The following is a 57,671-nucleotide window of genomic DNA, read 5'->3' as shown; positions in this document are numbered from 1 at the left end:
ATATAAATTTAAAGGAAAAAATTAATGCTCTTAATGAAAAAATAGAGCATTATTCAAATATAGAGTCTACTTTACAAAATACTTTAGTGTTGGCTCAAAGTGCTGCTGAACAAGCAAAAGAAAATTCTAAAAAAGAAGCAGAGATGATACTAAATAATGCAAAAGAAAGATCTGAACAAATGATAAAAGAAGCAGAAATGAAAGCAAATCAATTAATTGCAGAGGCTCAACAAAAAGTTTTAGAAATAAATAAAGAATATGAGATGTTAAAACAAGAATTTAACATGTTTAAATCTAGATTTATAGGATTATTGCAAGCCCAGCTTGAAACGGTTAATAAGTTTGAATAGTATTTGTATTGACATTAATTATATAATATAGTATATTAATGAGTAAAATTGAAGAGGATAAATACGATGACAGGGACGAGTAGATAGTATGGGGTTTTACAGAGAGTGGGGGAAGGTGAGAGCCCATAAACTTCCAGCTATCGAAAATCACCCTCGAGTAGCAGGCTGAATTTTAGTAGGCTGTGCCGGCTGGAGCCGTTATTTAATTGAGTGATAAATTTGGGTGGTACCGCGAGCAGACTTCGCCCCATGGTGGAGTCTGCTTTTTTGCTAGTATAAATAATATCTAACCGAAGGAGGGCGTTATATGGACTATAGCAAGACATTGAATCTTCCTCAAACTGAGTTTGCAATGAGGGCTAATTTGCCTCAAAAAGAGCCTGCTATATTAAAAGAATGGGAAGATATCAATATTTATAAAAAAGCTCTTGAAAAAAATAAAAATAATACTCCGTTTATATTACATGATGGTCCACCTTATGCTAATGGAGATATACATCTTGGCCACACATTAAATAAAATATTAAAAGATATGATAAATAAATATAAAACAATGAGAGGATTTTATGCACCATATGTTCCAGGATGGGATACTCATGGTTTACCAATAGAATTACAAGCCTTGAAAAAACTTGGAATAAAAGTTCATGATGTTCCGGTTATTGAATTTAGAAATATGTGTAGGGATTATGCTCTTGAACAAGTTGAAAGGCAAAAGCAACAGTTTAAGCGTTTAGGGGTAATAGGAGATTGGGATAATCCATATTTAACTTTAAATCCAGAATTTGAAGCAAAACAAATAGAAGTATTTGGTGATATGGCTGAAAAAGGATACATATATAAAGGATTAAAACCAGTATATTGGTGTCCATCCTGTGAGACTGCATTAGCAGAAGCTGAAATAGAATATGCCGATGAAACTTCAAATTCTATTTATGTAAAGTTTAGGTTAGTAGATGATAAGGGATTATTTAAAGGTTTAGGAATAAGTCTTGATAATATATATTATGTAATTTGGACTACTACTACATGGACATTACCAGCTAACCTTGCTATATGTTTAGGACCAGAATTTGATTATGTTCTTGCTAGGTTTAATGATGAGGTTTATATTGTTGCTAAGGAGCTTTTAGATAATCTTAAGAGAGCTGCTAAACTTGAAGGTGAAAAGATAATTGCTATATTTAAAGGATATGAACTTGAAGGCCAAGTTTGTAAACATCCATTCTTTGAAAGAGAATCAATAGTTATCGTTGGAGAACATGTAACTTTAGAATCAGGTACAGGTTGTGTTCATACAGCACCAGGTCATGGTGAAGAGGATTTTTATATAGGACAAAAGTATGGACTTGATGTTTTAAATCCTGTTGATGGTAAGGGAAGATTTACTGAACTTGCAGGAAAATATGCTGGGCTTACATATAAAGAAGGAAATAAAGCAATTTTACAGGATTTAAAAGAGAATAACATGTTGCTTGCAGAAGAAAAAATTACCCATTCATATCCTCATTGCTGGAGATGTAAAAATCCTATAATATTCAGAGCTACAGAACAGTGGTTTGCTTCTATTGATGGATTTAGAAATGAGGCTATTGAAGCTATAAAAGAAGTTAAATGGGTTCCTGAATGGGGAGAAGAAAGAATTAAAAACATGGTTGCAGATCGTGGTGATTGGTGTATTTCAAGACAAAGAAGTTGGGGTGTTCCAATACCAATATTTTATTGTGAAGATTGTGGTAAAGAGCTTATTGACAAGAAAGTTATTTATCATGTAGCAGAGATATTTAGACAAAAAGGGTCAAATGCTTGGTTTGAATTAGAAGCTAAAGATTTATTACCTAATGGGACAAAATGTAGCTGTGGTTCAGAAAGGTTTAGAAAAGAAACCGATATAATGGATGTTTGGTTCGATTCAGGTTCAAGTCATGCTGGAGTTCTTGAGGCTAGAGAAGATTTAAGATGGCCTGCTGATTTGTATATTGAAGGTAATGATCAATATAGAGGATGGTTCCAATCTTCATTATTAACATCAGTGGCTACAAGAGGTAAAGCACCATATAAAATAGTTATAACTCATGGAATGGTTGTTGATGGTGAAGGAAGAAAAATGTCAAAATCATTAGGCAATGGAATAGATCCTTTGGATGTAATAAAAGAATATGGAGCGGATGTTTTAAGACTTTGGGTATCTTCTGCTGATTATAAAAGTGATGTTAGAATCTCAAAGGATATATTAAAACAACTTTCTGAAGTTTATAGAAAGATAAGAAATACTGCAAGATTTCTTTTAGGAAATTTATATGATTTTAGTCCTGATGATGATATGGTTCCATATGAGGATATGAATGAGCTTGATAAATGGGCTTTATTAAAATTACAACATTTAATAAAAGAGGTAACTGATGCATATGAAAATTATGAATTCCATGTTCTTTATCATGCTATTCATAATTTCTGTGTTGTAGATATGAGTAACTTCTATTTAGATATTATTAAGGATAGGTTATATACAGAAAGACCTAATTCAAAGGAAAGAAGAGCAGCTCAAACTGTTTTATATACTATACTAGATGCTCTTGTTAAAATGATTGCACCAGTATTATCATTTACAGCAGATGAAATATGGAAGTATATGCCAAAATCTAAGAATAATAAATATGAAAGTGTTCATCTTGCAGACTGGCCAGAAGTAGTGGAAAAATATGTAGATAAAGAGCTAGAAAATAGATGGGATAATATACAAAAAATTAGAGGAGAAGTTTTAAAGGCTCTAGAAATTGCAAGAGCTAATAAAATAATTGGTCATTCTCTTAATGCAAAAGTTGAAATTTATGCAGATGGAGAAACATATGAATTCTTAAATGAAATAAGAGGATACCTTGAAACAGTATTTATTGTATCAAAAGTGGAATTAAATAAGGGAATAGATAAAGCGCCAACATCAGCATATAGTGGCGAAGAAGTAAAGGATATAAAAGTTTTAGTATCTCAAGCAGAAGGTGAAAAGTGTGAGAGATGTTGGGTATACAGTGCTACAGTAGGATTAGATAAGGATCATCCTACTTTATGTTCAAGATGTGTAAATGTAGTTAAAAGTTTATAAATTGAACACCCTTAAAGGGAATTCCCTTTAAGGGTGTTTTTAAAGTAAAACTTTATAAGGGGAATGCTTATGAAAGAGATAAAAGTTAATTCTAAAAAATCTTATAGCGTTTTTATTACCAATGATGTAAATTTACTTAGAGGTTTAATTGATACTTACAAGCTTCATTCTCTATTTATTTTGACTGACGAGAATGTTTATAACCTATATGGGAAATTTTTAGATAAACTTTTTCCTAATATATTAGGTTTAAAAGTTATAAAGCCAGGTGAAAAAAACAAAAATATTAATACAATAATGGATATATATGATTCGTTAATTGAAAAGAATGCAGATAAAAAGACGACTTTGGTTGCTTTTGGTGGAGGAGTTGTTGGAGATATTGCAGGTTTTATTGCTTCAACATATATGAGAGGAATTAAGCTAATTCACGTTCCTACTACTCTTATGGCCCAATGTGATAGTAGTATAGGTGGAAAAAATGGTTTTGATTACAAAGGTTATAAAAATATTATTGGGTCGTTTTATCAACCAGAGTTTGTATTTTCTAATATTAATTTTTTAAAGACTTTGGATGATAGGCAGTATTTAAACGGATTAGCTGAAATTATAAAATATGCAATAGTTTGTGATATTAATCTTTTAAATTACATAAATCAAAATAAAAAAGCATTAAGCGAAAGAGAAAGCGACAAACTATTTCATATTGTATATCAATGTAGTAAAATAAAAGCTAAAATAATTGAAGAAGATGAGTTTGATTTAAATAAACGACAGATTTTAAATTTTGGACATACTGTTGGGCATGCTATTGAAAGTTATTTTAATTTTGAAATTTTACATGGTGAGGCAGTTGCAATAGGAATGATTACAGAAGCTTATATGGCTATGAAGCTAAAATATATAGATGAAAAGCATTTTAACAAAATTGTTGAATTGATAAGTTATTTTAATTTGCCTACAAAAATTAAAGTAGATGATATAGAATTGCTTTTTTCAATAATGCACAAGGATAAGAAAAAAACTGGGGAAAAATTAAAATTTGTTTTGCCATATGACTTAGGTCATGCTATAATAACAACGGATTTAAAAGAAAATTTTATATTTGATGCATTAAAATACTGCTTAGGAGGGTAGACTTATGATAGGAATAATTGGAGCTATGGAAGAAGAAGTATTAGAATTAAAAAATATGATGGAAGTTGAAAGAATAGAAAAAAAAGCTAATATGGAATTTTTTAAAGGAAGATTGCTTGGAAAAGACGTTGTAGTTGTTAGAAGTGGTATTGGTAAAGTAAATGCAGGTTTATGTACCCAAATATTAATAGATGATTTTAATGTAGATATTGTTATAAATACAGGTGTTGCAGGTAGAGTAAATGAAATGTTAAATCCTGGAGATGTTGTTATTTCAAAAGATTTAGTTCAACATGATGTTGATGGTACATGTATTGGTTATAAGCCAGGTCAAATTCCGAGAATGGATGATTATATTTTTAAGGCGGATGAAAGACTTATTGACTTAGCTTTAAAGGCTACTAAAGATATAAATGAATTTAAAGTTTATGTAGGCAGAATTGCTACAGGAGATCAAGTTATTGCTGACTCTAAAAAATTGGTTTGGCTTAGAGAAACTTTTGATGCTCTAGCGGTTGAAATGGAAGGTGCATCGATTGCTCATGCATGTTATGTAAATAATGTCCCATTTGTTGTAATAAGGTCTATTTCAGATTTTGCGGATGAAAATCATGTAGCGGATTATGAAAAATATATTGATATAGCTATAAAAAATTCAATTTCAATTTTAACTAATATGATAAGAAACTTGTAGGTGATTATTATGGTTAAAAAAATTTCTGAGGGTCCAAAACCTAGTTTAGAAAAGCCTATTATAATTGCTGGACCGTGTAGTGTTGAAAACTATGAGATTATGGACAAAACTGTTAAGTTTTTAAAAGAATTAGGTGTAGAATTTATAAGAGGTGGAGCTTTCAAACCAAGAACTTCTCCTTATAGTTTTCAAGGACTTGGGCTTGAGGGGATTGAGATACTAAAGGATATGAAATATAAGTATTCTGTAAAAATTGTATCAGAAGTGTTAGATGTTAGAGATTTAGAGGATATGCTTGAAGTTGTTGATGTAATTCAAGTTGGTTCAAGAAATATGTATAATTATCCGCTACTTAAAGAACTAGGAAGAATAAATAAAACAGTTTTATTAAAAAGAGGTATATCTGCTACTATAGAAGAGTGGTTTAATGCTGCAGAATATATAGCTTTAGAAGGAAATAGCGATATAATATTATGTGAACGTGGTATAAGAACTTTTGAAACTTACACTAGAAACACCTTAGATTTAAATTGCGTTCCTGTGGTTAAACAAAATACTAGTTTAAGAATTATTGTAGATCCAAGCCATGGAACTGGCAGAAGAGAACTAGTTAAGCCTTTAAGTTTAGCTGCTATTGCTGCTGGGGCTGATGGGCTTTTAATTGAAGTTCATCCAAAACCAGAAAAAGCTTTATCAGATGGATTTCAATCGGTAGATTTTGATGAATTTAAAGAAATTTATACGAAGGTTTTAGATGTTTTTTCTTGCATAAATTTGAGGTGATACGATGAATATAATTGTTAAAAAATCTTATTCTTTAAAGGGAAGAGTAACCCTTCAAGGGGATAAATCAATTTCACATAGAGCAGCTTTGATTTTGCCACTGTGTCATGGAGATGCAGTGGTTAAAAATTTTTTATTTGCAGAGGATACGTTAAATTCTTTAAAAGCTATGGTTATGCTAGGGGCTGATATAAAAATAAAAGATAACCATGTTTTGTTTAAATCAAGGGGATTAGAAAGCTTTAAAGTTCCTAATAAAGCAATTTATCTTGGGAATTCAGGGACTTCTATTAGACTTTTATCAGGAATTTTAGCATCTTTAAAAGGATATTCGTTATTGTATGGCGATGAATCTTTATGTAAAAGGCCCATGAAAAGAATTATAGAACCTTTAAGTAGGATGGGAGCATACATAAGTTCAATATTAAGAAATGATAAGGCACCTTTATTAATAAAAGGAGATAGTTTAATAGGAATCGAATATGATATGAATATTCCTTCAGCCCAAGTAAAATCTTCTATTTTACTTGCTTCTCTTAGTGCAAATGGTAAAACAGTGATTAGAGAAAAAGTAAAAACAAGAGATCATACAGAAAGAATGTTAAAATATTTAGGGGCAGATATAAAAATTGATGGTGAAAAAATTATTTTATTTGGGGGCCAAAAGCTTCAAGCAAAAAACATATTTATTCCAGCGGATTTTTCGTCTGCAGCTTTTATAATTGCGGCAGCAGCTTTAACAGATGATTCACAGGTAATTATTGAAAATGTTTTATTAAATCCAACAAGAACAGGATTTTTAAAAGTTTTTGAAAAAATGGGGGGAAACTTTGAGGTATTTAATGTAAGGGAAGAAAATGATGAAATTGTTGGTGATATAAAAGTATGGAGCAGTAATTTAAAGGGAGTTACAGTAGAAGGGGATATAATTCCTACACTTATAGATGAAATACCGTTAATTGCGGTTTTAGCAGCTTTTGCTGAAGGAGTAACAGTTATAAGTGATGCAAAAGAGTTAAGATATAAAGAAAGCGATAGAATAGAGAGTATATATTATAATTTAAAAATTATGGGTGTTGAAGCTGAAACTAAAGAAGATGGCTTAATAATTCAAGGAAAATCTTTTAAAAGAAAAGAAAGCTATGAGTTTTATTCTTTTAAAGATCATAGAATAGCAATGGCATTTTCATTAGTAGGATTTGTTTTAGATAACGTTTTAGTTTATGATTGTGAAAATATAAGAACTTCATTTCCAGATTTTATTGATGTTTTTAAAAAGATTAATGGCAATATAGAAAGGCGCTAGAAATTTAGCGCCTTTTTTACTTTATTTATTAAATTTTAATGCTTTAACTATACTTGTAACTATAATAATTGCTACTATTAATTCTAAAATTCCATTTTTTATTCCGACGAGTAGTAAAAATTTACCTAATGTTTCGATAGCAATTTTTTTTATGTTTGCAAAGGTTTGAGCTGCGAAGATATATATCATAGATAGCACTAAAGTAGTATTTGTTAAAGTTCCTAAAGCAGCAGTTAAGGAAGCATTCTTAGTTTTTTTGTAAGTATAAGCAGAAATAATGCCGATCATAATCCTTGGGAAAATTGATACCATTGGGTTAATAAAGACTGGAGCTAAAGGTCCTGAAAGATTACTAATTAAGCTTGAAAGCCCAAATATTAACCCTACTACTATTCCACCGTAAAATCCTTCATAAATTGATGCTATAATTACTGGGATGTGCATAAAAGTTACTCTTATAGCTCCAAGTTGAACATACCCAAAAGGGGTAAAACTCATAAAAATAGCTATTGCACTTAAAATAGCTATTCGAGTTATTGATTTGATGCTTATGTTTGTTGAAACGTTTGATAACATAAAAACACCTCCATGTTCCGGCCATAAAGGTCCAGACATATTTACCTTAATATTTTATAATTTATAGAAAAAATATGCAATGGTTATTTAAAAAAATACATAATTTATATCTATGTTTGGAAAAATAACTTTGGAGGGTTTATTATGGAGGAAGATAAAAATCTAGAATTGTTAAAAACTTTATCCTTGCAATTAGAAAAAGCTAAAATAGGTGATTATGTTGATATGATGCAAAATCCTGTTAGGATGATATTTTTAAATTTTTTTTCAGGAATAGCACGGGGGTTTGGAATAGGAATAGGTTTTACTATTTTAAGTGCTGTTGTTATATATATCATGCAAAGATTAGTTGTATTGAATTTACCTTTAATAAGTGGAGTTGTTTCAGAAATAATAAGGCTTGTTAAGTATAGAATTCCTTAAGGAGTGAGTTTTATGGAAAAAAATAAGCTGAAAAAATATAAAGACAAGTTAGTTCTTGAAAGGAAAAAAATTTTAGAAACCATTGATCTTATGTATAAAAATGGACTTTCAGCTTCTCAACAGGAGGAATTAGGAGAGCTTTCTGTAAATGATAATCATCCTGCGGATATGGGAACAGAAATGTTTGATAAGGAAAGAGGTTTTGCACTTTTAAGCAATGAAAAAAATATTTTAGTTCAAATAGACAATGCTCTTGAAAGAATTGAAAAAGGAAATTATGGTATATGTGAATTTTGCGGTAAAGAAATAGAAGAAGAAAGGTTGGATTTTATACCTTATGCAACAAGATGTGCAGAATGTGAAAAAAATGTTGTAAATTATAATACTTTTAGATATGATAGGCCTGTTGAGGAAGAGGTTTTAAACTATCCATTTGGAAAAAGTTTTAATGATATATCTGAATCCGTTGAGTATGATGGAGAAGATGCATGGCAGGATGTAGATGAATTTAATAAGATCCCCAAGATGAAACGAAACTATGATGATGAGTATATTAGTGGAACAGTTGAACAAATTGATAATATTAGTAATCAACAATATAAAAATCAATTACCCTAGGACTTGCATTAATGCAAGTCTTATTTTATTATTTAAATAGTTAACTTAGAAATGGGGGATTTTATGCAACTGTTTTATATTGCTTTAATAATATTTATTGATCATTTAACTAAATATTTAGCTAAAATAAAGTTTTCATCGGGAAAAGAATTAACATTAATTCAAAATTATTTAGAATTTACATATGTTGAAAACAGAGGAGCTGCTTTTGGAATACTAAAAGAAAAAAAGTTTTTTCTAGTAGGATTTACTATACTTGCAGTTTCTTATATGTTGTATTACCTAGTTGCTAATAAAAATTTAAATAAGTGGTATAGGGTAAGTTTAATACTTATTATTTCAGGAGCTATTGGAAATTTAATAGACAGAATTTTTAGAGGTTATGTTATTGATTTTATTCATTTTTATATAAAAAATATTTTCGATTGGCCTGTATTTAATGTTGCTGATATATCTGTGGTTTTAGGATCTATTTTACTTGGAATTTCAATGATTTTTATTAAAGAATAATGGAGTGATGCTATGGCAGAGGTAAGAACATTTGTAGTAGAGGATATCAATGTAGGAAAAAGAATTGATGTATATTTAAGTGAAATTATAGAAGATATGTCTCGTTCAAGAATTCAAAAACTTATTGAAGAAGAAAAAATAAAAGTTAATGGTAATGTGACAAAAAGCAACTATAAAATTAAAGCTAATGATGAAATAACTGTTGAAATACCAGATCCAGTTAAATTAGAAATTGTTGCAGAAGATATTGAAATTGAAATACTTTATGAGGATGATGATATAGTTGTTGTAAATAAACCTCAAGGCATGGTTGTTCATCCAGCTGCAGGAAATTATACAGGAACTTTGGTTAATGCATTATTAAAGAAATGTAAAACTCTTTCGAGCATCAATGGAGTAATAAGGCCAGGAATTGTTCATAGAATAGATAAGGATACTTCAGGGGTTCTTGTTGTTGCTAAAAATGACTATGCTCATCAGCATTTAGCAGAGCAGATAAAAGAGCATACAGTAAAAAGGATATATATAGCTTTAACTGAAGGTGTAATAAAGCAGGATATGGGAACAATAGATAAGCCTATAGGCAGGCATCCTGTTCACAGAAAGAAAATGGCTATAGTAGAAAATGGTAAAAGAGCTGTTACGCACTTTAAAGTCCTTGAGAGGTTTAAAGAAAACACTTTAGTTGAGGCAAGGTTAGAAACAGGAAGGACTCATCAAATAAGAGTTCATATGGCTTCAATTGGTCATCCTTTAGTTGGGGATCCTGTTTATGGTTATAAAAAACAAAAATTTAAGTTAAATGGGCAAGCCCTTCATGCTAAAGTTTTGGGTTTTATACACCCTAGAACAGGTAAATATATGGAATTTTCTTCACCACTGCCTGATTATTTTGAGGAGCTTATTGAAAAATTAAGAAAAATGTCTTGATGTTAATAAAAATATATGCTATTGTATAAAGAAGCTATTTTTAACAGTGTTAGGGGTGATAAAGTGAGGGAGAAGGCAATCCTTCTAGATGAAAATAGTATTGCAAGGGCGCTAAAAAGAATTTCCCATGAAATTATAGAAAAAAATAAAGGGGTAGATGATATAGTTTTATTAGGTATTAAAACAAGGGGGGTTCCATTAGCAGAAAGAATTGCTAATTATCTTGAAATGTTTGAAGGACAAAAGGTACTGGTAGGACAAATAGATATATCTTTATATAGAGATGATTTAACAGAAAAATACGACGAACCTAAAGTTGGAATTAATAAGTTGGATTTTGATATAAAAGGTAAAAAAGTAATATTAGTGGATGATGTGATTTTTACAGGACGAACAGTAAGAGCAGCATTAGATGCTGTTATGGATATTGGAAGGCCTAGGTTAATACAGCTTGCTGTTTTAATTGATAGGGGGCATAGGGAATTACCAATAAGGCCTGACTATGTTGGTAAAAATGTTCCAACTTCATTAAATGAAATAATAGAAGTTAAGTTAACTGAAACTGATGGTATAGATAAGGTTATAATTTTGGAAAAGTAATTGGCACTTAATTTAATAAAATATAATTTTTGTGCCGGTTTAACCGGCACAATTTTTTTGCATAATAATAGATGAGGTGAGAATATGGAAAAATTAAGCTTTAAAGAATTAAATTTATCTAAAGAAATTTTAAAAGCAATTGAAGATTTAGGCTTTGAAGAAGCAACTCCTATTCAGTCAAAGGCAATTCCTACTGCTTTACAAGGTAAAGATATAATAGGGCAAGCTCAAACAGGAACTGGTAAAACTGTTGCTTTTGGAATTCCTGCTATACAAATTATAGATACTAATGTAAATAAAATACAATCTATAATTTTATGTCCTACAAGAGAACTTGCTATTCAAGTGTCAGAAGAGTTAAAAAAATTATCAAAATATATAAAACAATTAAATATACTTCCTATATATGGAGGACAATCGATAGAACGGCAAATTAAAGCTCTAAAAAATGGAGCACATATAATTATCGGAACTCCTGGCAGAATTATTGATCATATTAATAGGGGAACTTTAAAACTTGATGATGTAAGAATGTTTATTTTAGATGAAGCAGATGAGATGCTCAATATGGGATTTATTGAGGATATAGAATACATTCTACAGAAGACTCCAAAGGATAAACAAACTTTGTTGTTTTCGGCTACAATGCCTGGACCTATATTGGATTTGGCAAAGAAGTATTTAAAAAATCCTGAGTATATAAAGGTGGTTCATAAAGAGTTAACAGTTCCAACTATTGAACAGTATTATTTTGAGGTAAAGGAAAAAGATAAAATTGAAGTTCTTTCTAGACTTTTAGATATTTATAATCCTAACTTAGCTTTGGTGTTTTGCAATACTAAAAAGAGAGTTGATGAAGTTGTAACAAGTCTTCAGGCAAGAGGGTATAACGCGGGTGCTCTTCATGGGGATATGAAACAGCCTCAAAGAGATAAGGTTATGTTAAAATTTAGAACAGGTCAAATAGATATATTAGTTGCTACTGATGTTGCTGCTAGAGGGATTGATGTTGAAAATGTAGATGTTGTATTTAATTTTGATGTTCCACAAGATGAAGAATATTATGTTCATAGAATAGGGAGAACAGGAAGAGCAGGAAGATATGGAAGGGCATTTACTTTTGTTTCTGGTAAGGAAATATATAAGTTAAGAGATATACAAAAGTATACTAAAACAAAGATAAAACTTGAGAAAATACCTACTCTTCATGATGTTGAAGAAAGTAAAGCAAGTTTAATAATAGATAAAGTAAAAAGAATAATAAATGAAGATAATCTTGAAAGATATATTGATATTATAGAAAGAATAATAAATGAAGAGTATACATCCTTGGATGTTGCAGCAGCTTTGTTAAAGATAATTATAAATCAAGATAAAAGGTTTGAAGATATAGATGATAATAAAGTAGACTTTGAATCTGGTATGGTAAGATTATTTATTAATGTTGGAAGAAATCATAAAATTAGTCCAAAAGATATCGTTGGCGCAATAGCAGATAAAGTTAAGTTGCCAGGAGACTTAATAGGAAGAATAGATATATATGATAAATTTTCATTTGTAGAAGTTCCAGTTGAATATGCAAAAGAGGTTTTAGAAATAATGAAGGATAATACAATAAAGGGTAAAAGGATTAATATAGAAATTGCAAAAAGTAAATAAGAGGTTGTATTATTACAACCTCTTAATCTATTTTTTGGATGGTTTTTATTTTTTCTTCGTTAGGTGTTACAAATATTGTTTTGTTGGTGTAATATATAACCATTCCTGGCTTAGAACCGGAAGGTTTTTTAACATTTTTCCTTTCAGTATAATCAACAGGAACGTTAGTAGATTCTCGTGCTTTACTATAATATGCTGCAAGATGTGCAGCTTCAATTAAGGCAGTATCACTAACTTTACCATTTTTACTTTTAATTATAACATGAGAACCGGGAATATTTTTTGTATGAAGCCATATATCGTCTTCTTTAGCAAATTTTAATGTTAAGTAATCGTTTTGAATATTGTTTTTACCTACATAAATGTCATATCCATCGCTAGAAATATAATGGTGTGGCTTAGATTTTATTTCCTTTTTGCTTTCTTTTTTTTGTTTAAGGTATCCCATTGAAATGAGTTCTTTTTTTATTTCTTCTAAGGTTTCAAAATCTGTGGCTTTTTCTGCGCTAAACAAGATTCCTTCCAGATATTCTTTTTCTAATTTAGCTTCTTCTAATTGTTTAGTTAGAGTTTCTACTGTATTTTTTTCTTTAGAGTATTTTTTGTAATATTTTTGAGCGTTTTCTATAATATTTAAATTAACATCTAATGGTATTTCAATTGGAGTATAATCTGGATCGTAAAAATTTGGAAGAATTATTTTTTCAAGATTGGGTTTTATGTTATATTGATTTGCCATTAATATATCAGCATATATTTTATAAAGTTCATAATTTTTGCATTCGTTTATTTTGTTTATGTATTGTTCTATTTTTTTGTTGTTTTTTTCGATAAATCCCTTTACTATTTTTATAAGATCATTATATTTTTGTTTTATTAAGTCTTGAAAGTCTTTCTCGCTATAATATATATCAAGAAGTTGGAAAGGAGAAGAAAATTTTTCTTTTTTATAATTTTTATAATCATCTATGTCAAAAACATAATAATCTATTAATTTGTTATTATTATCGCGATATAAGAAAAAATCAAAATCATTGCTTTTTATTTTACTTAAGTAATAAAAGAATTTGTTTCTTATAGTTAATATATCATTTTCATTAAGTTCATTTATATTTAAGTTTTCATATTTACCGCAAATTTGATTTATAAAAATTTTACTTAATCCAAGAAAATTTTCTAAAAAGAAACTTGATACTTTTTTATTTGTATTTTTAGAGAGTAATTCGTTAAACGTTTCATTTGTTATGTTTAAAGGATTTATCCTATTGTTTGTAGGAGGAAGAATATAGTTTGCCCCTGGTAGAACTATTCTATATCTGTTAATGTCACTGTTTAAATGTTTTATAGCATCTACTATTATATATTTATCATTTAGAAGTATTATATTACTATGTTTTCCCATTATTTCTATGATAAGATGATAGTAATTTAAATAACCTAATTCATCTTTGCTTTCTAATTTTATTTCTACAATTCTATCAAAGTTTAATTGATTTATTTCAATAATTTTTGAATTTAGAATATGTTTTCTAAGCACCATAACAAAGTTTGGAGCAACATCAGGATTATTACGATTTATATTGGTAATTTGAATTCTTGGAGATGATGGATTACATGATAGTAATAATTTGTAGTTGCTTTTATTTTTTCTTAAATGTATTATTATATCATCTTTAGAGGGTTGATATATTTTATCTAATTTTGAACCTACTATATCAGATAAATTTTGAACTATTGCTTTTATAAATACTCCGTCCATTGGCATATTTATTCCCCCTTTTTATGATCTTTAATTGATTATAACATTATAATAGTAAATGTAAAAGGAGGTATATTATATGTATTTTGCTAAAATGCATGGTTTAGGAAATGATTTTATAATAATAGAAAATTTAGAAGAAAACTTTTTAGATTACTCAAAAATTGCAACAAAGGTATGTAACAGACATTTCGGAATAGGTGCGGATGGGCTTTTAGTTGTAGAAAAGTCTGATAAAGCTGATATAAAAATGCTTATTTTTAATAGTGATGGAAGTCAAGCAGAAATGTGTGGGAATGGTATAAGATGTTTTGCTAAGTATGTATATGAAAAAAAGATAGTTTCTAAAAACATAATAGATGTAGAAACTTTAGCAGGGGTACTGAAAGCAGAGTTGAGAGTTATTAATTCTAAAGTTGATACAGTTAGGATAAATATGGGTAAACCAGTAATAGATAAAATATCTTCCATATATAATTCAAATCTAAATAATTTGAATTATGATATAAAAATTGATAATAAAGTTTTTAAAGCTTCTACTATTTTAATGGGTGTTCCTCATACTGTCATCTACGTTAATGAAATTGATGAAAATGAAATATTATTTTATGGTCCTAAAATTGAAAAATTAGATATATTTCCTAATAGGACAAATGTAAATTTTGTTAAAATTGTAGATGAGAAAAGAATCCAAGTAAGAACTTGGGAAAGAGGAGCAGGATTGACATTGGCATGTGGAACAGGTTCATGTGCTGCTGTTGTTGCGTGTTACTTAAATGGATTAACATATAATTTAGTTAATGTTGAACTTGCTTTTGGGAAGCTTAAAGTTGAATACATTGATGATGTGTATATGGAAGGGCCTGCAGAATTTATATGTGAAGGTAATTTTGTTTTGTAACATTACTTTTCCCCCAATAATATTATATATTAACAAGCTTTGGGGGGATTACTTTGAAACTATCTAATAGAATTTTAGAGATACCAAAATATATATTTTCAAGGCTAGAGGAACAAAAAAACAAATTATGTAAAAATAATGTAGAAGTAATAGACCTAAGTATAGGCGATCCTGATATTAGAACTCCTGATTTTATAAAAGAAGAACTTATAAGAAATTTAAATAGTGAAAATTATTATAAATATCCTCCCTACAGCGGTGTTAAGGAATTTAAAATAGAAGTTGCAAATTTTTATAAAAGACATTTTGGAGTAGAGCTGGACTATGAAAATGAAGTAGGAGTTCTTATAGGAGCTAAGGAGGGATTAGCACATATTTTTTTAGCACTTACGGATCCTGGGGATTATTGCTTAATTCCAGAACCTTCTTATCCGGTATATAACTTTGCAGCTATTATTTCTGGTTGTGTTCCATATAAGATTTATCTTTCAGATAAAGAAGATTATTTACCAAACCTTGGGAAAATATCTCCTGAAGTATGTAGAAAAGCTAAATTATTTATAGTAAATTATCCTAATAATCCAACTGGAGCATGTGCAAGTTTAGATTTTTATAATGAATTAATAGAATATGGGATAAAGAACGATATAATTATCATTAACGATGCTGCATATTCTAATATTGTTTGTGATGATAAATATAAAATAAGTTTATTACAAGCTAAATATGCTAAAAAAATAGCAGTTGAAATAGGAAGTCTTTCTAAAAATTTTAATATGACAGGTTGGAGAATAGGGTATATTGTAGGAAATAAAGAAATTATAAGAAGGCTTTTGACTATTAAATCAAATATTGACTCTGGACAATTTATTCCTATTCAATTAGCAGGTGCATGCGCTTTAAAAGAAGGAGATAATTTTATTAAAAGTATGAATGATATTTATAATCTAAGAAGAAAATTTGTTAGCTCTCTATTGAATCAAAAACAAATAGAAGTATATAATAGTAAAGGAACATTTTATGTATGGTTTAAAGTACCTAATAATTTTTCTTCACAGCAATTTTGTGAGTTTGTTTTAAATAAGGCATATGTTATGTTAACTCCAGGGGAAGCTTTTGGTAAAGCAGGAGAGAAATTTTGTAGGCTTTCATTAACTGCAGATTTTGACAGACTGAAGTTAGCAATAGATAAAATTTGTGAAGTTTTATGATATGGCATGCTTATGCATGCCTATCAATTTTAATTTGACCTTGAAAAAAAGATATATTATTATGTATAATTAGAAAGAATGTAATGTATTATTATATTAAAGCGGTAGGTGAATATGATGATTAAGAGTATGACAGGATATGGAAGAGGGGAAGTTGAGGAAAATAACCGAAAATTCGTTATAGAATTAAAATCAGTAAATAATAGGTACTTAGATGTTAACATACGTCTTCCAAAGCAGCTTTTAGCTTTAGAAGATAATATTAGAAAGTACATATCTTCAAAAATTTCAAGAGGTAAAGTAGATGTATTTATAAATCAAGAAAAGTTTGCAGATAATGATATAAAGATTTCTTTAGATGAGAAAGTAGCTCAATACTACTATAATGTATTTATGCAATTGAAGGAAAAGTTCAATTTATCTGAAGAAATAGGCCTATCTCTTTTTACAAAGTTTTCAGATATAATAATTGTTGAAAAAAATGAAGAGGATTATGAAAGTATATGGGAAACAATGAAAAAGGCATTAGATCAAGCGTTAAGTGTTTTTATTGACATGAGAATAAGAGAAGGTTTAAAATTAAAACAAGATATATTAGAAAAGTGCAACATAATAAGTCAAAAAGTAGATGAAATAGAGCGTAGAAGTCCTATGGTGGTTGAAGAATATAAGGAAAAAATAAGGGAACGAATAAGTGAGTTTTTAAAGGATGTTGAAGTAGATGAAACTAGGTTGTTAAATGAAGTAGCTTTTTTTGCTGATAAAGTTAATATAAATGAAGAAATAATCCGTTTAAAAAGTCATATCGAGCAGCTTAAAAATACCCTTGAGAGTGAAGAAGCTGTAGGTAGAAAACTTGATTTTTTATTGCAAGAGATGAATAGGGAAACAAATACTATAGGGTCTAAAGCAAATGATTTGGTAATATCTAATTTGGTTATAGATATAAAAAGTGAACTTGAAAAAATAAGAGAACAAATTCAAAATATTGAATAATTTGGGAGGTTAAAATATGGGAATAAAACTTATAAATATTGGTTTTGGTAATATAGTTTCAGCAAATAGATTAGTTGCAATAGTTAGTCCAGAATCTGCACCAATAAAAAGAATAATACAAGAGGCAAGAGATAGAGGAATGCTAATTGATGCAACATATGGAAGAAGGACTAGAGCAGTAATTATTACTGATAGCGATCATATAATTTTATCTGCAGTTCAGCCAGAAACTGTGGCTCATAGATTGATGTCAAAGGATGTTGAAGAAAATATAGAAGATACCGAAGAAAATAATGAAGAATAAATAAAAGAAAGGAGTATAGGATGAAAAAGCGGGGGTTGCTAATAGTAATTTCAGGTCCATCAGGTGCAGGTAAAGGAACAATATGCAAAGCCTTATTGCAAAAGAATAAAGATTTAAAATTATCTGTTTCATGCACGACAAGAGCGCCTAGAGAAGGTGAAAAAGAGGGAGTTAATTATTATTTTGTTTCCAAAGAAAAGTTTGAAGACATGATACGAAAAAATGAGTTTTTAGAATATGCTACTGTTTATGGAAATTATTATGGAACACCAAAGTCTTATGTTGAAGAAGAATTAAACAAAGGAAATGATGTAATACTGGAGATAGATATACAAGGGGCATTAATGGTAAAAGAAAAGTATCCTGATGGTGTGTTTATATTTATTTTACCACCATCTATGGAGGAATTGAAAAATAGAATTATTAAGCGCGGTTCTGAAACAGAGGATTCTTTGAAGACAAGATTTAATTCTGCTTTTGAAGAAATTAAGTATATGTCAAATTATGATTATGCAGTTGTGAATGATTATGTAGAAGAAGCTGTTAAAAAGATAGAATGTATAATTATTGCTGAGAAATGCAGATGTAGTAGAGTTATGGATACAGTATGTTTTAATCAGGAGGGATGATGAATGAATTTAGCTAAAGAAAGTTCAATGATAAATCCACCTATAATGTCTTTGCTTGATAAGATAGATAATAGATATTCTTTAGTTGTAGTTACAGCTAAAAGAGCTAGGCAATTAGTTGATGGAGCACAACCTTTAGTTAAAGTGGACTCAAATCAGCCTGTTACTATTGCTATTCATGAAATAAATAATGGAAAGATTAAATATCATGCAGTTAAGTCTGGAATTAAGTAATATTGAGGTGTTGATATGTCAAAAACTGTTGTTTTAGGTGTTACGGGAGGTATAGCTGCTTATAAAGCCCTTGACCTAATTAGCAAGCTTAAAAAGAAAAATATTGATGTTCATGTCATTATGACTGAGTCGGCTACCAAATTTGTTACACCTTTAAGTTTTCAATCTCTAAGTCAAAACCCTGTTGTTGTTGATATGTTTGCAGAGCCTAAAACATGGGAGATTCAACATATTTCTTTAGCAGACAAAGCAGATGTTTTTGCAATTGTTCCTGCAACTGCTAATGTCATTGGTAAAATAGCTAATGGAATTGCAGATGATATGCTTACAACTACTGTTATGGCTACAAAAGCTCCTGTTTTGATTGCTCCTGCTATGAATGTTAATATGTATGAAAATCCGATACTCCAAAGGAATATATCTATTTTAAAACAATATGGATATCATATTATTGAGCCTATAGAAGGAAGGCTTGCTTGTGGTTATGTAGGAAAAGGAAAACTAGCTGAGGTCGATGTTATTGTTGATTATATAGACATGCTTCTTTGTAAAAATAAGGATTATGCTGGAAAAAAAGTTCTTGTAACTGCAGGCCCAACAGTTGAGGATATTGATCCTGTAAGGTTTATTTCAAATCATTCTTCAGGGAAAATGGGGTATTCTATAGCTAGAGCAGCAAGAAACAGGGGAGCAGAAGTAATTTTGATAACGGGTCCTACTGATATTATGCCCCCTGTTGGTGTTAAAGTTATAAGGGTAAAGACAGCGCAAGAAATGTATGATGAAGTTATGAAATATTTTCCAAATGTTGATATTGCCATTAAAGCTGCTGCAGTTGCAGATTATAGAGTAGAGAATGTTAGCAATACTAAGATAAAAAAATCTGAAGATAGTTTTGAAATAAAATTAATAAAGAATAAAGATATACTGCTTGAGATGGGAAAAATAAAAACTAATCAAATACTTGTAGGTTTTGCAGCAGAAACTAATGATCTTATACAAAATGCAAAATTAAAATTAGCAAATAAAAATTTGGATATGATAATAGCTAATGATATAACTCAAGAAAATTCTGGATTTAATTATGATACTAATACTGTTAAGATAATCAAAAAAGATGGACAATTAGTTCAACTTCCCAATATGTTAAAGCAGGAATTAGCAGATATTATTTTAAACTATATTTTAGAAATAAAACTTAAGCGCTAAGGCGCTTTTTTATTCTTTTAGGAGGGTTAAATTTGAAAATTGCCTCTGTTGTAATAAATACAAGTGTTAAAGAGCTAGATAAAAAATTTGATTACATGATTTCTGAGGATATGGAAGATATTATAAAAGTAGGGATGAGGGTAATAGTTCCTTTTGGATTAGGAAATAAGCTAATAGATGGCATTGTAGTAGATATTAAAGAATATTCTGAAGGCGAAAATTTAAAATATATTTATGATATTTTAGATGAGGATATTATAATTGATAACAGCACTTTAGATTTAGCTAAGCAAATTAGTAATATTTATCTATGTTCTTATTATGATGCTATTAAGTTGTTTCTTCCTTTTTCTAACTTAAAAAGAACAGTATTAATAAAGAGATTAAATTTTGATGAGATTTATACTGATGAATATGATTTTTTAAATTATTTAAAAAATGATTATATACAATTAGAAAAGATTGAAAGGCTTATTAATAAAAAAATAAAAAAAACTCAGCTTATTAAATTATATAAAAAAGGTATTATTGACGTAAAAGAAGTTTTAAATAAAGTTGTAAAACCTAAAAAGGAAGTAGTGATTAAAGTTACAGATGAATTTATTGTTAGGGAGTTTATAGAAAAAAATAAACAAAACAAAAGATTAGAAAAACAAATTTCTGTATTAGAGGTTTTATTAAAAAGACAAGAATTTGTTTTATTAAAAGAGTTAGTTGATACTTTAAATGTAAGTTCTTCTACTTTAAAAGCACTTTTAAATAAAGGCTTAATCTTAAAAGAATATGTAGAAGTTTATAGAAACCCTATAAAGGATAATTATGTTTATGAAAAAGTTGTGCTTAACCAAGAGCAAGAAAATGCAATAGATAATATTTTAAGTGCTTATAGAAACGGTAAAAGAGTAACTTTGCTTTTTGGAGTTACAGGTTCTGGTAAAACAGAAATATATATTAATTTAATTGAAAAATTTTTATTAGAGGGTTATGGAGCTATTGTTTTGATTCCAGAAATTTCTCTAACTCCTCAAACTGTAGAAAGGTTTAAAGGAAGATTTGGCGATAAAATAGCCGTACTTCATAGTAGGTTATCTGATGGAGAGAGATATGATGAGTGGAGAAGAATATATAAAGGTGAAGCCCAAATTGTAATAGGAGCTCGTTCTGCTGTATTTGCTCCTGTTAAAAATTTAAAGTTAATAATTGTTGATGAAGAGCATGAACATACTTACAAATCAGAAATTACTCCTAAATATGATGCACGAGATATAGCAAAGCTTAGATTGGAAAACGTTAATGGTTTATTGATACTTGGTTCAGCAACTCCTTCTATAGAAAGCTATTTTAAAGCTAAAAATGGTGAATATAATTTAGTTGAAATACATAAACGGGCTAATAAAGGAGTTTTACCACAAGTAAACATTGTTGATATGAGAAGTGAACTTAAAAAAGGAAACAGGAGTGTATTTAGCCAAGTTTTACTAGAGGAAATAGCCTTAAATTTAGAGCAAAGAAATCAGATTATTTTATTTATAAACAGAAGAGGACATTCTACTTTTGTATCATGTAGAGCTTGTGGTTATGTTGCAAAGTGTTTAGATTGTGATATTACTTTGACGTACCATTATTATAATAATTCTTTAAGTTGTCATTACTGTGGTAAAAATTATATAATACCAAGTAAGTGTCCAAAATGTAAAAGCCAATATATTAAGTATTTTGGTGCAGGAACAGAAAAAGTTGAAACTGAAATAAAAAAGTATTTCCCCAAAGCACGTGTATTAAGAATGGATATGGATACTACAAGGTATAAAGGAGCTCATGAGGATATATATAGAGCTTTTAAAAATGGAGATGCAGATATTCTTATTGGAACGCAAATGATAGCAAAAGGAATGGATTTTAAAAATGTAACTCTTGTTGGAATAATAGCAATAGATACTATCCTTAATTTACCTGATTATAAAGCTGCAGAAAGAGCTTTTCAATTGATTTCTCAAGTTTCAGGTAGAGCAGGAAGAGGGGAAAAATCAGGAAAAGTTATTATTCAAACTTATGAACCTGAAAATCCAGTTATTCAATTTGCAAGTTTTCATGATTACAAAAGTTTTTATGAATATGAAATAAAAATGAGACAATTGATGAATAATCCTCCTTTTACAGATATACTATATTTGCTACTAACTTCTCAAAATGAACAAGAGCTTATTAAAAAGTCTCATGAACTAGCCCAATATTTTAATGATATGACAACAAGTAAGGACATAGAATTTTTAGGGCCTTCGCCGTGTTATATTTCAAAAATTAAGAATGTTTTTAGGTGGAATTTTGTTATTAAGGGTAATGTAAAAAAATATTATGCTAATATATATCAAATAGTGTATAATTTGTTAAATAGTAGTAACATCTCTTTTACGATGGATATTAACCCAGTAAGTATGTTATGATTAGGAGGGATTTTTATGGCAATTAGAAAAATAAGAACATTAGGTGATGAAGTGTTAAGAAAGATAAGTAAACCTGTTGAAAAAATAGATCAAAGAATTTTAACCTTAATTGAAGATATGGTGGATACTATGTATGAGGCAAATGGGGTAGGACTTGCAGCTCCTCAAGTAGGAATATTGAAAAGAGTTATAGTGGTAGACATTGGTGAAGGATTATATAAACTAATTAATCCTGAGATAATTTATGAAGAGGGAGAACAAATTGACGAAGAAGCATGTCTTAGTATACCAAATAGAAGTGGATTTGTTAAAAGACCAAAAAAGATTAAGGTTAAAGCTTTAAACGAAAAAGGAAAAGAAGTTATTATTGAAGCTGAAGATTTTTTTGCAAGGGCTTTATGCCATGAGATAGACCATTTAAATGGTGTTTTATATATTGATAGATTAGAAACACAAGAGGTGATGAAATGAAAGTAATATTTATGGGAACACCAGATTTTGCTGTTCCTACTTTACAAAAGCTTATTAATAAACATGATGTGGTTGCCGTATTTACTCAGCCGGACAAACCAAGAGGAAGAGGACAAAAAGTTCAATTTACTCCTGTAAAGGAAGTTGCAATAAAGCATGATATTCCTGTTTATCAACCTGAAAGATTAAAAAATAATGAGGAAGTTATAAACATAATAAAAGGTTTTAATCCTGATGTTATTGTTGTTGTTGCTTATGGTCAAATATTACCTAAAGATATACTTACTTTACCTAAATATGGATGTATAAATGTTCATGCTTCACTTTTACCACAACTTAGAGGTGCAGCACCTATCAATTGGGCTATTATAAATGGATTTAAAAAGACAGGTATTACAACTATGCTTATGGATGAAGGTTTAGATACAGGAGATATGTTGTTGAAAAGAGAAATAGATATAAGAGAAGATGAAACTGCTGGAGAACTGCATGATAGGCTTATGGAGCTTGGAGCAGATCTTCTTTTAGAGACTTTAGAAAAAATTGAAAAGGGAGAAATATTTCCACAAAAACAAGATGATAGGTTAGCAAGTTATGCACCTATGCTTAATAAAGAAATGGGACATATTAATTGGAATCAAGAAAATGAGAAGATATATAATTTAATAAGAGGGCTTTTACCTTGGCCAGGAGCTTATACTTTTTATGATAATAACATGATAAAAATATGGAAAATTAAAATTGGAAATAATAATATATGTGAACAACCTGGAAGGATATTAAATGTGTCAAAAGATGGAATAGAAGTAGCCTGCCAAAAAGGAACTTTAATAATAACAGAACTTCAAGAAGTTGGTGGTAAAAGAATGAGTGTTGAAGCTTATTTGAATGGGCATAAATTAGAAAAAGGTAAATTATTAAAATAAGGAGGATAATTATGTACTTTGGTTATTATGATCCTACCTTTGTATTTTTAATACCTGCTCTTTTATTAACTTTTTATGCCCAAACTAAAATTCAAGCTACTTTTTCAAGGTATCTTAAGGTAAGATCTTTAAGAGGATTGACAGGAGCTGAGGCAGCAAGAATTATTCTTGATAGAAATGGACTTTATGATGTTCCTATTATTGTTATACCAGGAAGGCTTACAGACCATTATGATCCTTCTCAAAGGGTATTAAGATTGTCTGAGGATGTTTATTATGGTAATTCAATAGCTTCAATTGGAGTTGCAGCCCATGAAGCAGGGCATGCTATACAGCATCAAGTAGGATATACTCCTTTAATTGTTAGAAATTCATTAGTCCCTGTTGCTAATATAGGTTCAAATTTATCATGGATATTGATTTTATTAGGATTATTTATAGGGGCTATGGGGCTTGCAAGGCTTGGAGTTTTACTTTTTACTGCGGTTGTATTATTTCAAATAGTAACTTTGCCAGTTGAATTTAATGCAAGTTCGAGGGCACTTGTTGAACTCGATGCAAATGGTATTTTATTTGATGATGAAATTAGAGGCGCTAGGAAGGTATTAAATGCTGCTGCCCTTACTTATGTAGCTGCAACTTTAATGGCTATATCTCAGCTTTTGAGACTTTTATTTATTACAAGGGATAGAGATTAGGAGGAGCGTATGAAGGATAAGGCAAGATTCATTGTTGTTAAAGTGCTTACTGAAATTGAGGAAAACAAAGCTTTTTCCAATATTAAATTAAATCAGTATTTTAAAAAATATGATTTAACTTCTCTTGATAGAGCTTTTGCTACTGAGGTATTATATGGAACTGTTAGATGGAAATTAAGGATAGATTATTTTATTCAATCTTTTTTAAATAGAAATATAGATACTGTTAATTTATGGGCATTGAATTGTATAAGAATAGCTGTTTATCAGATTTTTTTTATGGACAAAATACCAGATTTTGCAGCTGTAAACCAGTCTGTAGATATTTGTAAAGCAAAATTTCCCAAATTATCTGGTTTTGTTAATGGTGTTTTAAGAAATATACTAAGAAATAAAGAAAGTTTTAACGTAATAAATGAGAGTGATCCTATAAAGTTTATGTCAATTAAATATTCCCATCCAGAATGGCTTGTAAGGTATTTTACCAAATTATTTAATCAAGAATTTTTAGAAGAATTAATGATGGCAAATAATCAGCCGCCTAAGCTTACTATAAGAGTTAATACTTTAAAAATATCAAAGGATAATTTAAGAGAAAAACTTTTAAATAGGGGTATTAAGGTATATGATGGTATTTTAGAAGAATGTTTAATATTAGAGGATATTGGACATTTAGAAAAGGTTCCTGAGTTCATTGAAGGACTTTTTTTTATACAAGATCAAGGTTCTATGTTAACATCAAAGGTATTAAATCCATTACCTGGTCAAAAAATTTTAGATATGTGTGCTGCTCCAGGAGGAAAAACGACACATTTGGCACAGCTTATGAAAAATAAAGGTGAAATAGTTGCTTTTGATATATATAAACATAAGATAAATCTAATTTTAGATAATGCTAAAAGGCTTGGTATTAATATAATAAAGCCTGTTTTAAAAGATGCAACTGTGTATATGGAAGAATTAAATGATAGCTTTGATAAGATCTTGCTAGATGCACCTTGTTCTGGTTTAGGACTTTTAAGAAAGAAACCAGAAATTAGGTGGAATATAAAAGAAGAAGATATCTTTGAATTGACGAAGATTCAAAAAGTGTTGTTAAATAATGCTTCGAAGTATGTTAAAATTGGTGGAGAAATTGTATATAGTACATGTACAATTACAAAAGAAGAAAATGAAGATATAATAGAAGATTTTTTGGATGAAAATAAGAATTTTGAATTAGTTGACATAAGTAATTTTGTTTGTGATAAATTGTTTATAAAAAATGATTATTATTTAAGATTATATCCCAATTTACATGATACTGATGGATTTTTTATATGTAAATTAAAAAGGTTGTGGTGATAGTTATGATACAAATTAGAGATTTGACGTTAAAGGAGCTTGAAGATACAATAATTCAAATGGGAGAACAAAAATTTAGAGCTAAGCAAATTTACAAATGGATAAATTTAGGTGTTGAAAATTTTGAAGAAATGACAGATTTACCTAAAAAGTTGAGAGAAAAGTTAAAGGAAGTTTTTTTAATAAAAAACATGGAAATAGTAAATAAGCAAGAGTCGTCAGATGGGACAGTAAAGTATTTGCTTAAACTTTTAGATGGTAATTTAATTGAAGCGGTTTTAATGCGTTATTCATATGGGAACTCAGTATGCATTTCTACTCAGGCAGGATGTAGTATGGGATGTATTTTTTGTGCTTCTACTATTGGTGGTAAACTTAGAAATTTGACTGCAGGTGAAATGTTAGGAGAAGTATTAACCATAATAAAAGATCAAAATATAAAATTATCTAACATAGTTCTTATGGGAACAGGCGAACCACTAGATAATTTTGATAATGTTATAAAATTTTTGCAAATTGTCAACAGTAAAGAAGGATTGAATATAGGAATGAGGCATATTACAATTTCAACATGTGGATTAGTTCCTGAGATAAAACGGTTAGCGGATTTAAAATTACAAATAACTTTAGCTATTTCTTTGCATGCTCCTAATGATGAAGTTAGAAAAAAAATAATGCCTATTGCTTATAGATATAGTTTTGAAGATTTATTAGAAGCATGTAGATATTATATTGAGAAAACTAATAGAAGAATTACATTTGAGTATGCTCTGATAAAAGGAATAAATGACTCTATTGAACATGCCGAGGAATTAGCAAAAAAGCTTAAAGGCTTGTTGTGCCACGTTAATATAATTCCAGTTAATCCAGTAAGTGAGAGAAATTTTGAAAGACCTGAAAAAAGCAAGATAGAAATATTTAAAAACATATTAGATAAAAATGGAATTAATGTTACAATTAGAAGGGAATTAGGAACAGAAATAGATGCCGCCTGTGGACAATTAAGAAGAAGATACATCACTTAAGGGGTGGTTTTGTGTATATTAAATGTAAAACTGATATAGGCAAGACAAGAAAATTAAATGAAGATTATATTGTTACTTTAAAATCTAATAATTATGTTTTAATAGCTGTTGCAGATGGCATGGGAGGACATAATGCTGGAGAAATTGCAAGTAAAACGGCAGCGATAGCTCTAAGGGAATTTATATTTAGATATTATAATGAATATGAAGATAAATCTGAGCTTCTTAGAGATGCTATGTTAAAAGCAAATAATGAAGTATTTGAAAAGTCAAAAAGCATGCAACAATTAAATGGTATGGGAACAACATTAACATGTTGTCTTATGCTTTCGAATAAAGCGTATATTGGACATGTAGGAGATAGTAGAGCTTATTTAATTAATGATGATGGAATAAAAAAACTAACTGAAGATCATTCTTATGTTCAACAATTAGTAAAAAATGGAACAATAACTGAGATAGAGGCTCAAACTCATCCACAAAAAAATTTAATTACAAGGGCAATTGGTTTAGAGGAAAATATTGTTGTAGATATCACGGAGGTTGAGATTAATAAAGATGATTTAATTCTTCTTTGCACAGATGGTCTTACTTCGTATTTGACTAATGAGGAAATTTTTGAAATAGTAAAGAAAGAAAAAGAAAATGCTGTAGAAGCTTTAATAGAGATGGCTAATGAAAGAGGAGGATCGGATAACATTTCTGTTGTTATTGCAAGAAAGGAGGATGGGAGATGAATGAATTTAGCGGCAAGATACTTAATAATAGATACATTCTATTAGAAAAAATTGGAGATGGAGGAATGGCCTTAGTATATAAGGCAAAAGATTTTACATTAAATAGATATGTAGCAGTAAAAATTTTAAGGCCAGAATTCGCTACTGATTTTGAGTTTGTATCAAAGTTTAAGAGAGAATCTTTAGCTGCTGCTAGTTTATCCCATCCTAATATAGTTAGTATTTATGATGTAGGTGAAGATGAAGGCTTAAATTATATAGTAATGGAATACATTAAAGGAAAAACATTAAAAGATTATATAAAAGAAAAAGGAAAAATTAAGTATGACGAAGCTTTAAAAATAACATATCAAATAGCTTTAGCATTAGATCATGCCCACAAAAATGGAGTTGTTCATAGAGATATTAAACCCCATAATATTTTAATTACAGAAGATAATATTGTTAAAGTTACTGATTTTGGAATAGCAAGGGCTTCAACAGCTAATACAGTAACTAATACTGGAAAAGTATTAGGATCTGTTCACTATTTATCTCCTGAACAAGCTCGAGGTGGATTTAGTGATCACAGAACAGATATTTACTCTTTAGGAGTTGTATTATATGAAATGTTAGTAGGAAGACCTCCTTATGATGCTGAAAGTCCTATAACAATAGCATTAAAACATATTCAAGATGATGTTGTAGAGCCATTACATTTTGAACCTAATATTCCTCAAGCTGTTAATGATATAGTAGTTAAGATGATGCAAAAGGATATGACAAAAAGATATCAAAATGCAAAAGAATTATTAGAAGATATTAATAGGGCTTTACAAAATCCTCATTCATCTTTGTATAATAATAATGATGATATAGCTAAAACTAGAATTATTCCTCATGAAAGTATTAATGAGGAATTAGATAAGATAAAGTCAAAAACTAAAAGAAAGCGTAATATATGGCTATTAGGATATATATTACTAATTTTTATTATAATTGCTGCATTTGGATATTATGCATTTAATAAGTTTTTTGCAGTTAAGGATGTAAAGGTTCCTAATGTAGTTGGTATGTCTCAAGAGCAAGCAAGGAAAATATTATCTGAAAACAACTTGATTATGGAGATTGATTCCACTCAAAATAGTGATTTACCTGAAGGGACTGTAATTTCTACAATTCCAGAACAAGGTATGACTGTAAAAGAAAATACTGTAGTTAAAGTTATAATAAGCTCGGGACCAAAATTAATATCTGTTCCTGATTTAAAAGGGTTAGATTTAATTTCTGCTGAAACATTAATAAGAAATAATAAATTAACTATAGGAAATATTGATAAACAGTATAGCGATACTATTCCTAAAGGATGTATTATTAGTCAGTCACCTGAACATGGAATGAGCGTTAAGGAAGGAACATCAATTAATTTAGTTATTAGTGAAGGCCCACAGATAAAAATAGTAAAAGTTCCTAATATACTTGGTATGACCTTAAGTCAAGCTGATAGTGTTTTAAAATCTTTAGGTTTAAAGCGTGGGGATGTAAAATATGGATATGATCCCAATTATAAGGATGGACAAATAATAATGCAAAGTGTTGCTGATGGAGTTGAAGTTAAACAAGGAACAGTTATAGATGTTGTTGTAAATAAATTAGATGATTCTTTACAAGAACAAGAAAATAATAATAATGAATAATAAAGGAGGGAATTATGCAAGAGGGTATAATTGTTAAAGGAATTGCAGGATTTTATTATGTTGAATTACCTGATGGTCAGACTATAGAATGTAGAGCAAGAGGAAAGTTTAGAAAGGATAATATTGTTCCCTTAGTTGGAGATAAAGTTGTAATTGAGGTTATAGGTTCAGGACAAGGGTTTATAAAAGAGATAAAAGAAAGAAAGTCTCAGCTTATAAGACCCCCAGTTGCAAACGTAGATCAAGTTGTAGTGGTATTTGCTTTAAAAGAGCCAGATATTAGTTTTACTTTACTTGATAGATTGTTGGTTCATGTAGAAGAAAATAATTTAGATTGTATATTGTGTTTTAATAAATCAGATTTAGATAACGATGGAATATTTGAAAAAGTAAATAAGATATATTCGCAAGCAGGTTATAAAGTTATAAAAACTAATGCTTTAAATAAAGAAGGTATTGATGAATTAAAAGATTTTTTAAAGGGCAAGATTAGTGTTTTTGCAGGACCTTCAGGCGTAGGGAAGTCTACACTTTTTAATTGTCTCCAAGATAAAGTTGTTATGCAAACTGGAAGTGTTAGTGAAAAAATTGGTAGAGGAAGGCATACAACAAGGCATGCTCAATTGATTAGAATTAGTGATGAAACTTATCTTGTTGATACACCAGGTTTTTCAGTATTGGATTTATCGTTTATTGAACCTCATAAATTACAATTTGATTTTAGAGAATTTAGGGATTATCTTACAGAATGTAAGTTTTCGAGTTGTTTGCATGTTAAGGAAAAAGGATGTGCGGTTATACAAAATGTTGAATTAGGCAATATATCTAGGTCAAGATATGAAAATTATTTAGAATTTTTAAATGAAATTTTTGAAGCTAGGAGGACTAACAGATGATAAAGCTTGCACCATCTATTCTTTCAGCTAATTTTAGTAAATTGGGAGAAGAAATAAAACTTATAGAAGATGCAGGAGCAGACTATGTTCATATTGATATAATGGATGGACATTTTGTTCCTAATATAACTATTGGACCACTTGTTGTAGAAGCAATTAGACCTTTATCAAATTTGGTATTTGATGTTCATTTGATGATAACAGAACCTGATAAATATATAGAGCAATTTGCTAAATCAGGAGCTGATATTATTACAGTCCATGCTGAAGCATGTGTTCATTTAAATAGAACTATTAATCTTATAAGATCTTTTGGGAAAAAAGTAGGTGTTGCAATTAATCCTGCTACTCCTTTAGAAGTTTTTGATTATGTTTTAGATGAAATTGATATGGTGTTAATAATGAGTGTTAATCCAGGATTTGGAGGGCAAAAATTTATACCTTCGGCTTTGAAAAAAATAGAAAGAATTAAAAAAGTTATAAAAGAAAGAAATTTAAAGGTTGACATTGAAGTTGATGGAGGTATTAATTTAAATAATTTAAAAGATGTTGTTAAGGCAGGAGCAAATGTTATTGTTGCAGGTTCAGCTATTTTTAATTCTCACAATGTTACAGAAACTATAAAGAAGTTTAAAGAAATTGGTGAGTAAAATGAAAAAAGTAGTGATATTTAATTATGGAAGGCTTTCTAATGAGAATTTATTAAAAATGGAATTGAAAGATTGTGACATTATATTATGTGCTGATAGTGGAGGGAATTATGCCTACGATTTAGGCATTATTCCTCATTTTTTAATTGGAGATTTTGATTCTATTGATAATAAGATATTATCTTACTATCAAAAATTAGGTGTAAAAATAATTAAATATCCTGTTGAAAAAGATTATACTGATACAGAACTCTGCATTAATAAAGCTATTGAATTAGGTGCTGAAAAAATTTGTTTAATAGGAGGCATAGGAGGTAGAATTGATCATACACTAGCTAATATACATTTGCTAAACTTTATTTTAGAAAAAGGAGTATTTGGATATATAGTTACTGATGAATTTTATATTTACTTGTGTAAGGATTATATAAGCATAGAAGGGAAAATAGGAGATATTATTTCATTATTACCGATTAATGGAGATGCTAGGGGGTTGTTCTCTGACGGTTTAAAATATGAACTTAATAATACTGATCTTTGTTTTGGAAGAGCGCTAGGAGTTTCTAATGTAATGATTAAGGAAAGATGTAACATTAAAGTTTCTAAAGGAAGAGTTTTGGTTTTTAAAAAAATATGAAAGGATGTCAAAAGTTTTGTTTGTATCATATAATGAATTAAAGGTTTTTAAGTAGTTTAAATCAATTTAAATTTAGGTGAGTATATGCTTAAAAGTAAGTTAAAAATAAAAATAATAGATATAATTGCTTTTATTATATTAGGAATAGGCGTAGGGATGATGTTGGTAATAATAATTCCATTTTGGATATGGATACTTTTGATAGGTTGTGGTTTGATTTGTGTTGCTTGGTATTTTCTTAATAAATAAGGGTAGGCTAAAGCCTACCCTTATTGTTAACTTGCCACAAAAAAAATGTGCTTTGCAGCACATTTTTTTATAATGCTCTTTGAACTTTGCCAGAACGTAAACATCTTGTGCAAACGTAAACTCTCTTTGGAGCTCCGTTTAATATTATTTTTACCTTTTTAAGATTTGGAGCCCAAGTTCTATTTGTTCTACGATGAGAATGGCTATATTGAATACCAAAAACTAAACCTTTATTGCATATTTCGCATCTTCTTGACATTGTGGCACCTCCTTAATTTAACAACAAAACTTTATTTACAACCTATACTATTTTAACAGAAATTAGAAAGCATTGCAATACAAGACCGGATAACTACAATAAATATTATATAATGTCTTTGAAGTTTTGTAAAGTATTTTTACTTTACAGATTAAAAGATTTTATCTTGAAGGAATAGAATAATTAATATAAAATTATTTATATAAAAAGGAGTTATTCCTTTTAGAGGAGGTTATAATATGTCAGTAAAGATATATAACGAGTTAGGATATATTGAATTCTCAGAGGAGCTTATTGCAAAGCTTGCTGGGGTTGCTACTACTGAATGTTATGGAGTAGTAGGAATGGCATCTAAAAGAGCAACGGATGGCATATGGGAATTATTGAAAAAAGAGCAATTAAATAAAGGGGTTAAGGTTATTATCAATAATGATGAGGTGATAATTGATTTATTTATAATAGTTGAGTATGGGACAAAAATTCCTGTAATAGCGGAAAATATTATACAAAAAGTAAAATATACATTGGAAAATCTTACAGGAATTAAAGTATCTAAGGTAAATGTTTATGTGCAAGATATTAGAGTTTGAAAATAAGGAGGTTTAAACGTTGAAACAAACGCATTTAGATGGGCAACTTTTGAAAGAAATGTTTATAAATGGAGCTTATGAATTGGAAAACAATAAAGAGGCTGTTAATGCGTTAAATGTTTTCCCTGTTCCTGATGGTGATACAGGGACTAATATGTCAGCTACTATATTATCTGCTGTTAGTGAATTAGAAAAACTTCAAGATGTAAATATTAAAAATGTATGTGATGCAATTTCAATGGGTTCTTTAATGGGAGCTAGAGGAAATTCTGGAGTTATATTATCTCAGCTTATAAGGGGATTTGCAAAATATTTGAAAGCAAAAGAAGTAATTACTGTAAAGGATTTTGCTCAAGCATTAAAAGAAGGTGTAGCAACGGCATACAAGGCTGTAATGAAGCCAACAGAGGGAACCATATTAACTGTTGCAAGAGAGACTGCTGATAAAGCTATTGAAATAGCTAAAAAGGAAGATGATTTTAAAATATTTCTACAAAAAATATTTGAGTTTTCAAATGTTTCATTGAATAGAACACCTGAATTATTACCTGTTTTAAAGCAAGCAGGAGTTGTAGATGCAGGTGGAAAGGGATTAACTTTACTTTATTTAGGATTTTATAAATTTTTTGCAGGCGACATAGTTAAAAAACTTTCTAAGGAAGATAAAAAGGAACAAGTAAAATATGATAGTATAGATACATCAAATATTAAATTTACTTATTGCACCGAGTTTTTTATAAGAACAAAAAATGCTGATCCAGAAGTTTTTAAAGAAAAAATATTGGGTTATGGAGATTCTGTTGTGGTAGTTGGAGTTGATGAGTTAATTAAGGTGCATATTCATACCAATAATCCTGGACTTGTTTTAGAAGAAGCATTAAAATTAGGTGAACTTATTAAAATAAAAATTGATAATATGAAGGAACAGCACCGAAGTATAACTAGTGATACTCCTCAAGAAGAGATTAAATTTGAAAATAAAGTAGATGATGCTGAAAAAGAATATGGATTTATATCTATCGCTTATGGAGAAGGATTTAAGCAGATTTTTGAAGAATTAGGTGTTGATGCAGTAATTGAAGGTGGACAAACAATGAACCCAAGTACGCAAGATATTTTTGAAGCTGTAAAAAATATAAATGCAAAAAATATATTTATTTTCCCTAACAATAAAAATATCATTTTAGCTGCAGAACAAGTTAAAAGCTTAACTGATAAGAATGTTATTGTTATTCCTACAAAGAGTATACCTCAAGGAATTACAGCTATGATAAATTTTAATCCTGAAGCTAGTGTAGATGATAATAAGGAAATCATGATTGAAACTTTAGAAAAAGTAAAAACAGGTCAAGTAACTTTTGCGGTTAGGACTACAGTTATTGATGATGTTGAAGTTAAAGAAGGAGATTTTATTGGGCTTTATAATGGAAAACTTATAAATTCAGGGGAAAATATTAATGAGGTTACATTTAGATTGATTGATAGTATGATAGATGATCAGAGTGAATTTGTTTCTATATTTTATGGAAATGAAATAAGTGAAGAAGATGCCATGGTTATTCAAAATTATGTAAAGGAACGTTATCCTCACGTAGAAGTTAATGTTTACTATGGAGGACAACCTATTTATTATTATATTATTTCTGTTGAATAGGGCATGCTTAGGGCATGCCTTTTTTAATAAAAAAATTCGAGGTGACATTATGGATATACAATATTTAAAAGGAGTTGGACCTAAAATTGCAAAATATCTAAATTCATTAGGAATATATACAATTAAAGATGCTATATACTATTTTCCAAGAGATTATGAAGATAGAACCAATATTAAGCCTATATATTTATTAAAAAATGATGAGATGGTATCTTTAATAGTTGAAGTTGTACAAATTTATCCATCTAGGATAACGAAAACAGGAAGGACTTTAAATAAAATATTATTTAAGAATGAAACAGGATATATTTCAGGGATATGGTTTAATCAAAGTTTTATAAAAAATGTATTTAAAATTGGAGAAAGAGTATTTCTATATGGTAAAGTTACAAGGCAATCAGGAGAATTTATTATGATAGATCCTCAATATGAAAAGGATTATGAGGAATTACCAGGAATAAATCCTATATATTCTACCAATAAACACATAAGTCAAAAGCTTTTTAGAAAAATAATAAGAAATGCTTTAAATTATTTGGATCAAGAGGTCGAAGAAATATTTCCAGAAAGTATTAGAAAAATATATAATTTATTGGATATAAAAACAGCGCTTATTAATATCCATTTTCCAGCTAATAAAGAAATTTTAGAGGCTGCAAAATATAGATTAAAATTTGAAGAATTATTAATAATACAATTAGGATTATTTGAATTAAAGAAAAAATATTCAAACAATACTACTTCCTATGCTATGCCTGTATGTAAAGAAATGAAAGAACTAAAAGAAAAATTACCTTTTGAACTTACTGATGCTCAAAGAAGAGTTATAAGGGAAATTCTTACTGATATGAAAAAAAATAAGCCTATGAATAGGTTATTGCAGGGAGATGTTGGTTCAGGAAAAACTATAATATCGGTTATAGCTCTTTTTAATTGTGCTATGAATGGTTATCAAGGAGTATTGATGGCACCTACAGAAATACTGGCTGAACAACATTTTACCACAATTTCAGAAATTTTAAAATATTGGAATATAAAAGTTGCTTTGCTAGTTGGGAGTATGTCTAAAAAAGAGAAGGAAGATATATTAAAAGGTATTGCTCAAGGAGATATTTCTATAGTTGTTGGCACACATGCTCTTTTGCAAGACAAAGTTGAATTTAAAAATCTTGCTCTTGTTATTACTGATGAACAACATAGATTTGGCGTAAGACAAAGAGCTGCTTTGGTAAATAAAGGATATAATCCTCATGTTTTAGTTATGACAGCAACACCTATTCCAAGGACTTTAGCACTTTTTATGTACGGAGATATGGATATTTCTATTATTGATCAATTGCCTCCAGGTAGACAAAAGGTTGAGACTTATTTTGTAAGGCCTAATATGAGAGAAAAAGTTTATGAATTTGTAAAAAAAGAGTTAGATAAGGGACGCCAAGCATATGTGATATGTCCTTTAGTTGAAGAATCTGAGAAACTTGAAGCAGAGTCAGTTGTGGAGATGGCAGAAAGCTTAAAAAATGATTTGCTAAAAGATTACTCTATTGGAATATTACACGGAAAAATGTCTTCTAATGAAAAAGATGAAATAATGAGGAAGTTTAAACAGAATGAGATAAAGGTTTTAGTTTCTACAACTGTAGTTGAAGTTGGAGTTAACGTGCCTAATGCTACGATAATAGTGATAGAAAATGCTGAAAGATTTGGGCTTGCACAACTACATCAATTAAGAGGAAGAGTTGGTAGAGGCAATTTTAAATCTTATTGTATTTTGATAGCAGATGCAAAGACAGATGAGGCACTTGAAAGAATGAAGATAATGACAAAAACTAATAATGGCTTTGAAATAGCAGAAAAGGACTTAATGATCAGAGGAACAGGAGAGTTTTTTGGAACCAAACAACATGGTTTACCTGAATTAAAAATAGCTAATATATTTAAAGATATTGATATATTAAAAGTTACTCGAGATCTTGCAAAGGAATTAATTGAGAAAAATAGCTTATATCAAGAAGAATATAATAAGTTAAATAATAAGGTAAATCAGTTATTGGATAATATTGACGATATGATTTCTTTGAACTAAATGTTGAAAAAACTTCCTGTTATAAATTTATTTATAAGGGTTAAATTAATAATAGAAAAACAAACAGGAGGTGAAACAATATGATAAACATTCAATCAAAGAATAGAGTACTTGTTCCTGAAGCAGAGGCAGCACTTGAACAGTTCAAATATGAAGTAGCTAATGAAATAGGTGTTCAAGTTCCACCAACAGGATATTGGGGAAACATGACTTCAAGAGAATGTGGTGCAGTTGGTGGATATATGGTTAAGAAGATGGTTGAAGCTTATGAAAGAAGCTTAGCACAAAGAAAATAATAAGGTGGTAGCACGATATAGATAAAAAAGGGATATAGAGTTTTCTCTATATCCCTTTTTTATATTGATTTTATTATGGTTTTTAAAACCTAAAAATCCAAAATAATCCTCGTATACTATGTCGAAGACTGGAGAAATTAATAATAAGAAAACAAACAGGAGGTGAGGAAAATGGCAAAGAATCAAAAAGTAGTTCCAGAAGCAAAGAAGGGTCTTGAACAATTCAAATATGAAGTAGCTAATGAAATAGGTGTTCAAGTTCCAACAACAGGATACTGGGGAAACATGACTTCAAAGGAATGTGGTTCAGTTGGTGGATATATGGTTAAGAAGATGGTTGAAGCTTATGAAAGAAATCTTGCAGGAAAATAATAATTGATATAAAATAAAGAAAAGGGAAGATTTTCTTCCCTTTTCTTTATTTTAAAAGAATTAGGAGGATTAACATGAGAATAATAACAGGAGAAGCAAAAGGTAGAATTATTAAAGCACCTCCTGGGCTCAATACAAGGCCTACGTCTGATAGAGTTAAGGAATCTATTTTTAATATTATTTCTAAAAAAATTGCCGATTCTTATATTTTAGATATGTTTGCAGGAACTGGTAATTTAGGATTAGAAGCATTAAGCAGGGGAGCAAAGTTTTGTACTTTTATTGAACTTGATAGACTAGCTTATAGTTTTTTAGTGGATAATGTTAAATCTTTGAATTATCAAGAAAAAAGTGAAGTATTTTACGGAGATGCATTTAAGATTTTAAAGGGCATAAATAAAAAATATGATATAATTTTTTTAGATCCACCATATGGAAAAAGTATGGTTGAAAAGGCAATAAATTTAATTTTTGAAGAAGGTATATTTGGTGATGAAACACTAATTGTTTCGGAATTAGATGTTAAAGATATTATTCCTGAAAAGATAGGATGCTTTATAAATTATAGAACTGAAAAATATGGAAGAACTAAAGTTGCATTTTGGATTAAGGAGTGATACAGTGGGAAATATCGCTATTTATCCTGGAAGTTTTGATCCTATAACAAATGGTCATTTAGATGTTATTTTAAGAGCTTCTAAAATATTTGACAAAGTTATAGTTGCTGTATTAGAAAATCCAGAAAAGAAGAGCCCTCTTTTTACTATAGGCGAAAGGGTAGAACTTATAAAAAAGGTAACTAAAAATGTTTATAATGTTGAAGTAGAAAGTTTTAGAGGGCTATTAGTAAACTATGCTAAGGAAAAAGGAGCAAAAGTTATTATAAAGGGATTGAGAGCAGTATCTGATTTTGAATATGAGTTACAAATGGCAATGATGAATAATAAATTAAATAATGAATTAGAGACTTTATTTATGATGACTAGTAGTAAATATTCATTTTTAAGCTCAAGCTTAGTTAAACAAGTAGCAATGTATGGAGGATGTATAAAAGATTTAGTTCCAGATGAAATAATTGAAGATATTTTAAAAAAAATAAAGGGATATTGATTATTTTTTTAATTTATAACTTAATAAGTTTAGAAATAGCAAAATGAATAATAGGATTTCTGCAAATATAAAAGTGTTTATTGTATTAAAAGATTTGTTAAATAAATTTACTACAATGTTTGTTAATGGGATGTATTTTAAAACTATAATGCAAATTGTAGAAGATATAATTGCATGAAGTGTTTTGGAAAAAATATATGTTTTTATGTTAATATTTGAACTAGAAGTTATTGAATAAACTTGCATTATAATAGAAAAGCCACTAAAGGATATTAAAAAAGTGGTTATTATTATTTTAAGTTGTAGAGGAATTTTAGATAAAGCTATCAAATTACATCCATTTGTTATTTCTATAACACCTTGAAGAAGTAGTGAAATAGACTGTGCTAAGTTTATTGGAACAAAAAAACTAAGACATGTCTCTATAACATTGAAAATATTAGTTATTTTTATCAATTCAATAACTACAGAGAAGAATATTATATATCCACCTATAATTCCTATAGTATATAGCGAATTTGTGATGGTATTTGTTAGGTTTTTACCTCTTTTTTTTATATTTAGGTTTATATTATTATTGTATAAATTTGATGGATAACATAATTTATTTATTATGATGCCATTTATTATTGAGCCTATTATATGAGAAAAAAGTATTATATATCCAATTGTTTTGTTTTTAAACATTCCTATTCCAACGGCTCCGATGATAAATAAGGGACCGGAAGTACTAGCAAAGTTTAAAATTTTTTGCCCTTCGTAACTTGTAATTTTTTTTTCTTCAATTAATTGACTTACAATTTTAGCTCCTGTTGGATATCCTGTGAATATACTCATGATGAAAACATATGCACCATAACCGGATGTATTAAATATTTTTTTAAAGGTTTTAGAAAATAAGTTTGATATGTTTTCAGGGATTCCTAGTGATATTATTATATCGTTTAAAACAAAAAATGGAAATAAGGAAGGAGCAACTATGTATAGCCATAAGTTTATTCCTTTTTTTGCAGCTTGAATAGAATTTTGAGGAAATATTAACATTAAGATTAATAATGAAATTACAAATATTTTTATTGTTAGATTTTTATTGTATATGAACAATAAAACAAAGCTTATTAACAATATTAAATATAGAATCATCATGGCTTTTAAGTTATTAAACATGCTTTATTTAATATTTATGTTTTGTTTAACTAAACTATGCATTAGAGTAAAACCGGAGGAATTTTTAAATCTTGTTTTGCTATTTTATATTGATCATTCTTATATGCTAAAGAATATATATCTGTTGCTTTTATATCTAAATCTAGGAGTTCTTTATCTTTTTTTGAAGGATTAATTATTATTGGTAGGTTTGTTGATTCTTTTAATTTTTTTATTATTTTTCTTCCATTAGTATTTGCACCAAGAATTCTTATATATCTAGGTTTTTGGACTTGTTGAAAATATAAGTCTTTAGTAATATTTAGTAATATATAAAGCAATATTCTTTGTATTCTAGTTTTTGTATATCTTTTACTAATAGTCATTTTTATTAAATCTTCTAAATTAGAAACTTCTTCTGCTGCAATTTTAAGCTTGTTTTCAAGACCTTCTGATACATCATGTATTTTTTTGATTTCACTTTCAGACATGCTTCTAAGTTTGTATAACAATATATCTGTAAATAGGTTTAAATTTATTGGGCATTTTCCATTGTTTTTTTCCCTAAGCAATGTTTCAAATGTAAATTGAGGTATGGCATTTTTGATAAGATCAAGGTTGTCGAAATTTAAACGTATAGATGTTGCACTTGCTATATTAGATGTAATTTTTGTATCATTGTAGCTACTTTTTATTCTTTGAATAGTAAAGGGTTTTATCTTACTGTTTGATTTTATTAAGGATTTAAGATATTCGATACCTAATATATTGTTTGATTTATTAATTATGTTTTCTATATTGTGATTTGATTTATCGAAATATTCCTTTAAAGCAATTTCACGGGCTTTTGCATAGGAGAAACCTTTTTTTAGGTTGTTTTTTAAAGATTTTTTAAAATTGATAGGTTCGTCAACTAAAATTTTTGCTATTTCAAATAGTTGTTCAATGTTACCTAATTCACTTCCAAAGCAGATTGAATCAACTATTTTTAATTCATTTAAAATAGATATGGCTCCAAAAGCAAAATTTTCAGCACTACTTATACTATATATTAATGGAAGTTCAATTACTAAGTCTATTCCTGCTTTTAAAGCTATTTCTGTTCTTGCCCACTTGTTTATTATTGCAGGCTCGCCTCTTTGAACAAAATTTCCACTCATAATAGCTATTAAATAGTCACAATTTGTAATTTTTTTTGTTTGTTCAATATGATATATGTGTCCGTTATGAAGAGGATTATACTCTACTATTATTCCTGCAATATTCATTTATATCACCTTAAATCTTATGTTTTTTGAAAAAATAGTATACTTTTTTATGGATATTGATATTTTGATATTGACATAATTATTATATAATATAATATGTAAGATGTAAGCAATATTTTATTAAATTTAAGAAAGGGGTTAATATTATGTCCTTAATGGAAAAAATAAAAGCTAAGGCTAAAGCTAATAAAAAAACAATAGTTTTACCAGAAGGATCAGAAATAAGGACACTTAAAGCTGCTGAAATAATTACTAAAGAAGGAATTGCAGATTTGATTTTACTTGGTGATGAAGAAAAGATTGCTGATGTAGCTAGCAAAGAAGGAGTTTCATTAGAAGGTATAAGAATAATCAATCCTTTAAAAAGCGATAAACTTGAGTTTTATGCTAATCAGCTTTATGAAATAAGAAAAAATAAGGGAATGACTCCTGAAAAAGCATTAGAAACTGTAAAAGATGAAATGTATTTTGGAACTATGATGGTTAAAATGAAAGATGCAGATGGAATGGTTTCAGGAGCTATTCACTCAACTGGTGATCTTTTAAGACCAGCTATGCAAATTATTAAAACAGCTCCAGGTATGTCGATAGTATCAAGCTTTTTTATAATGGAAGTTCCAAATAAAAATTTAGGTGAAAATGGTTTGTTTATTTTTGCAGATTGTGCCGTAAATCCAAACCCAACTGCAGAAGAGCTTGCTTCAATAGCAATTGCTAGTGCCAAGAATGCAAAAGCTTTATGCGGAATTGAGCCAAGGGTTGCTATGCTTTCATTCTCAACTAAAGGAAGTGCAAAACATGAATTAGTTGATAAAGTTATAGAAGCAACAAGAATAGCAAAGGAAATGGCTCCAGATATAATGATTGATGGGGAATTACAACTTGATGCTGCAATAGTTCCAAAGGTTGCAGAATTAAAGGCTCCTGGAAGTCCTGTTGCTGGCAAAGCAAATGTATTAATATTCCCAGATTTACAAGCAGGAAATATAGGATACAAATTAGTTCAAAGATTAGCTAACGCTGAAGCTATAGGTCCTATTTGCCAAGGATTTGCTGCACCTGTTAATGATTTATCAAGAGGTTGCAGTGTTGAAGATATAGTAAATGTTGTAGCCATTACGGCTGTTCAAGCACAAGAAAACTAAAGAAAGGGGTATAACTATGAATATTCTAGTTATCAATTGCGGAAGTTCATCTTTAAAGTATCAATTAATTAACATGGAAAATGAAACAGTTTTAGCAAAGGGGTTAGCAGAAAGGATAGGACTTGAAGGTTCAGTTTTAAATCATAGACCAGAAGGAAAGGATAAAATAGTTATTGAACATCCAATGCCAGATCATAAGACAGCTGTAAAATTAGTGCTTGAAGCTCTTACTCATCCAGAATATGGTGTAATAAAAGATATGAGTGAAATTTCAGCTGTAGGACATAGAGTGGTTCATGGTGGAGAAAAATATGCAAAGTCTGTTTTAATAGATGAGGATGTTTTAAAAACTCTTGAAGAAATGTCACATTTGGCTCCATTACACAATCCACCAAACTTAATAGGTATTTATGCATGTAAAGAATTAATGCCAAATGTTCCGATGGTTGGAGTATTTGATACTGCATTCCATCAAACTATGCCCAAATATGCTTATATGTATGCTTTACCATATGAATTGTATGAAAAGCATGGTATAAGAAGATATGGATTCCACGGAACATCCCATAGATATGTTAGCAAAATTGCAGCAGACTTATTAGGAAAGGATATAAAAGATTGTAAGATAATAACATGCCATCTAGGAAATGGTGCATCTGTTGCAGCTGTTGATGGTGGTAAATCAGTAGATACATCAATGGGATTTACCCCACTTGAAGGATTAATAATGGGAACAAGAAGTGGAGATATTGATCCTGCAATTGTTACATATCTTCAAGAAGCTGAAAATTTAACTGCAAAGGAAGTAAATAACTTATTAAATAAAAAGTCAGGAGTTCTTGGAATATCAGGAGTTAGCAGTGATTTTAGAGATATAGAACAAGCAGCAGCAAATGGAAATGAAAGAGCTCAATTAGCTCTTGATATGTTCTATTATAGAGTTAAGAAATACATAGGTGCATATGCAGCTGCAATGGGTGGAGTAGATGCTATTGTATTTACTGCTGGGCTTGGAGAAAATTCACCAGAATGTAGATATGAAATATGCAAAGGATTAGAGTTTTTAGGAGTTAAGATAGATCCTGAAAAGAATAATGTAAGAGGAAAAATAACAGAAGTTTCTGCGTCAGATTCAAAGGTTAAAGTATTTTTAATTCCAACAAACGAAGAGTTAATGATAGCAAGAGATACAAAGGAAATAGTAGATAATTTAAAATAATTATTCTATAGCCTTGACATATTTTAAGTAAGCTTATATAATGAATGTTAGTTGTTTATTATTTGAGGTGAGCATATGTTTTTAGATATAACGGATTTGATTAAAAAGAAAACAGATGAAAAAGAATTTAGTTTAGAAATAAACAGGGATATGTTAAAAAGAGATGATTTTGAAGTTAAATTAATTTCTCCTTTAATTGTAAAAGGTAAAGCTACTTTGGATGGAGAAGATATAATTGTAAAAGGTTCTATAGAAACATCTATAAAATCGTTTTGTGCTAGGTGTTTAAAGAGTGTTGACTACCCTCTGAATATTAATTTTGAAGAAAGATTTTCTAAAAAGCAGGGGGAAGATATATATCCAATGTTAGAGGACAGAATTGATCTTGAAGATATGATAGTTGATAATGTAATTCTGTCCTATCCACTAAAAGTTTTATGTAAAGAGGATTGTAAAGGATTATGTCCTGAATGTGGCCTTGATTTAAATGAAGGTCAATGTGATTGTTTAAAAGATGCAATTGATCCAAGGCTTGAAGCATTAAAATCGTTCTTTAAAGGTGAGTGAGGAGGTGCAACTATGGGTAATCCAGCCAGAAGACATTCAAAATCAAGAAGAGATAAAAGAAGAGCACAAACTTGGAAGTTAGCAATGCCAGGAATGGTAGAATGTCCACAATGTCATGAAATGAAACTAGCTCATAGGGTATGTCCTACTTGTGGATATTACAAGGACAGAGTAGTAATTGAAAAGTAATTGTATTTTAGCACACCGAAAGGTGTGCTTTTGTCTTTTAAATATTTAAAAGGAGGATATATTATGAAAATAGTCATAGATGCAATGGGTGGCGATAATGCACCTGAGGAAATTATAAAAGGTGCTATTATGGCTGTAAATGAATTTGGAGTTGACATTATATTAGTTGGAGATGAGGTTAAAATAAAAAGTGAAGTAGAAAAATATCAAATAAAAGATAAAAATAAAGTAACTATAGTTCATGCCTCTGAAATTATAACTAACGATGAATCTCCAACTATGGCAATAAGAAGAAAAAAGCATTCATCTATGGTAGTTGGATTAAAAATGTTAAAAGAAGGATATGCTGATGCTTTTATATCAGCTGGAAGCACAGGTGCTTTGTTAGCAGGAGGCTTGTTTATAGTAGGTAGGATAGATGGTATTGACAGACCATGTTTAGCACCAATAATTCCTGGAGAGAAGGGGAATTTTATGCTTTTAGATGCAGGTGCTAATGCAGAATGTAAGCCAAGAAATATTTTACAGTTTGCGATTATGGGTGATGTTTATTCAAAGAAAGTTTTAGGAAAACAAAATCCTAAAGTAGGGCTTGTTAATATTGGCGTTGAAGAGGAGAAAGGAACGGAATTTGTAAAGCAAAGTTATGCATTGCTAAAACAAAGTGAACTAAATTTTATTGGTAACATTGAACCAAGAGATATCCCAAAAGGAGAATGTGATATTGTTTTAGCAGATGGATTTGTAGGAAATGTTATATTGAAACTTTATGAAGGAGTAGCACAAACTATTTTTGATGTATTAAAAAGAGAAATATATTCATCTTTTTTAAATAAATTAGGTGGTTTTCTTTTAAAACCTGTTTTTAAAAAATTTAAAACTGACTTTGATTATACAGAATATGGTGGAGCAATTCTTTTAGGAGTTAAAAATGTATTGATTAAAGCTCATGGAAGTTCAAATGCAAAAGCTATAAAAAATGCTGTGAAACAAGCTGTAAATTGTATAAATGGTAATGTTGTTGAGATAATTTCTCAAGAAATAAAAAATATGAATATTTTAGAGTAAAATTTTATAAAATTGGTAATAAATAATTGAGTAAGAAAAAATTTATTAATTTTTATTGACGCATTTTAGGTTATATAATATTATATAGATGGGCTTATTGAAGGGAGGTGAAAATAATGATATTTGAAAAAATAAAGGAAAGAATTTCAGATATTTTGGGTGTAGATCCAGATGACATTACAATGGATTCACACTTTATTGATGATTTAGGAGCAGATTCATTAGATATAGTTGAGCTTATAATGGCTCTTGAAGAAGATTTTGATTTAGAAATACCAGATGAAGATGCAGAAAAATTACAAACTGTTGGTGATGTAGTAGATTACATAAAAGAGCATACAGATATATAAAATAGTCCCGATTTTTTCGGGGCTTTAAATTTTAATGGAGGTTCTTATGGATAGTATAAGACGTAAGCAACTTGAAGAGTTTGAAAAAATAATTAAAGTTAAATTTAATGATAAAGAATTATTAGATAAAGCATTGACTCATAGTTCATATGCAAATGAAAATGGTCTAAAATATAATGAACATAATGAGAGATTAGAATTTCTTGGGGATTCAGTTCTTGGGCTTATTATTAGTGAATATTTATTTAAGAAGTTTAAATATAAACAGGAAGGAAAATTAAGTAGGTTAAGAGCAAGTGTTGTATGTGAAACATCTCTGGCAGAGTTAGCAAGAAATATTTGTATTGATAGGTATATAAGAATAGGAAAAGGAGAAGAGCTAACTGGAGGTAGGAACAAAGATTCTCTTCTAGCTGATGCTACAGAAGCCCTTATAGCAGCTATTTATTTAGATAAAGGGTATGATAAAGCTAAGGATTTTGTTTTAAAAAATTTAAAAGATAAAATAGAGTTAATAGCTAGAAGAAAAGAATATATTGATTTTAAGTCAAAACTTCAAGAATATGTTCAAAAGAACTTAACTGCAACTATAAAATACAATGTTACAAATGAGTGGGGGCCTGATCATGATAAAACTTTTGAGGTTGAAGTTTTTTTAGATAATATAAATTATGGGCATGGTCAAGGAAAAAGCAAAAAAGAAGCTGAACAAATGGCGGCTAAAAATGCGTTAGTTAAGTTGGGAGTAGATGTAGATGATTAGGCATTATATAATACCTATTTTTGTTCCGCATGTTGGTTGTCCTCATGATTGTATATTCTGTAACCAAAAAAAAATTACTGGAAACAACGAGATTATTGATTATAAATATGTGATTGAAAGAGCAGAAGAGTATTTAAAAACTATGCAACGAGAACGTTCTATAATTGAAATTTCGTTTTATGGTGGAAGTTTTACTGGTATTCCTATGAATTACCAAAATGAACTTTTAAGTGCAGCTAATAAATTGTTAAAGGAAGGTAAAATACATTCTATAAGACTATCCACAAGACCAGATTATATAAATGAATTTATACTTGACAATTTAAAAAAACATAATGTTAGAACTATAGAATTAGGAGTACAGTCTTTAGATGATGATGTGTTGGTTGCCGCTGAAAGAGGACATACATCTTATGATGTTTACAATGCTGTAAGTTTAATTAAAAAATATGGTTTTAAATTGGGATTGCAAATGATGATAGGACTTCCAAAGGATAGTGAAGAAAAAGATATACAAACAGCTAGAAAGATCGTAGATTTAAAACCAGATTTTGTCAGAATCTATCCAGCAGTTGTTATAAAAGACACTGAAATGGAACATATGTATAGAAAAGGTAAATATATTCCTTTAACTATTGATGAAGCAATTCATATAACTAAAAAGGTTTATTTAATATTTATTAAGAATGATATTAAGATTATAAGGATAGGTTTACAAGCAAGCGAAGGTATTGCTTTAGGTAAAGATGTTGTTGCAGGTCCTTTTCATCCTGCGTTTAGAGAGTTAGTAGAATCAGCGATAATGTGCGATATGATTGAATATATTTTAAAGCAGAATTTTGAACAACAAAAGGATATTTTGATTAAGGTCAATGGCAAAAGTATTTCAAAACTATATTCTAACAAGAAATTTTATTTTAGTAATATGTTAAAAAAATTAAAGAATAAGAAGCTCGTTGTAAAAATTGATAATACATTAAATGATTTAGAGGTTGTGGTTGAAGGTGATTTAAGTAGAAAAATGTCAATAAAAGATTATGCTAATATAGTAGTTTAAGGAAGGATTTTTTAAATTGTTATAGAATATATAAAAGTAGTTAAGAAAATGAAAAGGAGGAATAGTCATGGAAGTTTTGAAGGTATCATCTCAATCACAACCTAAAGCTGTTGCTGGTGCTCTTGCTGCAGTATTAAGGGAAAGATCGGTAGCTGAAATTCAAGCAATAGGAGCTGGAGCAGTAAATCAAGCTGTTAAAGCTATAGCAATAACAAGAGGATATGTTGCTCCAAATGGAATAGATCTTGTAGTTATTCCGGCCTTTTCTGAAGTGGAAATAAATGGAGAAGAAAGAACAGCAATTAAGTTTATAGTTCAGCCAAGATAAGGACCTGCTTAGCAGGTCTATTTTATTCTATTAACATTGATTTGTATTATAAACAATGCTATACTATATAAAGTGTTATTATGGGATTTATCCTAAAAGGGTAAATCCCTTTAAAATATGCCTGAGGTGATGTAGCTTGTATTTAAAAAGCATCGAGATAAAAGGATTTAAATCTTTTGCTGATAAAGTAGAAGTTGAATTTACGAAAGGAATTACAGCTATTGTTGGTCCAAATGGAAGTGGAAAAAGCAACATATGTGATGCTATAAGGTGGGTATTAGGAGAGCAAAGTGCTAAAACTTTAAGAGGATCAAAAATGGAGGATGTTATTTTTTCTGGAACTGAAAATAGGAGGCCTTTAAATTTTGCAGAGGTTTCTTTGATTATTGATAATAGTGATAATATTTTACCTATAGAATATAACGAAGTTAAAATTACAAGGAGATTATATAGATCTGGTGAAAGTGAATACTTAATAAATAATACTGCATGTAGATTGAAGGATATATATGAATTATTAATGGATACAGGAATAGGTGTAGATGGTTATTCGATAATTGGACAAGGAAAGGTGGAGGAAATTTTAAGTTCAAAGCCTGAGGATAGAAGGTTAGTTTTTGAAGAGGCAACGGGAATTACAAAGTTTAAAAATAGAAAGATTGAAGCGGAAAGAAAATTAGAAAATACAAGACAGAATTTAACAAGAATTAATGATATTATTTCCGAGTTAGAATTACAAATAGAACCATTGGAGACTCAAGCCAGAAAGGCTGAAGAATATTTAAAATTAAAAGATGAGTTAAAATTTATGGAGATAAATTCTATTTTATATAACTATGATATAATAAAACAAAAACTAGATGTAACCTTAAGAGAAATAGAGAATAAGGTGAATGAATTAAATGCATTAGAAATAAATAAAGAAAATTTAAATTCTAGAATTTATCATAAAAAAAATGAATTAGCTTCTATTCAAGAACAATATGATAAAACTACAAACTTAAGTTATGAGCTTGAGAAAAATATACAAAAAGCTTCTTCAGATATAGAGCTTTTTTTAGAGCGAAGGGAAAATTATATAAATGAAAAGAACAGGTTGGAATCTGAGTTAGCTTCCTTAAAATCAACTATTGAAATAGAGAATGACAAGCTTTGTAAGCTTTTAAAAGAAAAGGAACATATTGATAAAAAAATAATAGATCAACAGGAATTGATAAAAAATATAGAAGCACAATTGTCAGAACATATTCAAGAGTTTAAGTCTAAGGAAAAATTGATTGAAGATAAGAAAAATGAATTATTAGAGATTCTAAATAATATTTCGGAATTAAAAAATAAGTTTAGTTCTTTAAATTTTATAAAGGAAAGTTTAAAGAAACAATATGATAATTTAATTCAAATGCTTGAATCCAAAGAAGGTAAAAAAAGTGAAATAATTTCATATTTAACTGACAAAGAAAAAGAACAAAAGGAATTGGTATTAAAAATAGGAAATTTAAAAAATGAAATAAATAATTTAAATAAACTAAAATTATCTATTGAAAAAGAGATTAAAGACTTAGATTTAAAATTGGTTGAAATAAAGCAAACTTTAAGAACTAACGAAGCCAAATTAAATATGTTGTTAGAGATGGAAAAAGAACTTGAAGGTTATAATAAAGCAGTAAAATCGTTAATAAATGAATATAAAAATGAGAAAGGTTTTTTAGGAACTGTTTCAGATATTTTAAATGTTCCTAATGGTTATGAAGTTGCTATTGAATCAGCTTTAGGTTCGGCTTTTCAGAATATAGTTGTTAAGGATGAAGAGCTAGCAAAGGTAATGATAGATTATTTAAAGAACAATAAGCTTGGTAGAGCTACTTTTCTTCCAATAAGCACCGTTAAAGGAAAAGCAGATATAGATAAAAAACAGTTTGAAAAATTTGATGGATTTATAGGAATTGCAGCTGAATTAGTAACTTTTGATCCTATTTATAAAAATATAGTTGCAAACCTTTTAGGAAGAACATTAATTTGTAAAACTATTGACGATGCTATAGAACTTGCTAAAAAAACTGATTTTAATTTTAAAATTGTAACGTTAGATGGAGAAATTGTTAATCCAGGAGGTTCCTTAACTGGAGGATTAAGCAGTAAAAATATAGGTATTTTCAAAAGAAAAAATGAGATTATTAAATTAAAGGATGATATGGAAGCTCTTAATATAAAATTAAAGGATATTGAAAATAACTTGAATAAAAAATATCAAGATAAAAGGGAAATTGAAATTAGCTTAGAGAAATTATCATCTCAAATTAATTTGGCTAATATCAATATGTCAACATTGAATAATGAAATGAAAAATATAAAGAATAAGCTAAAAGAAATAGATATAGAAATTAATGATTCTAAATTAGAGATAGAACATGTACTAAACGAATTAGAAAAGGTAAAAAATGATGAATGTTTATATCTAAGTGAATTAAATAATAAACAAAATAAGAAATTAGAACTAGAAAGACAATTAGAAGAATTAAATAAAATATATTTTGAGTTTGAAGCTTCAAAAGAAAATATAAGTTCAAAATTGACGTCAGAGAAGGTTATTTATGCGGAGTTAAAAAAGGAATGTGATGTTTTAAATTCCAAAATAAAAGAAGCACATCTTCAGCAGGATAAGCTTGAAAATAAAAAGGCCGAGATTGAATCTTACCTTAATGATATAAATAATAAAATTGTTGAAGTAGAAGATAATATAAGCATTAAAAAACAAAAATTAGAATATCTTATAAAAGATTTAGAGAACAACAAAAAGAAAGAAAATGAATATTACAATAAAAAGAATTTATTATCAACAGAAATAATGAGTTTGGAAGATGAAATTAATAAGGTTAATAAAAATATATCTGATTTAACAAGTGTAATTCACAAATTGGAAATGACGCAATCAAAACAAGAATCGGAGATAGGATTATTAAATCAAAAACTTTGGGATGAATATGAGCTTACAATTCCTCAGGCTCAGAAGTATAAAATGGATAATTTTAATAATTCAGATTCTAACAAGAAAATAAACAGTTTAAAGAGTAGAATAAAAGAACTTGGTGATGTTAATTTAGGAGCTATTGAAGAGCTCAAAAAGGTAAAAGAAAGATATGAGTTTCTAAAAGAACAAAGGGAAGATTTAATTAGTGCAGAACAGTCGCTTTTAGATATAATTAAAGATATAACGGAAAAAATGAAAATACAATTTGAAACTAATTTTGCAACTATTCGTAACTATTTTAATGAAACTTTTAAAGAATTGTTTGGCGGAGGATATGCTGACTTAAGAATAGATGGAGAAAATGTATTAGAATCAGGTATAGAGATAATTGTTCAACCACCAGGTAAAAAATTACAAAATATATCTCTCTTATCTGGAGGAGAAAAAGGTTTATCAGCTATAGCTTTGATCTTTGCTTTATTGAAATTTAAACCTACTCCATTTTGTGTTCTAGATGAAATTGAAGCAGCCTTAGATGATGCAAATGTATTTAGATTTGCAAATTATTTAAAAAATTATTCTAGTAAAACTCAATTTATATTAATCACTCATAGAAAAGGTTCTATGAGTGTAGCCGATGTGTTGTATGGTGTTACTATGGAGGAAAAAGGGGTTTCAAAAGTTCTTTCATTAAAATTAAAGGAGGCTTAATTATGGGTTGGTTTGAAAAATTAAAAGAAAGTTTAGCAAAGACTAGAGATAATTTAACTCAAAAAGTTGAGGCTATATTTAGTTTTACAACACAAATAGACGAAGAATTTTATGAAGAGCTTGAAGAAGCGCTTATAATGTCAGATGTAGGAGTAAAGACTACACAACATATAATTGAGACCTTAAGAAAAAATATAAAAGATAAAAAAATTTCTACGCCTGATAAGGCTAAAGAAGAATTAAAAAATATAATATTAGATATTATGAAAAAAGATAAAAATTTATCCATAATTCCTGGTTTTTTACCCGCTGTTTTTATGGTGGTTGGAGTAAATGGTGTAGGAAAAACAACGAGTATTGGAAAATTAGCATATTATTTTAAAAATAAGGGATATAAGGTTTTACTTGCTGCAGGAGATACCTTTAGAGCAGCAGCTATTGATCAGCTTGAAGTATGGTCTCAGAGGGTAGGTGTGGAGATAATAAAGCAATCTGAAGGGTCAGATCCAGCTGCAGTAATTTTTGATGCTATTCAGGCTGCAAAATCAAGAAAAGTAGATATTTTAATATGTGATACTGCTGGAAGATTGCATAATAAGAGAAATCTTATGGAAGAATTAAGAAAAATAAATAGAGTAATAGAAAAGGAAGGAAGTAATTTTTATAAGGAGACTTTGTTAGTTCTTGATGCTACTACAGGACAAAATGCTTTATTTCAAGCAAAGGAGTTTTTAGAAGTAAGTGATGTTAATGGTATAGTATTGACAAAACTTGATGGAACAGCTAAAGGTGGCATAGTAATTGGAATTAGCAATGAGTTAAATATACCTGTAAAGATGATTGGGGTAGGGGAAGGCATTGATGACTTACAAGAATTTGATCCAGAAATGTTTGTAGAAGCTCTTTTTGAAACTGTTAAGTAAAAATACTTGACACCATAAAAAGTTTTTGTTAGTATAATAAAGGATGATAGGTTATGGATAAATTAAGTTTTATTGCTATGCTTTTAGATTTTTATGGTAATTTGCTTACAGAGAAGCAAAGGACTATAATGTCTTATCATTACGAAGAAGATATGTCGTTAAGTGAGATATCTGAGCTTATGAATATTTCAAGGCAAGCAGTTCACGATATTATAAAAAGAAGCGAGAAAATATTATTAGACTATGAAAAGGAATTAGGGTTGGTAGATAAATTTTTAAAACAAAGGCAAAAGCTCATTGAAATAAAAAATATGTTAATAAAAAAGCAATATAAAGATTTAGATGAAATAATTAAAATGATAGATGAGTTGATTGAAGCATAATTTAGGAGGGCTTTATATGGCTTTTGAGGGTTTAACCCAAAAATTGCAGGAAACTTTTAGAAAGTTAAGAGGTAAAGGCAAGTTAACTGAAAAAGATGTAAAAGAAGCTATGAGAGAAGTGAAATTAGCCCTTCTTGAAGCTGATGTAAACTATAAAGTAGTTAAAGATTTTGTAAATAGTGTTACTGAAAGAGCTATAGGTCAAGAAGTAATGGAAAGTTTAACTCCAGGACAGCATGTTATAAAAATTGTTCATGAAGAGCTTGTTAATTTGATGGGGGCAAAGGAAAGTAAGATAAATATTTCACCTAAGCCTCCAACAGTTATTATGCTTGTAGGTTTACAAGGTGCAGGAAAGACAACTATGGCAGCCAAATTAGCTTTGCATTTTAAAAGAAATAATAAACACCCTCTTTTAGTAGCTGCCGATGTATATAGACCTGCAGCTATTAAACAACTTCAAATATTAGGTGGACAGATTGATATTCCTGTTTTTGCTTTAGGAGATAAAATTAGTCCTATTGATATTGCAAAGGCTTCAATTGAGTATGCTAAAAAGAATGCAAGAGATATAGTTATAATAGATACTGCAGGAAGGCTTCACGTAGATGAAGATTTGATGTTAGAACTTGAGAGTATAAAAAAAGAAGTTGAACCTAATGAGATTTTGCTTGTTGTTGATGCAATGACTGGCCAAGATGCTGTAAATGTGGCAGAAAGTTTTAATCAAAGGCTTGATATTACTGGAGTTATTCTTACAAAGCTAGATGGAGACACAAGAGGAGGGGCTGCTCTTTCAGTTAAAGCTATTACTGGTAAGCCTATAAAGTTTGTAGGTATTGGAGAAAAATTATCAGACCTTGAAATTTTTTATCCAGATAGGATGGCTTCAAGAATTCTAGGAATGGGAGATATTTTAACACTTATTGAGAAAGCTCAGCAAGCAATTGATGAAAAGAAAGCACTAGAAATGCAACAAAAGCTTGAAAAACAAGAGTTTACTTTAGAAGACTTTTTAGAACAAATGCAACAGATGAAGAAGTTAGGGTCTTTGAAGGATTTAATAAGGATGATTCCAGGCATTGATGTAAGTAAACTTAATGATATAGATTTTGAAGAAAATGAGAGAGAAATGGTCAAAATTGAAGCGATTATAAAGTCCATGACAAAAGAAGAAAGAAGGAACCCTTCAATAATAAATTCAAGCAGAAAAAAAAGAATTGCTAAAGGTTCAGGAACTTCTATTCAAGATGTTAATAAGCTTTTAAATAATTTTGAGCAGGCAAGAAAAATGATAAAACAATTTTCAGATATTCAAAAACACATGAAAAAAGGGAAATTTAAATTTCCTTTCTTTAAATAAATTTTGTAATATTCTAAGGAGGTGAAATTATGGCAGTAAAAATCAGATTAAGAAGAATGGGAGCTAAAAAGAATCCTTTTTACAGAATTGTTGTTGCAGATTCAAGATCACCAAGAGATGGTAGATTTATAGAAGAAATTGGATACTACAATCCAACAACAGAACCAGCAGATGTAAAAATTGATGTAGAAAAAGCTAAGAAGTGGCTTTCAAATGGTGCTCAGCCAACAGATACTGTAAGAAGCTTATTAAAGAAGGCAGGCATCATTGAATAAAAGGGGTGCTTTTTATGAAAGAGCTTGTAGAAGTAATAGCCAAAGCTCTTGTAGACAATCCAGATGCCGTTGTAGTTAATGAAATTTGTGGTGAACAGTCAGTTATTATAGAATTAAAAGTTGCACCAGAAGATATGGGAAAAGTTATAGGAAAACAAGGTAGAATTGCAAGAGCTATTAGGACTGTAGTAAAAGCTGCAGCAATAAAAGCAAATAAAAGAGTTATTGTGGAAATAATATAAAGAGTTAGGGTATTCCTAACTCTTTTTAACTATATAAAAAAGGGTGATTGACATGGTTCGATATTTAAAAATTGGCCAAATAATTAATACCCATGGTATAAAAGGAGAAGTAAAAGTATATCCTTTAACTGATGATCCAAAAAGATTTGATGATTTAAATTTTGTATTTTTTAAAAAGGGTGAAGAATTTGAAAAAGTAAATGTTGAAGGAGTCAAGTATTTTAAAAATTTAGTTATTTTGAAATTAGAGGGTATTAATGATATGAATACAGCAGAAAAATTAAAAAATATTTTTATTTATATAGATAGAGAAAATGCTGTAAAACTTCCAGAAGATACCTATTTTGTTGCAGACTTAATAGGAATGACGGTTTATGATATAGATTCTAATCAAAAATTAGGAACTATTATTTCTGTTTTTTCTACAGGTAGCAATGATGTATATGAAATAAAACTTGAAAATGGAAAAATTATATTAATTCCTGCTATTAAAGACGTTGTTAAAGAAGTTGATATTGAAAATGCTATAATGAAAATAAAACTTTTAGAGGGATTGATATGAAATTTGATGTATTAACTTTATTTCCAGAAATGTTTAATGTTTTTAATTATAGTATAATTGGAAGAGCTAGAGAACAGAAAATAATAGAAATCAATGTTCATAATATAAGAGATTTTTCAACAGATAAACACAAAAAAGTTGATGATTACCCTTATGGTGGAGGAGCAGGAATGGTAATGCAGGTAGAGCCTATTTATAACTGCGTTGATTATTTAATTAAGTTATATGGATATAAGCCTCATACCATTTTACTTACACCAAGGGGTAAAAGATATGATCAAGAAGATGCTAAAAAGCTTTCTAATATGAAACATATAATGCTAATTTGCGGACATTATGAAGGAATAGATGAGAGGATAATGCCTATTGTTGATTTTGAATATTCTATAGGTGATTTTGTATTAACAGGCGGAGAACTTGCTAGCATGGTAATTATAGATTCAGTTGCAAGATTAGTACCTGGCGTATTATCTACAAACATAAGCTATGAAGAAGAATCGTTTTATAATGGGCTTTTAGAGTATCCTCAATATACAAGACCTAGAGAGTTTAGGGGAATGAAAGTTCCAGATGTTTTACTTTCTGGAAATCATAAAGAGATTGAAAAATGGAGAAGATATCAGTCTTTAAAAATTACATACCTTAAAAGACCAGATTTATTAAATAAAGCTTTATTGACAAAAGAAGATAAAAAAATGTTAGACGAAATTAAAAAAGAGCTTGAAGAAAAGTAGACTACATTTCAATGGTTAAGGCAGGCAAGCCTTTAAATGCCTGCCTTTATTAATTTTTAAGGGATTTTAGTAAGATTCAAATACAAAATGTTGCATTATCATAACAGATAACCATAATTTCAAATAAATGGTATTGATCTTGAATTAATTACTATGTTAAAATTTAACTGGGTGTTTGTGTTAAAAAAATAACAAAGGGGTGAAATTATGTGTTATTGTGATGAGCAAAGTAAATTTGAAGAATTAAGAAAATTCATACAAGAAAAAAGAAATGACAAAGGAGCTTTAATGCCTGTTTTACAAAAAGCTCAGGAGATATTTGGATGTCTAAGCTATGATATTCAGGAGTTTATATCTAAAGAATTAAAGGTTCCTATGGCTGAAGTATATGGTGTTTCTACTTTTTATTCTCAATTTACCCTTGAGCCTAAAGGAGAACATATAATAAGAGTATGTCTGGGGACAGCATGCTATGTCAAAGGTGCCCAAGCTATATTAGATAGATTATCTAAGGAGTTAAATGTAGAGGTAGGAAAAACAACTCAGGATGGAAAATTTACATTAGAAGCTACAAGGTGTCTTGGAGCATGTGGTTTAGCTCCTGTTATGATGATAGGTGAAAAAGTTTATGGAAGATTAATTCCGGATGATATTCCAAATATTTTAAAAGAATATCAAAAGTAATAGGAGGTTTATCATATGAAAACATTAAAAGAATTAGAAGAAATAAGGAAAAGGACGCTTGATAGGGTTAATCAAAGAAAAGATAGAACGACAACGAGGATAGTTGTAGGTATGGCAACATGTGGAATAGCAGCGGGTGCAAGGCCAGTTCTTCTTGCCATAATGGAGGAAGTTGAAAAATTAGGTCTTACTGATATTATAGTTGCTCAAACAGGATGTATCGGACTTTGTAAAATGGAGCCAATCGTAGAAGTTATAAAACCAGGAGAAGAAAAAGTAACATACGTAAAAATGGATGCTGAAAAGGCAAGAAGAGTAGTAAGAGAACATGTTAAAGATGGAAGAGTTGTTGAAGAATACACGTTGCATGTTGTTCAAGGGAAAATATTAAATGACTACAAGGTAGAAAAAGAATGATTGGAGGGAAAAGCATGGCTTTTTATCGTTCACAGGTTTTGGTTTGTGGTGGAACAGGTTGCACATCATCTGATTCTAATAAGATATTAGAAAAGTTTAAAGAAGAAGTAAAAAAGCATGATATAGAAAAAGAAGTAGAAATTGTAAGGACAGGATGTTTTGGATTATGTGAATTGGGTCCTGTAGTTATTGTTTACCCAGAAGGAGCTTTTTATTCAAGAGTAAAAGTTGAGGATGTAGAAGAAATAGTTGCAGAGCATTTGGTAAAAGGTAGAGTTGTAACAAGACTTTTATATAAGGAGTCAATCGATGAAGGAAGGATAAAATCATTAAATGAAATTGATTTTTATAAGAAACAATATAGGGTAGCTCTTAGAAATTGTGGAGTGATTGATCCAGAAAACATAGATGAATATATTGCGTTTGATGGATATAAGGCGCTTGCTAAAGTATTAACTACTATGACACCTCAAGAAGTTATAGAAGAAGTTAAAAAGTCAGGATTAAGGGGTAGAGGAGGTGGAGGATTCCCAACAGGATTGAAATGGGAATTGACAGCGAAATCACAAGCAGATCAAAAATATGTAATTTGTAACGCAGATGAAGGGGACCCAGGGGCATTTATGGATAGATCTATACTTGAAGGGGATCCACATTCAGTTTTAGAAGCCATGGCGATAGCAGGTTATGCAATTGGAGCAAATCAGGGATATATATACGTTAGAGCAGAATATCCAATAGCAGTTCAAAGATTAGAAGTTGCTATAAAGCAGGCAAGGGAATATGGACTTTTAGGAAAGAATATATTTGGGACAGGATTTGATTTTGATATAGAATTAAGACTTGGAGCAGGGGCATTCGTGTGTGGAGAAGAAACTGCTTTAATGAATTCGATAGAAGGGAAAAGAGGAATGCCAAATCCAAAGCCACCATTCCCAGCGCAATCAGGACTTTGGGGTAAGCCAACACTTATTAACAACGTTGAAACATTTGCAAATATACCTGTGATTATATTAAAAGGAGCGGAATGGTTTGCATCAATAGGAACAGAAAAGAGCAAAGGGACGAAGGTATTTGCTCTTGGTGGAAAGATAACAAATACAGGGCTTGTTGAAGTTCCGATGGGAATAACATTAAGGGAAGTTATATATGAAATAGGTGGAGGAATACCAAACGGAAAGAAGTTTAAAGCTGTTCAAACAGGAGGACCATCAGGAGGATGTATACCAGCAGAACATCTGGATACGCCAATTGATT

63 protein-coding genes and 1 other annotated feature (1 of these 64 running past the window's edge) are annotated in these 57,671 nt (G+C 29.3%); of the genes, 58 read left to right on the top strand and 5 right to left on the bottom strand.

Annotation, left to right across the window (positions count from 1 at the left end; translation table 11 throughout):
- The 6 genes from C4R78_RS03740 to aroA form a co-directional block, all read left to right on the top strand.
- Nucleotides 1-350 carry the 3' portion of a DivIVA domain-containing protein gene (locus tag C4R78_RS03740; RefSeq protein ID WP_103895766.1) on the top strand. 127 nt of this gene lie to the left of the window's left edge, so only the last 350 of its 477 coding nucleotides appear in the window; the start codon falls outside the window, past its left edge; it ends in the stop codon at nt 348-350.
- A 57-nt stretch (nt 351-407) separates the two neighbouring features.
- Nucleotides 408-603: a binding site (T-box leader), on the top strand.
- Nucleotides 604-657: 54 nt separating this feature from the next.
- A complete protein-coding gene (gene ileS, locus C4R78_RS03735; protein ID WP_103895765.1) occupies nt 658-3,453 on the top strand; it encodes an isoleucine--tRNA ligase in 2,796 nt (931 codons plus the stop codon).
- Between the two features lie 69 nt (nt 3,454-3,522).
- Nucleotides 3,523-4,590 (top strand): 3-dehydroquinate synthase, encoded by a 1,068-nt coding sequence (aroB, locus tag C4R78_RS03730; protein ID WP_159945788.1) that lies wholly within the window; start codon nt 3,523-3,525, stop codon nt 4,588-4,590.
- A 4-nt stretch (nt 4,591-4,594) separates the two neighbouring features.
- Nucleotides 4,595-5,284 carry a 5'-methylthioadenosine/adenosylhomocysteine nucleosidase gene (locus C4R78_RS03725; RefSeq protein ID WP_103895763.1) on the top strand — a complete coding sequence of 230 codons (690 nt, stop codon included), beginning with the start codon at nt 4,595-4,597 and terminating at the stop codon, nt 5,282-5,284.
- Nucleotides 5,285-5,293: 9 nt separating this feature from the next.
- Nucleotides 5,294-6,067: a 3-deoxy-7-phosphoheptulonate synthase gene (gene aroF, locus C4R78_RS03720; RefSeq protein WP_103895762.1), complete on the top strand. Its 774-nt coding sequence runs from the start codon at nt 5,294-5,296 to the stop codon at nt 6,065-6,067.
- 4 nt (nt 6,068-6,071) lie between these two features.
- Nucleotides 6,072-7,373 (top strand): 3-phosphoshikimate 1-carboxyvinyltransferase, encoded by a 1,302-nt coding sequence (gene aroA, locus C4R78_RS03715; protein ID WP_103895761.1) that lies wholly within the window; start codon nt 6,072-6,074, stop codon nt 7,371-7,373.
- 21 nt (nt 7,374-7,394) lie between these two features.
- On the opposite strand, the gene C4R78_RS03710 is transcribed toward aroA, so the two are convergent.
- Nucleotides 7,395-7,949 (bottom strand): ECF transporter S component, encoded by a 555-nt coding sequence (locus tag C4R78_RS03710; protein WP_159945787.1) that lies wholly within the window; start codon nt 7,947-7,949, stop codon nt 7,395-7,397.
- Nucleotides 7,950-8,093: 144 nt separating this feature from the next.
- Between C4R78_RS03710 and C4R78_RS03705 the strand changes: the two genes are divergently transcribed.
- The 6 genes from C4R78_RS03705 (at nt 8,094) to C4R78_RS03680 (ending at nt 12,689) form a co-directional block, all read left to right on the top strand.
- Nucleotides 8,094-8,372 carry a DUF5665 domain-containing protein gene (locus C4R78_RS03705; protein ID WP_103895759.1) on the top strand — a complete coding sequence of 93 codons (279 nt, stop codon included), beginning with the start codon at nt 8,094-8,096 and terminating at the stop codon, nt 8,370-8,372.
- Between the two features lie 12 nt (nt 8,373-8,384).
- Nucleotides 8,385-8,990 (top strand): TraR/DksA C4-type zinc finger protein, encoded by a 606-nt coding sequence (locus tag C4R78_RS03700; RefSeq protein ID WP_103895758.1) that lies wholly within the window; start codon nt 8,385-8,387, stop codon nt 8,988-8,990.
- A gap of 63 nt (nt 8,991-9,053) precedes the next feature.
- Nucleotides 9,054-9,500: a signal peptidase II gene (lspA, locus tag C4R78_RS03695; RefSeq protein WP_103895757.1), complete on the top strand. Its 447-nt coding sequence runs from the start codon at nt 9,054-9,056 to the stop codon at nt 9,498-9,500.
- A gap of 12 nt (nt 9,501-9,512) precedes the next feature.
- Nucleotides 9,513-10,430: an RluA family pseudouridine synthase gene (locus C4R78_RS03690; RefSeq protein ID WP_103895756.1), complete on the top strand. Its 918-nt coding sequence runs from the start codon at nt 9,513-9,515 to the stop codon at nt 10,428-10,430.
- Between the two features lie 63 nt (nt 10,431-10,493).
- Nucleotides 10,494-11,030: a bifunctional pyr operon transcriptional regulator/uracil phosphoribosyltransferase PyrR gene (pyrR, locus tag C4R78_RS03685; RefSeq protein WP_103895755.1), complete on the top strand. Its 537-nt coding sequence runs from the start codon at nt 10,494-10,496 to the stop codon at nt 11,028-11,030.
- 84 nt (nt 11,031-11,114) lie between these two features.
- Complete coding sequence (locus tag C4R78_RS03680; protein WP_103895754.1) at nt 11,115-12,689, top strand: DEAD/DEAH box helicase; 1,575 nt, start codon at nt 11,115-11,117, stop codon at nt 12,687-12,689.
- 22 nt (nt 12,690-12,711) lie between these two features.
- Here C4R78_RS03680 and C4R78_RS03675 read toward each other — a convergent pair whose 3' ends face one another.
- Entirely contained in the window at nt 12,712-14,454 is a 1,743-nt protein-coding gene (locus tag C4R78_RS03675; RefSeq protein ID WP_103895753.1) for an Rqc2 family fibronectin-binding protein, read from the bottom strand.
- Between the two features lie 73 nt (nt 14,455-14,527).
- Here C4R78_RS03675 and dapF point away from each other — a divergent pair, with 73 nt between their 5' ends.
- The 19 genes from dapF to C4R78_RS09430 all read left to right on the top strand — a co-directional run bounded on the left by dapF (nt 14,528) and on the right by C4R78_RS09430 (nt 31,685).
- Nucleotides 14,528-15,349 (top strand): diaminopimelate epimerase, encoded by an 822-nt coding sequence (gene dapF, locus C4R78_RS03670; RefSeq protein ID WP_103895752.1) that lies wholly within the window; start codon nt 14,528-14,530, stop codon nt 15,347-15,349.
- 53 nt (nt 15,350-15,402) lie between these two features.
- On the top strand, nt 15,403-16,560 hold the full coding sequence (locus C4R78_RS03665) for an aminotransferase class I/II-fold pyridoxal phosphate-dependent enzyme (RefSeq protein WP_159945786.1): 1,158 nt from the start codon (nt 15,403-15,405) through the stop codon (nt 16,558-16,560).
- Between the two features lie 114 nt (nt 16,561-16,674).
- Nucleotides 16,675-17,556, top strand: a complete 882-nt coding sequence (locus C4R78_RS03660) for a YicC/YloC family endoribonuclease (protein WP_479722862.1) — start codon at nt 16,675-16,677, stop codon at nt 17,554-17,556.
- A 16-nt stretch (nt 17,557-17,572) separates the two neighbouring features.
- Entirely contained in the window at nt 17,573-17,860 is a 288-nt protein-coding gene (gene remA / locus C4R78_RS03655; protein ID WP_103895749.1) for an extracellular matrix/biofilm regulator RemA, read from the top strand.
- 20 nt (nt 17,861-17,880) lie between these two features.
- The gene (gmk, locus tag C4R78_RS03650) at nt 17,881-18,489 is read left to right on the top strand and encodes a guanylate kinase (RefSeq protein ID WP_103895748.1); all 609 of its coding nucleotides are present in this window, start codon (nt 17,881-17,883) and stop codon (nt 18,487-18,489) included.
- A gap of 3 nt (nt 18,490-18,492) precedes the next feature.
- Nucleotides 18,493-18,723: a DNA-directed RNA polymerase subunit omega gene (rpoZ, locus tag C4R78_RS03645; protein WP_103895747.1), complete on the top strand. Its 231-nt coding sequence runs from the start codon at nt 18,493-18,495 to the stop codon at nt 18,721-18,723.
- Nucleotides 18,724-18,738: 15 nt separating this feature from the next.
- Entirely contained in the window at nt 18,739-19,932 is a 1,194-nt protein-coding gene (gene coaBC / locus C4R78_RS03640) for a bifunctional phosphopantothenoylcysteine decarboxylase/phosphopantothenate--cysteine ligase CoaBC (RefSeq protein WP_103895746.1), read from the top strand.
- A 32-nt stretch (nt 19,933-19,964) separates the two neighbouring features.
- Nucleotides 19,965-22,376, top strand: a complete 2,412-nt coding sequence (gene priA / locus C4R78_RS03635; RefSeq protein ID WP_103895745.1) for a primosomal protein N' — start codon at nt 19,965-19,967, stop codon at nt 22,374-22,376.
- A gap of 15 nt (nt 22,377-22,391) precedes the next feature.
- Nucleotides 22,392-22,847: a peptide deformylase gene (def, locus tag C4R78_RS03630; protein WP_103895744.1), complete on the top strand. Its 456-nt coding sequence runs from the start codon at nt 22,392-22,394 to the stop codon at nt 22,845-22,847.
- Nucleotides 22,844-23,773 carry a methionyl-tRNA formyltransferase gene (fmt, locus tag C4R78_RS03625; protein ID WP_103895743.1) on the top strand — a complete coding sequence of 310 codons (930 nt, stop codon included), beginning with the start codon at nt 22,844-22,846 and terminating at the stop codon, nt 23,771-23,773. Before def ends, fmt begins: the two co-directional genes overlap by 4 nt.
- Before the next feature lie 11 nt (nt 23,774-23,784).
- A complete protein-coding gene (locus C4R78_RS03620) occupies nt 23,785-24,471 on the top strand; it encodes a zinc metallopeptidase (RefSeq protein ID WP_103895742.1) in 687 nt (228 codons plus the stop codon).
- A 9-nt stretch (nt 24,472-24,480) separates the two neighbouring features.
- The gene (gene rsmB, locus C4R78_RS03615; RefSeq protein WP_103895741.1) at nt 24,481-25,815 is read left to right on the top strand and encodes a 16S rRNA (cytosine(967)-C(5))-methyltransferase RsmB; all 1,335 of its coding nucleotides are present in this window, start codon (nt 24,481-24,483) and stop codon (nt 25,813-25,815) included.
- A 5-nt stretch (nt 25,816-25,820) separates the two neighbouring features.
- Nucleotides 25,821-26,840 (top strand): dual-specificity RNA methyltransferase RlmN, encoded by a 1,020-nt coding sequence (gene rlmN, locus C4R78_RS03610; RefSeq protein WP_103895740.1) that lies wholly within the window; start codon nt 25,821-25,823, stop codon nt 26,838-26,840.
- A gap of 11 nt (nt 26,841-26,851) precedes the next feature.
- Entirely contained in the window at nt 26,852-27,577 is a 726-nt protein-coding gene (locus C4R78_RS03605) for a Stp1/IreP family PP2C-type Ser/Thr phosphatase (protein WP_159945785.1), read from the top strand.
- On the top strand, nt 27,574-29,253 hold the full coding sequence (gene pknB / locus C4R78_RS03600; protein WP_103895738.1) for a Stk1 family PASTA domain-containing Ser/Thr kinase: 1,680 nt from the start codon (nt 27,574-27,576) through the stop codon (nt 29,251-29,253). Before C4R78_RS03605 ends, pknB begins: the two co-directional genes overlap by 4 nt.
- 14 nt (nt 29,254-29,267) lie before the next feature.
- The gene (rsgA, locus tag C4R78_RS03595; protein ID WP_103895737.1) at nt 29,268-30,149 is read left to right on the top strand and encodes a ribosome small subunit-dependent GTPase A; all 882 of its coding nucleotides are present in this window, start codon (nt 29,268-29,270) and stop codon (nt 30,147-30,149) included.
- Complete coding sequence (rpe, locus tag C4R78_RS03590; protein ID WP_103895736.1) at nt 30,146-30,799, top strand: ribulose-phosphate 3-epimerase; 654 nt, start codon at nt 30,146-30,148, stop codon at nt 30,797-30,799. Before rsgA ends, rpe begins: the two co-directional genes overlap by 4 nt.
- A gap of 1 nt (nt 30,800) precedes the next feature.
- Nucleotides 30,801-31,436, top strand: coding sequence for a thiamine diphosphokinase (locus C4R78_RS03585; protein ID WP_103895735.1), 636 nt, complete (start codon nt 30,801-30,803; stop codon nt 31,434-31,436).
- Nucleotides 31,437-31,520: 84 nt separating this feature from the next.
- Entirely contained in the window at nt 31,521-31,685 is a 165-nt protein-coding gene (locus C4R78_RS09430; protein ID WP_173689740.1) for a hypothetical protein, read from the top strand.
- 67 nt (nt 31,686-31,752) lie between these two features.
- Here C4R78_RS09430 and rpmB read toward each other — a convergent pair whose 3' ends face one another.
- Nucleotides 31,753-31,944: a 50S ribosomal protein L28 gene (rpmB, locus tag C4R78_RS03580; protein ID WP_103895734.1), complete on the bottom strand. Its 192-nt coding sequence runs from the start codon at nt 31,942-31,944 to the stop codon at nt 31,753-31,755.
- Nucleotides 31,945-32,183: 239 nt separating this feature from the next.
- Between rpmB and C4R78_RS03575 the strand changes: the two genes are divergently transcribed.
- The 7 genes from C4R78_RS03575 to coaD all read left to right on the top strand — a co-directional run bounded on the left by C4R78_RS03575 (nt 32,184) and on the right by coaD (nt 38,052).
- Nucleotides 32,184-32,534 (top strand): Asp23/Gls24 family envelope stress response protein, encoded by a 351-nt coding sequence (locus C4R78_RS03575; protein WP_103895733.1) that lies wholly within the window; start codon nt 32,184-32,186, stop codon nt 32,532-32,534.
- A 19-nt stretch (nt 32,535-32,553) separates the two neighbouring features.
- Nucleotides 32,554-34,188: a DAK2 domain-containing protein gene (locus tag C4R78_RS03570; protein WP_103895732.1), complete on the top strand. Its 1,635-nt coding sequence runs from the start codon at nt 32,554-32,556 to the stop codon at nt 34,186-34,188.
- Between the two features lie 49 nt (nt 34,189-34,237).
- On the top strand, nt 34,238-36,274 hold the full coding sequence (gene recG / locus C4R78_RS03565) for an ATP-dependent DNA helicase RecG (protein WP_103895784.1): 2,037 nt from the start codon (nt 34,238-34,240) through the stop codon (nt 36,272-36,274).
- Nucleotides 36,275-36,354: 80 nt separating this feature from the next.
- The gene (locus C4R78_RS03560) at nt 36,355-36,570 is read left to right on the top strand and encodes an alpha/beta-type small acid-soluble spore protein (protein WP_103895731.1); all 216 of its coding nucleotides are present in this window, start codon (nt 36,355-36,357) and stop codon (nt 36,568-36,570) included.
- A gap of 171 nt (nt 36,571-36,741) precedes the next feature.
- On the top strand, nt 36,742-36,942 hold the full coding sequence (locus tag C4R78_RS03555; protein ID WP_103895730.1) for an alpha/beta-type small acid-soluble spore protein: 201 nt from the start codon (nt 36,742-36,744) through the stop codon (nt 36,940-36,942).
- Nucleotides 36,943-37,016: 74 nt separating this feature from the next.
- On the top strand, nt 37,017-37,559 hold the full coding sequence (gene rsmD / locus C4R78_RS03550) for a 16S rRNA (guanine(966)-N(2))-methyltransferase RsmD (RefSeq protein ID WP_103895729.1): 543 nt from the start codon (nt 37,017-37,019) through the stop codon (nt 37,557-37,559).
- 4 nt (nt 37,560-37,563) lie between these two features.
- The gene (gene coaD / locus C4R78_RS03545; RefSeq protein WP_146057659.1) at nt 37,564-38,052 is read left to right on the top strand and encodes a pantetheine-phosphate adenylyltransferase; all 489 of its coding nucleotides are present in this window, start codon (nt 37,564-37,566) and stop codon (nt 38,050-38,052) included.
- Here the strand turns inward: coaD and C4R78_RS03540 are convergent, their stop codons facing one another.
- Both C4R78_RS03540 and C4R78_RS03535 read right to left on the bottom strand, forming a co-directional pair.
- Nucleotides 38,053-39,198, bottom strand: coding sequence for a hypothetical protein (locus C4R78_RS03540; RefSeq protein ID WP_146057658.1), 1,146 nt, complete (start codon nt 39,196-39,198; stop codon nt 38,053-38,055).
- A 62-nt stretch (nt 39,199-39,260) separates the two neighbouring features.
- The gene (locus C4R78_RS03535) at nt 39,261-40,466 is read right to left on the bottom strand and encodes a nucleotidyltransferase (RefSeq protein ID WP_103895726.1); all 1,206 of its coding nucleotides are present in this window, start codon (nt 40,464-40,466) and stop codon (nt 39,261-39,263) included.
- A 146-nt stretch (nt 40,467-40,612) separates the two neighbouring features.
- Between C4R78_RS03535 and pta the strand changes: the two genes are divergently transcribed.
- The 20 genes from pta to C4R78_RS03435 all read left to right on the top strand — a co-directional run.
- Entirely contained in the window at nt 40,613-41,611 is a 999-nt protein-coding gene (pta, locus tag C4R78_RS03530; RefSeq protein WP_103895725.1) for a phosphate acetyltransferase, read from the top strand.
- A 16-nt stretch (nt 41,612-41,627) separates the two neighbouring features.
- The gene (locus C4R78_RS03525) at nt 41,628-42,830 is read left to right on the top strand and encodes an acetate/propionate family kinase (protein ID WP_103895724.1); all 1,203 of its coding nucleotides are present in this window, start codon (nt 41,628-41,630) and stop codon (nt 42,828-42,830) included.
- A gap of 75 nt (nt 42,831-42,905) precedes the next feature.
- Nucleotides 42,906-43,397: a YceD family protein gene (locus C4R78_RS03520; RefSeq protein WP_103895723.1), complete on the top strand. Its 492-nt coding sequence runs from the start codon at nt 42,906-42,908 to the stop codon at nt 43,395-43,397.
- A gap of 12 nt (nt 43,398-43,409) precedes the next feature.
- Entirely contained in the window at nt 43,410-43,586 is a 177-nt protein-coding gene (rpmF, locus tag C4R78_RS03515; protein WP_103895722.1) for a 50S ribosomal protein L32, read from the top strand.
- A gap of 63 nt (nt 43,587-43,649) precedes the next feature.
- Nucleotides 43,650-44,654 (top strand): phosphate acyltransferase PlsX, encoded by a 1,005-nt coding sequence (plsX, locus tag C4R78_RS03510; RefSeq protein WP_103895721.1) that lies wholly within the window; start codon nt 43,650-43,652, stop codon nt 44,652-44,654.
- Between the two features lie 116 nt (nt 44,655-44,770).
- On the top strand, nt 44,771-45,004 hold the full coding sequence (acpP, locus tag C4R78_RS03505; protein ID WP_008908188.1) for an acyl carrier protein: 234 nt from the start codon (nt 44,771-44,773) through the stop codon (nt 45,002-45,004).
- A gap of 55 nt (nt 45,005-45,059) precedes the next feature.
- On the top strand, nt 45,060-45,767 hold the full coding sequence (gene rnc, locus C4R78_RS03500; RefSeq protein ID WP_341456805.1) for a ribonuclease III: 708 nt from the start codon (nt 45,060-45,062) through the stop codon (nt 45,765-45,767).
- Nucleotides 45,760-46,824, top strand: coding sequence for an elongator complex protein 3 (locus C4R78_RS03495; protein WP_103895719.1), 1,065 nt, complete (start codon nt 45,760-45,762; stop codon nt 46,822-46,824). Before rnc ends, C4R78_RS03495 begins: the two co-directional genes overlap by 8 nt.
- Before the next feature lie 67 nt (nt 46,825-46,891).
- On the top strand, nt 46,892-47,152 hold the full coding sequence (locus tag C4R78_RS03490; protein ID WP_103895718.1) for a stage V sporulation protein S: 261 nt from the start codon (nt 46,892-46,894) through the stop codon (nt 47,150-47,152).
- A gap of 136 nt (nt 47,153-47,288) precedes the next feature.
- Nucleotides 47,289-50,831: a chromosome segregation protein SMC gene (smc, locus tag C4R78_RS03485; RefSeq protein WP_103895717.1), complete on the top strand. Its 3,543-nt coding sequence runs from the start codon at nt 47,289-47,291 to the stop codon at nt 50,829-50,831.
- Nucleotides 50,832-50,833: 2 nt separating this feature from the next.
- On the top strand, nt 50,834-51,754 hold the full coding sequence (gene ftsY, locus C4R78_RS03480; RefSeq protein ID WP_103895716.1) for a signal recognition particle-docking protein FtsY: 921 nt from the start codon (nt 50,834-50,836) through the stop codon (nt 51,752-51,754).
- Between the two features lie 53 nt (nt 51,755-51,807).
- Nucleotides 51,808-52,137, top strand: coding sequence for a putative DNA-binding protein (locus tag C4R78_RS03475; RefSeq protein WP_103895715.1), 330 nt, complete (start codon nt 51,808-51,810; stop codon nt 52,135-52,137).
- A 16-nt stretch (nt 52,138-52,153) separates the two neighbouring features.
- On the top strand, nt 52,154-53,500 hold the full coding sequence (ffh, locus tag C4R78_RS03470) for a signal recognition particle protein (RefSeq protein ID WP_103895714.1): 1,347 nt from the start codon (nt 52,154-52,156) through the stop codon (nt 53,498-53,500).
- 29 nt (nt 53,501-53,529) lie between these two features.
- Complete coding sequence (gene rpsP, locus C4R78_RS03465) at nt 53,530-53,775, top strand: 30S ribosomal protein S16 (RefSeq protein WP_103895713.1); 246 nt, start codon at nt 53,530-53,532, stop codon at nt 53,773-53,775.
- Between the two features lie 14 nt (nt 53,776-53,789).
- Complete coding sequence (locus tag C4R78_RS03460) at nt 53,790-54,017, top strand: KH domain-containing protein (protein WP_103895712.1); 228 nt, start codon at nt 53,790-53,792, stop codon at nt 54,015-54,017.
- Nucleotides 54,018-54,069: 52 nt separating this feature from the next.
- The gene (gene rimM, locus C4R78_RS03455; RefSeq protein WP_103895711.1) at nt 54,070-54,579 is read left to right on the top strand and encodes a ribosome maturation factor RimM; all 510 of its coding nucleotides are present in this window, start codon (nt 54,070-54,072) and stop codon (nt 54,577-54,579) included.
- Nucleotides 54,576-55,313 carry a tRNA (guanosine(37)-N1)-methyltransferase TrmD gene (trmD, locus tag C4R78_RS03450; protein WP_103895710.1) on the top strand — a complete coding sequence of 246 codons (738 nt, stop codon included), beginning with the start codon at nt 54,576-54,578 and terminating at the stop codon, nt 55,311-55,313. Before rimM ends, trmD begins: the two co-directional genes overlap by 4 nt.
- A 207-nt stretch (nt 55,314-55,520) precedes the next feature.
- Complete coding sequence (gene nuoE, locus C4R78_RS03445) at nt 55,521-55,997, top strand: NADH-quinone oxidoreductase subunit NuoE (RefSeq protein WP_103895709.1); 477 nt, start codon at nt 55,521-55,523, stop codon at nt 55,995-55,997.
- Between the two features lie 15 nt (nt 55,998-56,012).
- Nucleotides 56,013-56,414 (top strand): (2Fe-2S) ferredoxin domain-containing protein, encoded by a 402-nt coding sequence (locus C4R78_RS03440; protein WP_103895708.1) that lies wholly within the window; start codon nt 56,013-56,015, stop codon nt 56,412-56,414.
- Between the two features lie 14 nt (nt 56,415-56,428).
- On the top strand, nt 56,429-57,671 hold a 1,243-nt coding region (locus tag C4R78_RS03435), incomplete at its 3' end, for a (2Fe-2S) ferredoxin domain-containing protein (RefSeq protein WP_103895707.1).

Origin of the sequence: Caloramator fervidus, from assembly GCF_900108045.1 — a bacterium.
Lineage (GTDB): Bacteria > Bacillota > Clostridia > Clostridiales > Caloramatoraceae > Caloramator > Caloramator fervidus.
The sequence above is the reverse complement of the archived record's forward strand: the minus strand, read 5'-3'. Positions and strand labels throughout refer to the sequence as shown.

What these genes read in the sequence shown, in the direction of transcription:
- ileS (WP_103895765.1), top strand. Translation starts at nt 658, where the DNA reads ATGGACTATAGCAAGACATTGAATCTTCCTCAAACTGAGTTTGCAATG.
- aroB (WP_159945788.1), top strand. Translation starts at nt 3,523, where the DNA reads ATGAAAGAGATAAAAGTTAATTCTAAAAAATCTTATAGCGTTTTTATT.
- C4R78_RS03725 (WP_103895763.1), top strand. Translation starts at nt 4,595, where the DNA reads ATGATAGGAATAATTGGAGCTATGGAAGAAGAAGTATTAGAATTAAAA.
- aroF (WP_103895762.1), top strand. Translation starts at nt 5,294, where the DNA reads ATGGTTAAAAAAATTTCTGAGGGTCCAAAACCTAGTTTAGAAAAGCCT.
- aroA (WP_103895761.1), top strand. Translation starts at nt 6,072, where the DNA reads ATGAATATAATTGTTAAAAAATCTTATTCTTTAAAGGGAAGAGTAACC.
- C4R78_RS03710 (WP_159945787.1), bottom strand. Translation starts at nt 7,949, where the DNA reads ATGTTATCAAACGTTTCAACAAACATAAGCATCAAATCAATAACTCGA.
- C4R78_RS03705 (WP_103895759.1), top strand. Translation starts at nt 8,094, where the DNA reads ATGGAGGAAGATAAAAATCTAGAATTGTTAAAAACTTTATCCTTGCAA.
- C4R78_RS03700 (WP_103895758.1), top strand. Translation starts at nt 8,385, where the DNA reads ATGGAAAAAAATAAGCTGAAAAAATATAAAGACAAGTTAGTTCTTGAA.
- lspA (WP_103895757.1), top strand. Translation starts at nt 9,054, where the DNA reads ATGCAACTGTTTTATATTGCTTTAATAATATTTATTGATCATTTAACT.
- C4R78_RS03690 (WP_103895756.1), top strand. Translation starts at nt 9,513, where the DNA reads ATGGCAGAGGTAAGAACATTTGTAGTAGAGGATATCAATGTAGGAAAA.
- C4R78_RS03680 (WP_103895754.1), top strand. Translation starts at nt 11,115, where the DNA reads ATGGAAAAATTAAGCTTTAAAGAATTAAATTTATCTAAAGAAATTTTA.
- C4R78_RS03675 (WP_103895753.1), bottom strand. Translation starts at nt 14,454, where the DNA reads ATGCCAATGGACGGAGTATTTATAAAAGCAATAGTTCAAAATTTATCT.
- dapF (WP_103895752.1), top strand. Translation starts at nt 14,528, where the DNA reads ATGTATTTTGCTAAAATGCATGGTTTAGGAAATGATTTTATAATAATA.
- C4R78_RS03660 (WP_479722862.1), top strand. Translation starts at nt 16,675, where the DNA reads ATGATGATTAAGAGTATGACAGGATATGGAAGAGGGGAAGTTGAGGAA.
- remA (WP_103895749.1), top strand. Translation starts at nt 17,573, where the DNA reads ATGGGAATAAAACTTATAAATATTGGTTTTGGTAATATAGTTTCAGCA.
- gmk (WP_103895748.1), top strand. Translation starts at nt 17,881, where the DNA reads ATGAAAAAGCGGGGGTTGCTAATAGTAATTTCAGGTCCATCAGGTGCA.
- rpoZ (WP_103895747.1), top strand. Translation starts at nt 18,493, where the DNA reads ATGAATTTAGCTAAAGAAAGTTCAATGATAAATCCACCTATAATGTCT.
- coaBC (WP_103895746.1), top strand. Translation starts at nt 18,739, where the DNA reads ATGTCAAAAACTGTTGTTTTAGGTGTTACGGGAGGTATAGCTGCTTAT.
- def (WP_103895744.1), top strand. Translation starts at nt 22,392, where the DNA reads ATGGCAATTAGAAAAATAAGAACATTAGGTGATGAAGTGTTAAGAAAG.
- fmt (WP_103895743.1), top strand. Translation starts at nt 22,844, where the DNA reads ATGAAAGTAATATTTATGGGAACACCAGATTTTGCTGTTCCTACTTTA.
- C4R78_RS03620 (WP_103895742.1), top strand. Translation starts at nt 23,785, where the DNA reads ATGTACTTTGGTTATTATGATCCTACCTTTGTATTTTTAATACCTGCT.
- rsmB (WP_103895741.1), top strand. Translation starts at nt 24,481, where the DNA reads ATGAAGGATAAGGCAAGATTCATTGTTGTTAAAGTGCTTACTGAAATT.
- rlmN (WP_103895740.1), top strand. Translation starts at nt 25,821, where the DNA reads ATGATACAAATTAGAGATTTGACGTTAAAGGAGCTTGAAGATACAATA.
- pknB (WP_103895738.1), top strand. Translation starts at nt 27,574, where the DNA reads ATGAATGAATTTAGCGGCAAGATACTTAATAATAGATACATTCTATTA.
- rsgA (WP_103895737.1), top strand. Translation starts at nt 29,268, where the DNA reads ATGCAAGAGGGTATAATTGTTAAAGGAATTGCAGGATTTTATTATGTT.
- rpe (WP_103895736.1), top strand. Translation starts at nt 30,146, where the DNA reads ATGATAAAGCTTGCACCATCTATTCTTTCAGCTAATTTTAGTAAATTG.
- C4R78_RS03585 (WP_103895735.1), top strand. Translation starts at nt 30,801, where the DNA reads ATGAAAAAAGTAGTGATATTTAATTATGGAAGGCTTTCTAATGAGAAT.
- C4R78_RS09430 (WP_173689740.1), top strand. Translation starts at nt 31,521, where the DNA reads ATGCTTAAAAGTAAGTTAAAAATAAAAATAATAGATATAATTGCTTTT.
- rpmB (WP_103895734.1), bottom strand. Translation starts at nt 31,944, where the DNA reads ATGTCAAGAAGATGCGAAATATGCAATAAAGGTTTAGTTTTTGGTATT.
- C4R78_RS03575 (WP_103895733.1), top strand. Translation starts at nt 32,184, where the DNA reads ATGTCAGTAAAGATATATAACGAGTTAGGATATATTGAATTCTCAGAG.
- recG (WP_103895784.1), top strand. Translation starts at nt 34,238, where the DNA reads ATGGATATACAATATTTAAAAGGAGTTGGACCTAAAATTGCAAAATAT.
- C4R78_RS03560 (WP_103895731.1), top strand. Translation starts at nt 36,355, where the DNA reads ATGATAAACATTCAATCAAAGAATAGAGTACTTGTTCCTGAAGCAGAG.
- C4R78_RS03555 (WP_103895730.1), top strand. Translation starts at nt 36,742, where the DNA reads ATGGCAAAGAATCAAAAAGTAGTTCCAGAAGCAAAGAAGGGTCTTGAA.
- rsmD (WP_103895729.1), top strand. Translation starts at nt 37,017, where the DNA reads ATGAGAATAATAACAGGAGAAGCAAAAGGTAGAATTATTAAAGCACCT.
- C4R78_RS03540 (WP_146057658.1), bottom strand. Translation starts at nt 39,198, where the DNA reads ATGATGATTCTATATTTAATATTGTTAATAAGCTTTGTTTTATTGTTC.
- C4R78_RS03535 (WP_103895726.1), bottom strand. Translation starts at nt 40,466, where the DNA reads ATGAATATTGCAGGAATAATAGTAGAGTATAATCCTCTTCATAACGGA.
- pta (WP_103895725.1), top strand. Translation starts at nt 40,613, where the DNA reads ATGTCCTTAATGGAAAAAATAAAAGCTAAGGCTAAAGCTAATAAAAAA.
- C4R78_RS03525 (WP_103895724.1), top strand. Translation starts at nt 41,628, where the DNA reads ATGAATATTCTAGTTATCAATTGCGGAAGTTCATCTTTAAAGTATCAA.
- C4R78_RS03520 (WP_103895723.1), top strand. Translation starts at nt 42,906, where the DNA reads ATGTTTTTAGATATAACGGATTTGATTAAAAAGAAAACAGATGAAAAA.
- rpmF (WP_103895722.1), top strand. Translation starts at nt 43,410, where the DNA reads ATGGGTAATCCAGCCAGAAGACATTCAAAATCAAGAAGAGATAAAAGA.
- plsX (WP_103895721.1), top strand. Translation starts at nt 43,650, where the DNA reads ATGAAAATAGTCATAGATGCAATGGGTGGCGATAATGCACCTGAGGAA.
- acpP (WP_008908188.1), top strand. Translation starts at nt 44,771, where the DNA reads ATGATATTTGAAAAAATAAAGGAAAGAATTTCAGATATTTTGGGTGTA.
- C4R78_RS03495 (WP_103895719.1), top strand. Translation starts at nt 45,760, where the DNA reads ATGATTAGGCATTATATAATACCTATTTTTGTTCCGCATGTTGGTTGT.
- C4R78_RS03490 (WP_103895718.1), top strand. Translation starts at nt 46,892, where the DNA reads ATGGAAGTTTTGAAGGTATCATCTCAATCACAACCTAAAGCTGTTGCT.
- ftsY (WP_103895716.1), top strand. Translation starts at nt 50,834, where the DNA reads ATGGGTTGGTTTGAAAAATTAAAAGAAAGTTTAGCAAAGACTAGAGAT.
- C4R78_RS03475 (WP_103895715.1), top strand. Translation starts at nt 51,808, where the DNA reads ATGGATAAATTAAGTTTTATTGCTATGCTTTTAGATTTTTATGGTAAT.
- ffh (WP_103895714.1), top strand. Translation starts at nt 52,154, where the DNA reads ATGGCTTTTGAGGGTTTAACCCAAAAATTGCAGGAAACTTTTAGAAAG.
- rpsP (WP_103895713.1), top strand. Translation starts at nt 53,530, where the DNA reads ATGGCAGTAAAAATCAGATTAAGAAGAATGGGAGCTAAAAAGAATCCT.
- C4R78_RS03460 (WP_103895712.1), top strand. Translation starts at nt 53,790, where the DNA reads ATGAAAGAGCTTGTAGAAGTAATAGCCAAAGCTCTTGTAGACAATCCA.
- rimM (WP_103895711.1), top strand. Translation starts at nt 54,070, where the DNA reads ATGGTTCGATATTTAAAAATTGGCCAAATAATTAATACCCATGGTATA.
- trmD (WP_103895710.1), top strand. Translation starts at nt 54,576, where the DNA reads ATGAAATTTGATGTATTAACTTTATTTCCAGAAATGTTTAATGTTTTT.
- nuoE (WP_103895709.1), top strand. Translation starts at nt 55,521, where the DNA reads ATGTGTTATTGTGATGAGCAAAGTAAATTTGAAGAATTAAGAAAATTC.
- C4R78_RS03440 (WP_103895708.1), top strand. Translation starts at nt 56,013, where the DNA reads ATGAAAACATTAAAAGAATTAGAAGAAATAAGGAAAAGGACGCTTGAT.